The following is a 55,454-nucleotide window of genomic DNA, read 5'->3' on the forward strand; positions in this document are numbered from 1 at the left end:
ACCCGGCTCCCCGATCTCGTACGCCTCGTCGGCCTTGGTGCGATGCACCGAGTTGCGGTCCTCGAACGGGAACACCGCCACCGTGTCCGCACCCAACTCCACCGCCGCACGGAACGCCCTGATCGCGATCTCCCCGCGATTGGCCACCAACACCTTCGAGAACATCAGGGCGTCTCGGCAGTCGACGACACAGTCCGGCCGGTGGAGTTCCTCGGCACCAGCCGAGTGAGCTGCGTGACGTGCTCGGGGGTGAGGTCGGCGAGCGAATTCACCTGCAGCAGTTGCATGGTGCGCACGATTTCGTCGCGCAGGATGTCGATCATGCGGTCGACGCCCTCGCGGCCTCCCGCCATCAGGCCGTAGAGGTAGGCCCGACCGACCAGTGTGAAGGAGGCTCCCATCGCGATCGACGCGACGATGTCGGCTCCGTGCATGATTCCGGTGTCGACGGCGACCTCGAAGTCCGGCCCGACCTCCCGCACCACCGACGGCAGCAGCTGGAAGGGAACGGGGGCGCGGTCGAGCTGGCGGCCACCGTGGTTGGACAGGATGATGCCGTCGACACCGCGCTCGGCGAGTTCGACCGAATCGGCGACGGACTGCACGCCCTTGACCACGATCTTGCCCGGCCAGATGCTGCGGATGACGTCGAGGTCCGCGAAGGAGATGGACGGGTCCATGGCGGAGTTCAGGAGTTCCCCGACCGTTCCGCCGGTCGTCGACAGGGATGCGAATTCCAGTTTGGCGGTGGTGAGGAAGTCCCACCACCACCACGGCCGGGGAAGAGCGTTGGCGATGGTCGACGCCGTCAACTGCGGGGGAATGGAGAAGCCGTTGCGCTTGTCACGCAGTCGGGCTCCTGCAACGGGGGTGTCGACGGTGAAGAGCAGCGTGTCGAAGCCGGCGCGGGCGGCGCGCTCGACGAGCCCGAAGGAGATGTCGCGGTCCCTCATCACGTACAGCTGGAACCAGTTGCGACCCGTGGGATTGGTGGCGCGGACGTCCTCGATGGAGGTGGTGCCGAGCGTGGACAGGCAGAAGGGAATACCGGCGGCCCCCGCCGCGCCGGCCCCTGCGTGCTCGCCCTCGGTCTGCATGAGGCGGGTGAATCCGGTCGGGGCGATGCCGAACGGGAGGGACGACGAGCCGCCGAAGACGGTGGTCGAGGTGTCGACGCGGGAGACGTCACGCAGGATCGACGGGTGGAACTCGACGTCGCGGAACGCCTGTCGAGCCCGCGACAGCGAGATTTCCGCGTCGGCCGCGCCGTCGGTGTAGTCGAAGGCGGCCCGCGGAGTGCGTCGTTTGGCGATCGTGCGGAGATCGTCGATGGTGAGGGCTGCGTTCAGCCGGCGGCGGCGCAGGTTGAAGTCCGGCTTTCTGAACGAGAGCAGTTCACGCAGTTCGGCGGGGTTGGGTAGCTGGCGGTCGACAGACATCGGTCGGTCACTTTCCTCGAGGCGGTACGGGTGTGGGGGTGGTGTCGGGCGGAGCGGTGGTCGTCGGTCGGATCAGGGCAACATCCAGGACAGGACCGAGCTCTGCAATCCGACCAGGAGGCACAGCGCGAGAAGAAGGGACAGGCTCCACCAGATCACCTTGCGGAAGATGTCGGACTCGCGGCCGACCAGGCCGACGGCGGTGGCGGCGATGGCCAGGTTCTGCGGGCTGATCATCTTGCCGACGACGCCACCGGAAGTGTTAGCGGCGACCAGCAGGGTGGGGTCGAGGCCGGCGCTGGTCGCCGCGGTCTGCTGCAGTGTCGCGAACAGGGCGTTGGCGCTGGTGTCGGAACCGGTGACTGCCGTGCCGAGCCAGCCGAGAATCGGTGAGAGGTAGGCGAAGAAGGCTCCGGTTCCGGCGATCCAGGTGCCGATCGTGATCGTCTGACCCGACTGATTCATCACGTAGGCGAGGGCGAGGACGGCGCCGACGGTGAGGGCGGAATAGCGGAGCTTGACCAGCGTCTCACCGAAGATGCGAGCGGCTCGGCCGGCCCCGACCCGGTAGACGACGGCCACCACGGCGCCGCAGATCAAGAGCAGTGTGCCGGGTGTGGAAAGCCAGGTGAACTTGTAGATCGTGGTCGTGGCGGGAGAGCCGGCCGCGGTGAGGATGTTGCCGTCCAGTCCCGGCCACGGAACGGAGATGTCCGTCGAGGCAAGGAAACCTCTCAGCGGGGCCCACAGCTTGGCAAGCGAGAACACCACGATGACGAGCAGGTACGGGAACAGGGCCATGAGCGTGCGGCGACCGGTCAGCGTCTCGGCGCTGGTCGTGGTGGCGGTGGCGGAGGTGGTGATGCGGGTGGTGCCCGACGCCGGCAGGCTCGGTGCGGTGCCCGTTCCGGTCGGGTCGACCTCGCCGTCCCGATCACGCAGCAGTCGCTCACGGGCGGCCTCCGTTTCGGCCGGCTTCCAGAACCGGAGCACCACGACGGCTGCGGCGATTCCGGCGAGGGACGCGACGATGTCGGTCAACTCGACCGAGATCCACGTGGCGCTGACCCACTGCGCGACGGCGAACACGACGCCCACGGCCACGGCGACGGGCCAGGTCTGCCGTACACCGCGGCGACCATCGGTGAGGAACGCGATGAACAGCGGAACGAAGAGGGCGACCAGCGGGGTCTGGTGACCGACGTAGGCACCGATCTCGTGATAGTCGATGCCGGTGAGGTTGCCCGCGGTGATGATCGGAATGCCGATGGCGCCGAACGCGACCGGTGCGGTGTTCGCCAGGAGCACCACGACCGCAGCCCGCATCGGGGCGAATCCGACGGCGAGCAGCATGACGCCGGTGATGGCCACCGGTGCGCCGAACCCGGCCAGCGCCTCGAGCAGTCCGCCGAACCCGAACGCGATGATGATCGCCTGGATCCGGGGGTCGTCGGAAATCGCGTCGATCACCTGCCGCAGATGCTCGAATCGCCCGCTGGCCACGGTGAGTTCGTAGAGCCAGATCGCGCAGATCACGATCCAGACGATCGGGAAGAGACCGAAGACGAACCCTTGTGTCGCCGACAGGCCGGCCAGGGTCACGGGCATGTCGTAGGCCAAGACCGCCACCAGCAGCGCGACGGCGAGACCGGCGAGACCGGCGAAGTGGGCCTTCCACCGCAGAACTCCGAGGGTCACGAACACCGTCAGGAGCGGCAGGCAAGCGACGGCCGCGGACCACCCGATGCCGGATGCGAGTGGATCGAGAGTGGGTGTGTACATGGGCCGTGCTCCGTTCTGTGGACCGGGGTCTTTGTGGTCTGACCTCAGGCCACATCGAAAATGTAATGGATCACACTCTCGCGGGTCAAGAGACTCAGCGCATAGACGTCGGTGTGATTGGGTGGAGCCCATGTCGAACGGTGCGCAGCCAGGTCGAGGCGAGTCGATCCGGTGGGAGCCGGTGCGACGCGCGCGCGCTCACGAGCTGGTGATCGACGCCATCGAGGAACGCATCATGGCCGGCGACCTCCGGGTCGGAGATCCGCTGCCGCCCGAGCGCGAATTCGCTGCTCAACTCGACGTCAGTCGCGCCGGCGTGCGCGAAGCGGTTCGCGTTCTCGAAAGCAGCGGGATCCTGCGTTCGTCTCCCGGATCCGGGCCGGGCGCCGGAACTTTCGTCGCCTCGCTACCCCGCCCGGCGTTGACCCGTCTGCTCCGACTGCACGTCGCGCTCACCAACTTCCGCATCGACGATCTCCTCGAGACCCGCGTGGCACTCGAACGCGCCAGCGTTCATCTGGCCGCGACCTCGCCGGACGACGACAAACTGGCCCGCGCCCGCGAGGCGATCGACATCATGGACCGCCCGGGGGTGTCCCGCGAGGACTTCAACGACGCGGACACCGACTTCCACATCGCTCTAGCCGAAGCGTCGGGCAACGATTTCGTCGCGTCCCTGACCGCCGCCATTCGGGAGTCCATGCGCGCCCCCATCCTGACGGCGCTGATCGCCAAAGCCGACTGGGAGACACTCGCGGCCACCCTGAACGCCGACCACCGCAAGATCTTGCAGGCCGTGGAGGACGGCGATCCCGAGCTGGCGGCCCGCCGCGTCGAGGAGCACATTCATTCGTCGGCAGCCGCCCTCCCTACAGTGATTGCGTGACCCGAAAACGACTCGCGTCGAATTGCCGGCAGCTCGACGTGGTCGCAAGGGATCGATGCGGCACGGCCGAGATCGTGTCAGCCGTCAGGCTTGCATCGTGCCGGAATACCCAATCTGCTGGGCTAATGCCACCGCGTTCGCACCTGCCCGCACCGCCGACCGCCCCCACCGACAGGTAATTGCGCACCGGATGACCCGGCTCGAGCGGCAGCGCCGCGGCGACGGCACCGATGCGGCCGCACCCTGCGGCGGCGGCCAGGGCGACGCCCTCATCCTGCAAGTTCCTGCCAACTGGGCAAGCAACTCGGTAAGACTGAACATGATCAGCGATCGGCACCGGTAGAGGAGGGGTGCGACCGAGGCCCGAGCTCGCGGTGTGCCGCTGCGAGTGCGCAGATCGCCACCCTCATGTTGTGGGGGGGTCTGCGCCGCGTTAGCTCCGGCTCGGTCGGTCCGGTGACCAGTGGTTGGGCGGCGCCCGCTATGAGGATCAGGACCGCGGAGACGGTGCTGCGCGGGAGGTGCAGGTGGTAGGCGATGCGGTGCGGACCCCATCGGTTGGTGAAGCGCAGCGCCACGATTCGGCGTTCGGTGCGTCTCGGTGTGCGCGCGGGGCTGCGGCGGGGCCGGCTGGACGGTCGGCCATCGCCGCCGGCCCGGTACCGGTCGGCCCACTTCTTGGCGGTGGTCGGTGAGATCTGAAACCGTTCGGCGGCCCGCCGGATGGACCAATGGTCGTCGACGATCGAACTGGCGAGCTTCAATCGTCCCTTCGGGGTGAGGGAGGCGTTAGCGTGGACCACGAGGACCTCTCGGTTGTCGGTGAAGTTGTGGTAACCACACCGATACCGGAGGTCCTCACCTATCCGTGGTCGCCACGCCGGGATCGGCCTGTGGGCCCAGCGTCGGCGTGACCTCACGTGAGGACGGTCGGCTGCATCGCTGCTACGTCGTCAGCAACCGTTCACGGAAGAAGTCCAGGACCTGGTCGAGCGCCTCTCGGGTCGGCTCCCCGGGGCGGTCGATCAGGCCCTCGGTGAGGACGGAGTGCGGCGGCCCGGGAGCGTCGGGGTTCGCCGACGCATCCGGCAGTTCGACGGCCGTGAACGCGTCCCCGAGCCGTTCCTTCAGCCAGGCGAAGCGTCCCGACGGGCTCATCCGGTCACCCTGGAAACGAAGACCGAGGACACTGAGGTCCCCGCGCGCGCAGCGATTTTCGACGACCCGCATGTCGTCGGTGTCGACGTCGATCGTCCGAACGCGGCTCGGCGTCGCCGCGAACGGCAACGACGGCTGCGACAGGACGGGTGCGATCAGTCGGTCGTCGGCGGCCATGGCCAGCGCGAACCCGCCGGTGAAGCACATGCCGATCGCGCCGACACCCGGTCCGCCGCAGCGCTCGTGCTCCTCGGCGGCCAGCGCCCGCAGCCAGGTCACGATCGGTGACGACTTGCCCGTCGCGAGGACGGTGAATTCACTACTGATGCAGGCGGGGACGATGGCCCGCACGGTGGATGCCACGAAGCCCACGGCCGGTACCCGGCCGGCTCGGGGGTCGTGACCGTCGCGCCCGAACAGGTGCGGCACCACGGCCGTGCACCCGATCCCGGCGACCGTGCGGGCGAAGTCGGCCACCCTCGGGGTGATGCCGGGCATCTCGGACAGCACCACCACCGCCGGACCGGTCCCGAGCCGGTACACCGGTGCCGATCGGCCGTGCGCCGTGAAGTCGATCCGGTCGAAATCGGTCAGTGCGTCGTTCCCCGGTTGCCCCATGACGTCATCATGCCCCTGTCGTGCGGTCGATGAACCTCGCACGACGAGACCGGTCGTGTCATGGTGATCTGCACCAACACTCGGGAGGTGACGCGGTGGGACCGTTCGTGGTGGTGGGACTGTGTGTCGGACTGGCCTGTCTCCTCGTCTCGCGCACTCTCGACGCGCGTCGGATCTCGGCGCCGCTCATCGTGGTCGTCGCCGGCATGATCGTCGCCCCACTGACGGGCGTGGACCTGACCGAGCTGATCGACGCTCCGGCCACGGAGAAGGTGGTCGAGCTGGTCCTGGCCCTGCTGCTGTTCGTCGACGCCACCGAGGTCCGCGGCGGCCTGTTCGGCGGCGAGCGGTCGGCTCCGGTGCGGCTTCTCGCGCTGGCGCTGCCCGGTTCCATGGCGCTCGCGCTCGGGCTGGGCGCCGTGTTGTTCACGGACCTGCCGCTCGCGGTGTTGGCGGTGATCGCCTGCGTGGTGGTTCCGACGGACCTCTCCCCTGCGTCGATTCTGCTGCGGGACAGCCGCATTCCACTCCGCGTCCGGCGACTGCTGAACGTCGAGAGCGGGTACAACGACGGCATCGTCGCGCCGATCTTCGTGATCGCGTTGGCGCTGATCGACGACGAGGGCCCGCACGAGAGCACCGCCGAGGCCGTGCTGCACGGAATCCAGGCGTCGGTGGTGGCGGGCGGTGTGGGCGCCGTCGTCGGGTACGGCGGCGCGCGCGCCATCCGATTCGTGGTCGACCGCGGCCTCGCCGACCCGCGCGGCGTCCGTCTCGCCGTCGTACTGCTGGTGTTCCTGTCCTATACGGGCGCCACGGTGTTGTCCGGCAACGGGTTCGTGGCGGCATTCGTCGCCGGGATCGTGTTCCACGCGTCCCGCACGGTGGGCCGAACCGTCGACACCTCGGAACTGGCGATGGTCGAGGATCTGGCGGTGCTCAGCAGCACGGCCATGTGGTTCGTTTTCGGGGCCACGGTGTCGTACCTGATCGGGGTCGGCCTGCCCGGCTGGGAGATCGTGGTGTTCGTCGCGGCGGCGCTCACGGTGGTGCGCATCCTGCCGACGCGGCTGGCCCTGCTGCGCAGCGACTTCTCCCGGCGGGACCGGCGTGCCGTCGCCGTGCTCGGTCCCCGCGGCTCGGCGTCGATCGTGTTCGGACTGCTCGCCTGGAACGAGATGGCCGACCTGGACGATGCCTTCTTCGTTCTGTACGTCATGGCCCTGACGGTGTTGGCCAGCATACTGTTTCACGGTGTCGCCGTCGGTCGCGTCGGCGCCGGTTACGAGCGGGCCGGAGCGTCCGCGGAAGGCGGGTCATGACGAGCGAGGTGCGGATCCTGCCCGCGACCGCCGCGCGGTTCGACGACGTCGCGGTCATGGTCGGGCCGAGGAATCCGGCCGCGAACGTCTGCTGGTGCCTGAGTCACCGGCTGCCGTCGAAGGACCACCGCGCACTGCACGGGCCCGAACGACGGGACCGTATGCGGGATCTGTGCCGCCGGGACGTCGCGCCGGGTGTCCTCGCCTACCTCGGCGACGAGGTGGTCGGGTGGGCGGCGGTGGCGCCGCGCGCGGAACTTCCGGTGGCCCGCTCGCGCAAGATCCTTCCGGTGGACGACCTGCCGGTGTGGTCGATCATCTGCGTCAGGGTGCGCCCCGGCCATCGGGGGCAGGGTGTGTCTCACCCACTGGTCACGGGCGCCGCCGAGTACGCGCGAACGAACGGCGCTCCGGCCGTCGAGGCGTACCCCGTCGACAACCGCGGCGAGAAGGTGGATCTCACGATGGCGTTCGTCGGCATCCGCTCGGTGTTCGAGTCCGCGGGATTCGACACGGTCGCCGCCACCGATGCGGTCGCCGGCGGGTTCCCGCGCGTCGTCGTGCGTCGGACGTTCGCGTGACGACGGCGGGGCGCGCGCCGCAGACGCTCGGTCTCGCGGCGGTGCTGCTGACGGTCATGGTGGGCACCACCATGCCCACCGCGCTGTACACCCACTACGAACGCGAGTTCGGATTCTCGGTCCTCACCGTCACCGTCGTCTACGCCGTCTACGCGGTGGGCGTGATCGCTGCGCTCGTTGCGTTCGGCACCTGGTCCGACGTGCTCGGACGCCGCCCGGTGCTGGGCCTCGGTCTGGCGTTCGCCGCGGTGAGCGACGTGGTGTTCCTCCTTGCCGACGACACGGCCGTGCTGTTGATCGCCCGCGTGATCTCCGGCCTGTCGGCGGGGGTGTTCGTCGGCACCGCGTCGGTGGCGATCATCGAAATGGCGCAGGGTCGGTGGTCCGCGCGCGCACCGCTGCTGGCCAGTCTGGCGACCATCGGCGGTCTGGGTACCGGGCCCGTGCTCGCGGCGGTGCTGGTGACGCTGGCGCCGCATCCGCTGCGGACGACGTACGTGGTGCACCTGATCCTCGTCGTCGTCGCGGCCCTGATCGTCGCGGTGGTGCCGGAGACCCGGCCGCGACGTCCCGGCCCACTCCGCCCGCTCTCCCCCGCGGTTCCCGACGTCGTGCGCGACTTCTTCGTCCGCGCCGCCATTCTCGGATTTGCCGGATTCGCGGTGATGGGTCTGTTCACGGCCCTGGCCCCGACGATCGCCGCGCAGGTCGCCGGCGTCGAGTCCGTGCTCGGCCAGTCCGGTCTGGTGGTGACCGTGATGGGCGGGTCGCTGGTCGGTCAGCTCCTCGGCCGTCGACTGTCCGAACCCGCGGCCGACGCCGGTGCCGTGGGGGCGATGCTCGCGGGCATGGCGTTGCTGGTCGTGGCCCTGCTGACGGGATGGTGGCCCGCGCTCGCCGCGGCGGGCCTGACCGGCGGCGCGGGCCAGGGCGTGGCGTTCGCGCGCGGACTGGCCGGCATCGCCACGGGAGCGCCCGCGGACCGTAAGGCGTCGACCACGTCGGCGTACTTCGTGGTCACCTACGTCGCGATCAGCGTGCCCGTCGTCGCGGAGGGCTTCCTGTCGCGGGCGGTGGGTGTCACCGCCGCCGGGATCGTCTTCGCCGCGGTGGTGGCCGCGCTCGTCGCCGTCGCGGGCGCGCTCGCGCTCCGTGCCCACCGCCGGGTGGCCGCGTGAGCGCGCGCGACCGCGTCGTGCGGGCCACGTGGGAGGTCATCGAGCGGGGTGGGTTCGAGGCCGTGTCCATCGCCGCCGTGGCGCAGGCGGCCGGGGTCTCCCGCCAGACCGTCTACGCGCACTTCGGGTCGCGCGAGGAGATGGTGTCGCAGTCCCTCGAGGAACTCGCGCTCGAGGTGTTCGGGCGGTTGCGTGCGGGCGGGGCCACCGCCACCTCGCCGCGGGGTTTCGTGATCGATCTGCTGGTCACGGGCCGCCGCGCGGTGCGCGACCATCCGGTCCTCGCGACCCTGCTCCGACTCGATGCGGCGAATCCCATTCTGGGCGACGGGGTCGTGGACGAGGCTTTCCCGGTGTTGCTCCCGCTGCTCGCGCCGCTGCGCGAGATCGACCCGTCGATCGACGACGAGGCGCTCGCGGACATCGCACTCCTGGTGGTGCGGCTGGGGCTGTCGGTGGTGATCTTCGACGACGCCCGTACGCGCGACGACGACGCTCTGCGGGCTTTCCTGCGCCGCACGCTGCCTCGGTCCATGCGGGCCGATTCCGACGACGTTCCACCCTCGTGATGCTTGACACTTACGACTGAAAGTGTCTAACTGGTCACCGCCGACGGGGAGCCAGGGGGATACCGACGATGACGGTGAGCAGACGTGCGTTCGTGACGGGGGCGGTGGGTGCCCTCGGGGCGGCGGTGGCCGGGACGATGGTGGGTGCGACCGCGACCGCGGCGCCACGCGGAACGACCCCAGGGCGCGTCGCCCTCACGCGCGAGGACCACCGAGTCCTCGTGATCGGCTCGGGTTTCGGCGGTGGCGTCGCGTCGTTGCGGTTCGCCGAGGCGGGTGTTCCGGTGACGGTCCTCGAACGCGGCCGGCGCTGGCCCAGCGGTCCGAACTCGACGACGTTCCCGTCCGCGACGGCCCCGGACGAGCGACTGCTCTGGTACGGCTCGGGCACCAACCTGTTCGGCAGCCCCCTTCCGGCGGGCCGGTACGCCGGGCTCGTCGAGGCGGTCCCCGGGGAGAACATGACCGTGCTCTGCCCGGCCGGCGTCGGCGGCGGATCCCTCGTTTATCAGGGCATGACGCTCCAACCGGCGAAGGACGTCTTCCTCACCCAGTTCCCCGAGGAGTTGGACTGGGATCTGATGAACCGCGTCCACTATCCGCGGGTGGCGCGCATGCTCGGCCTCGAGGTGGCGCCGGACGCGTTGATCGAGTCGCCGACCTACGCCGCGCCGCGGGCGTTCGCCGCCAACGCCCGCCGGGCCGGGCAGCCCGTATCCAAGATCCCGATGCCGATCGACTGGCAGTTCGCCCTCGACGAGCTGTCCGGGAAGATGCGCCCGTCGTACACCAACGGCGACGGCGCGATGGGCGTCAACAACGGCGGCAAGCACTCCGTGGACGTCACCTACCTCGCGGCCGCGGAGGCCACCGGGCTGGTCGACGTCCGCAGCCTGCACCACGTGACCGACGTCGAGCGCGCCGCCGACGGCCGGTGGGCGGTGTACGTCGAGCGCATCGACGAGCGCGGCACCGTCCTCGAGAACCTGATTCTCACCGCGGGCACGCTGGTCATGGCGGCCGGCACCATGAACACCACCCGGCTGCTCATGCGCGCCGCGGCGTCCGGGCGCATCCCCGACCTGCCCGATGCGCTGGGACAGGGCTGGGGGTCGAACGCCGACCGCATCTACGCCTGGACCACCGCCGAGCACGACTTCGGACCGGTCCAGGGCGGGCCGGTGGTGTACGGCAGCCTCGACTGGTCGAACCCCCGCACGGCGTCGACGGTCATCCAGGCGTCCATGCCCCAGCTCGGAATCAACGACCACACCACCGTCCTCGTGGGTTACGGGGTCAGCGACGCCCGCGGCCACTTCGTCTACGACGCCGCGAAGGACGACGCGATCCTGCGGTGGCCGTACGAGGGCGACGCCGCGATCCAGACCTCCACCATCGGTCCGCGCGTGCAGGCGATCGCGGGACCGGGCAGCGTGCTGATCGACACCAACGCCGCGTTCCCCTCGACATGGCATCCGCTCGGCGGCGCGTCGATGAACGCCGTGTGCGACCTCGACGGGCGCGTGCTGGGACAGCGGGGCCTCTACGTCCTCGACGGCGCGCTGATCCCCGGCAACTGCGCTGCCTGCAACCCGTCCATGACCATCGCCGCCGTGGCCGAGCGAGCCATGGATTCCATCACCGCCCGCGACGTCGGCACCGTCGTCTGACACGAGAGGTCACCATGAAGCGTTCGATTCGAGGAACGGTCGGCGCGGTCGCCGTCGCCCTGATCGCGGCCACGCTGCCGGCGCTCACGGCACCCACCGCGGCCGCCGCACCGGACTTCTACACTCCCCCGGCGCAATTCGACACCACGCCCGGCGCGGTCGTGCGGACCGAGCCGATGCCGGTCTACCTCGCGGCCCCGGCGCCCGGCGATCCCTACCCGGTCACCGGTACCCGAGTCATGTACACCTCCCGCACCGAGGCAGGCGATCCCGTCGCCGTGACCGGCACCTACCTCGAGGCCGGCGGCCCCTGGACCGGTGCCGGGCCTCGCCCGACGATCGTGGTGGCCCCGGGCACCATCGGGCAGGGCGATCAGTGCGCCCCGTCACGCGCGTTCTCCACCGGGCTCAACGCCGCGCTGTCGCCGCCGTCGCTGTCGGCGAACCAGGAACTCGTCTCGTCGACCCTGTGGCGGGCGATGGGCGCGCGGGTCTTCGTCACGGACTACATCGGGCTCGGTACGCCGGGTCTGCACACGTACGTCAATCGGATCGAGCAGGCGCACGCGGTGCTCGACGCGGCGCGGGCCGCGAACTCGCTCGCCGGTGATCCGTCGGCGCCGGTCGGCTTCTGGGGTTACTCGCAGGGCGGCGGCGCCACGGCGGCCGCCGCGGAACTGGCCGGGCAGTACGCACCCGAGCTGAACGTCAAGGGAACGTGGGCCGGTGCTCCCACCGCCGATCTGCTGGAGGTGCTCGGAACGGTCGACGGCACGCTGATCGGCGGCGTGATCGGGTACGCGCTGAACGGCTTCGTCGAGCGTCATCCGGAGCTGCAGGCCCGGGTCGACGAGCGCACCACCGAGACCGGCAAGCGTCTGCTCGCCGAGGTGTCCACGGAATGCATCGCCGACACGATCCTGCGACATCCGTTCCTGCGCACCGACACCCTGACCCGTGACGGCCGACCACTGCTCGAGAACCTGGGCACCATTCCGGAGGCGGGACCGATCCTGGCGCAGCAGCGCATCGGCAACCTGCGTCCGTCGGCACCGGTCTTCGTCACCAGCGGACGCCACGACGACACCGTCCCCTACGGCCAGGCGCGTCGTCTCGCCGAGGACTGGTGCGGACGCGGCGGTGCGGTGACGTTCCTGACCGACGAGATCCCGCCGATCCTGACGGGCGCGGTCCTGCCGAATCACTTCGGACCGCAGCTGATCGACGGCTACGGGGGCGCCGCGGCGCGGTACATGATGGACCGATTCGCGGGCGTTCCCGTGAGCGGCTGCTCGGGACTCTGACGGTCACCCGGATCGGACGCATCGGTCATTGCCCGCCCCTGCGGGCGCGCCTAGTGTCGGCATGCATGACCATCGACGAGACGTCCATCCCCACCGATCGGGACCGTGTCGAGGAGGCGGTCCGGCAGGCCCGGCACGCCGCACGGTGGTGGGGCGGACTGAGTCACGACGACCGCAAGGACTGGTTGCTCGAATTCAAGTCCGTCGTCGCGCGGAACTCGGCGTCGCTGGTCGACGTCGTGCGCGAGGAGACGGGCAAGCCCGCCGACGACGCGCTGCTCGAGGTGATGCTGGCCGTCGAACACCTGTCCTGGGCGGCGAAGAACGCCCGCCGCGTGCTGCGTGAGCGGTCGGTGCGGTCCGGCGCGGTCAGCATCAACCAGGCGGCGACGGTGCGCTACGAGCCGATGGGCGTGGTGGGGGTCATCGGTCCCTGGAACTATCCCGTGTACACCCCGATGGGATCCATCGCCTACTCGATGGCGGCCGGTAACGCGGTGGTCTTCAAGCCCAGCGAGCTGACCCCGCGGACGGGAACCTGGCTCGCCGACACCTGGGACTCGCTGTCGGCGCCGCACTCGGTCCTGCAGGCCGTCGTCGGTGACGGCTCGGTCGGCGCGCACCTCGCCCGCGCCGGCGTCGACAAGGTCGCGTTCACCGGGTCGACGGCCACCGCCAAGAAGGTCATGGCCACCTGCGCCGAGTCGCTGACCCCGATTGTGGTCGAGGGCGGCGGCAAGGACGCGCTGATCGTCGACGAGGGTGCCGACCTCGACGCCGCCGCCGAGTTCGCCGCGTTCGGGGCCATGGGCAACGCCGGTCAGACCTGCGCCGGGGTCGAACGGGTCTACGTGGTGGACTCGCTCGCCGACCGGTTCGTCGACAATCTCGTGGCGCGTGTGAAGGACCTGCGGGTGGGCGACGCCGCCGACGCGCAGTACGGCCGGATGACCCTCCCCCGCCAGGTCGACGTCGTGCGGTCGCAGGTCGAGGACGCGCTCGCGCGCGGCGGCCGGGCCGTCGTCGGTGGTCCCGAGTCGGTCCGACCGCCCTACGTCGATCCGGTGGTGCTGCTCGACGTGCCGGAGGACAGCGAGGCGCAGGTCGAGGAAACGTTCGGCCCGACCGTCGTGGTCAACCGCGTCCGTGACCTCGACGAGGCGATCGACCGGGCGAACACGTCGAAGTACGGGCTCGGGGCCTCGGTGTTCACCGGGTCCGCGGACGCCGGGCGCCGCGCGGCGGATCGTCTCCGCGTGGGCGTGGTGAGCATCAACTCGGTGCTCGGTTTCGCCGCCATCGGCGCTCTCCCGTTCGGCGGGGTCGGCGACTCCGGCTTCGGACGCATCCACGGCGCGGACGGCCTGCGGGAGTTCTCGCGGGTCAAGTCCGTCACCACGCAGCGGTTCGCCGCGCCGCTCAATCTCGTCACCATGACGCGCAAGCGTCGCGACGTCGCGGTCGCCCGCTTCCTGCTCACCAAGATCCACGGCCGGCGCCGGCGATGACCACGACGCTGCCCCGGCGCGGCCGGGGGCGGTACGGCTGGCTCGAGGCGATCGAGCGGCTCGATCCCGTGGCGGACGCGCAGACGATCCACCGCATCACCGCCGGGTACGAGTTCCCGTGGGACTACCAGCGGTCGCTCGAGTTCGCGCTGTTCCGCACCTACTGTGTCCCGAGCATCTCGGCTCTGCTCGCGCGCACCGGCGAGTTCGAGAAGCGTCCGCAGAAGCGGTACGACGACACGTCGCTGCTCATGTCCGAACTGGTCGAGCACGGGTACGACTCCGAGCGTGGGCGGGCCTCGCTGCGGACGGTCAACCGCCTGCACGCGCAGTACGACATCGACCGCGACGACATGCTCTACGTCCTGTCGACCTTCGCCTTCGACCCCCTCGACTGGATCGACCGCTACGGCTGGCGCCGGCTGCATCCCCACGAACGACGCGCCGCGGTCGAGTTCTACCGCGCCGTCGGGGCGCGGATGGGAATCGCCGACGTCCCCGAGTCCGCGGCCGAGTTCCATGCGTTCCGGATGGAGTACGAGCACGACCGGTTCGGCTTCGCGCCGGACAACCGTCGCATCGGCACCTACACCCGCGAGTTGCTCGCCTCCTGGTACCCGGCGGTCTCGCGGCCGGCCGTCCGCGGCGTCGTGCACGCGATGATCGACGACGACATGCGTCGCGCCTTCGGGTTCCCCGCCGCCGCACCGGGTGCGCGTCGGGTCGCCGAGGCCGGCCTGCGCGCTCGAGCACGCGCGGTGCGACATCTTCCGCCCCGGCGGACGTCCCGCATCGCGCGGGACCCGCGCAACCGGACCTACCCTGGCTATCCCGTCGGGTACCACCCGTCGGACCTGGGCCCGGGCCGACAGTGACGACGGGTCATCGCAGCCGCTCGGCGTCGCGGGCCATTTCCACCATGCGGGCCGACAGCGCGGCGAGTTCGTCGGCGTCGGCGCCTTCGGCCAAGGCCGTGGCGACGTCCTCCGCCGCGCAGCGCACCCCGAACGCGCGGTCGGCCAGGGCCTCGGCTTCGGCGGCGGTCAGCAGGACGGCGTCGTCGGGCACCGTCGTGCCGCGCACGGAGGTGCGCTGCTCGTAGGCCCGCTGCCGGCAGGATTGCCGGCAGTAGCGTCGTCGACGTCCCGCGCCGCTGTCGGCGACAGGGCGTCCGCACCACACGCAGGTTCCGGGACGCCGTCTGCCGATCACGGACGTCGACGATACCGGGGTAGGATGGTGCGTTCGTGCGGGAACGTTTCCGGGTCCCGGTGCGTTGACCCCACAGCACGCAGGACGACAGAGAGGACTCTTATGGCAGACCGCGTACTTCGAGGTAGTCGGCTCGGAGCGGTGAGCTACGAGACCGATCGCGACCACGACCTCGCGCCGCGGCGCATGGCTCGGTACAAGACGGACAACGGTGAGATCTTCGACGTCCCCTTCGCGGACGACGCCGAGTTGCCCGGCACGTGGCTGTGCCGCAACGGCATGGAGGGCACCCTGGTCGAGGGCACCGCGCCGGAGGCCAAGAAGGTCAAGCCCCCGCGCACCCACTGGGACATGCTGCTCGAGCGCCGCTCCGTCGAGGAGTTGGACGAGCTGCTGAAGGAGCGGCTGGACCTGCTCAAGGCAAAACGACGCGGAGCCGGCGTCTAGATTCTATCGATTCCTCGGGCCCCGACACCACACCGGTGTCGGGGCCCGAGGTGCGTTCGGGGGCGGCTCAGCCGAGATGCTCGTCCAGGACCGGCACGACCACGTCGAGCGCCGGGTCCGTGGTGAGGTGCGCGTGCGAGCACGGAATCGGATGGTCGCGCACCGTCCCCCGGACGAACGGCTCCCAGGCGGCGGCGCGGCGGCGGGTGTCGCGCTCGTTGACCTCGTCGTCGGTGGCCGAGAAGAACAGCACGTCCGCCTCGACGGGCGCGGGCCGGTAGCGGTGCGCCAGCGTGCTGCCGTGCACGTATCCGCGATGGAGACGCTCGACGACGTCGGCGGTCAGCGCCTCGGCACCCTCGCCCGCCGCGCGGGCCAGATCGGCGGCGTCCGCGGGGGTCGGATCCATGCCGTCGGGCAGCGGGGATCCCGTGACCTCCTCGATCAGGTCGCGCAACGTGGGCACGCGGTCGAGGTACTCGGCCGTGAGCGTGTAGCTGTCCAGCATCGCCAGGGTCGCCACCCGCTCGCCGCGCCGCTCGAGTTCGGCGGTCATGGCGTGCGCGATCAGTCCGCCGAGGGACCATCCGAGCAGGTGGTACGGACCCGCGGGCTGCGCCGACTGCAGCCGGTCGACGTAGTCGCGGGCCAGGTCCTCGATCGACTCGAACTCGGGCCGCTCGCCGTCCAGCGTCGGCGACTGCAGACCCAGGACTGGCCGATCGCCCCCGAGGCGCCGCGCCAGACCGTGGTAGGTCCAGGCCAGGCCGAACGCGGGGTGCACGCACACCAGCGGCGCGGCGTCGCCGCGGCCCGCCCGCAGCGTCACCACGGGCGCCAGGAGATCGGTGTCCGCGGCCGAGGGTTCGCCGAGGGCGGCGGCGAGCTCGGCCGGGGTGGACGCCCCGAACAGCACGCTCACCGGCACTGCACGGCCGAGCCGCTCCCCCAACTCGTGTGCCGCGCGCACGCCCACCAGGGACGTGCCGCCGAGGGTGAAGAAGTCGTCGTCCCGGCCGACTTGGTCGACCGCCAGCAGGTCGGCGAACACCGCGCAGACCAGGTTCTCCAGTTCGGTCTCCGGCGCCCGATAGACGGTGTCGGCAAGGGGTGCGGGTGCCGGCAGGGCCCGGCGGTCCAGCTTTCCGGTGGGCGTCAGCGGAACGCTGTCCAGCAGCGTGACCGACGTCGGCACCATGTACGACGGCAGACGCCGCGTCAGATGGCGGCGCAGCGCCGTGCCGTCCACCGCCGACCCCGGACGGGCGAGGACGTACGACGCGAGCGTCGTCGGCCCCGCGCCGTCGCCGTCGGCCACGCCGAGCGTCACGGCGAACTCGACGTCGTCGTGCGCCTCGAGGGCGGCGTCGATCTCACCGAGCTCGACGCGGAATCCGCGCACCTTCACCTGGTGGTCGGATCGACCCACGTAGGTCAACACGGGGCCGTCGTCGGTGCGGCGCCACCGCACCAGGTCGCCGGTGCGGTACATCCGCTCCCCCGGCTTGCCGTGCGGCGCGGCGACGAAGCGCGCGGCCGTCAGGCCGCTCCGCCCGAGGTACCCGCGAGCGAGCGCGTCGCCGGTGAGGTGGAGTTCGCCCACCACGCCGTAGGGCACCGGCTCGAGCTGCCGATCCAGCACGACGGCGGCGACGCCGCGGACGGGTGACCCGATACCGATGGGGGCACCCGCGGTCAGGGCGTCCGACATCACGGTGACGATGGTCGTCTCGGTGGGACCGTAGGCGTTGTGCAGGCTCCGGCCAGGAGCCCAGCGCGCCACCAGGTCCGGGGAGCAGGCGTCGCCGCCCACGACGAGGTGCGTGAGCGCGGTGGCCGCGGTCGGATCGGCGGTGGTCAGTGCCGCCGGGGTGACGAAGGCGTGGGTCACCCGCTCCCGGCCGAGGAAGTCCGACAGCTCCCGGCCACCGACGACGGTCGTCGGAGCGATCACCATCGTGGCGCCGGCACCGAACGCGAACAGCAGATCGAGCACGGCCGCGTCGAAGCTGACCGAGGAGAAGTGCAGGACGCGGGACGAGCTCGTCACGGCCAGCCGGTCGGTGAGTTCGTCGGCGAAGGCCGACACCCCGGCGTGCGTGACCACGACACCCTTGGGCGTTCCGGTCGAGCCGGAGGTGTAGATGACGTAGGCGGGATGGGCGAGGTCGGCCCGTGGGAGTGCGCCCGAGGCGAGCGGCCCGGCGGCGAGCGTGTCGTCGTCGAGCAGCAGCCAGTCCGTCCCGGCCCCGTCCACGGCCAGCGCCGCACGGTGCTCGGCGGTGGTCAGGCCGAGCGCGGGTCCGGCGTCGGTGAGCATGTGCCGGATGCGGTCCGCCGGGTAGGCCGGGTCGACCGGCAGGAATCCCGCTCCCGCACGGGTGACGGCGAGCACGGCCACCACGGACTTCAGAGAGCGCGGAATGCCGACCGCGACCAGGGTGTCCGGGCCTACGCCCTGCGCGACGAGCCGCCGAGCCCACCGATCGGTGAGGGCGTCGAGCTCGCGGTAGGTGAGCGCGCGCTCGAGGTACTCGACGGCGATACCGTCGGGCGAGCGTCGCACGGCGTCGTCGACGAGCGTGGCCAGCGTCCGCGGCGCGTCCGCGCGGGGTGCGCCGCCGACGGGAACCAGGGCGGCGCGCTCGTCGGGCGTCAGCAGGTCGATCGCGCCGACCGCCGTGGCGGGCTGCGTGGCGAGGGTGCGGAGCACGGCGCCGAGCCGGTCGAGCAGCGTCCGCGCGGTGGTCCCGTCGAACAGATCGGTGGCGTAGTCGAGCCCCAGAGTGAGCCCGGCGGGGTCGCCGGCGTCGGTGCGGTGCTCGGTCACGGTGACCTGTAGGTCGAATTTGGCCACCGCGACGTCGATCTCGGCCACCCGGGCGTCGACGGCGGCGTCGCCCGCGCCCATACGGGCCCGGGTGGGGACGTCGTCTCGCAGCGTGAGCATCACCTGGAAGATCGGGTGTCGCGCGGCGGACCGGGCGGGCGCGATCGCGTCGACGAGCTGCTCGAAGGGCACGTCGGGGCGCGCGAACGCCTCGACGTCGGCCGCCCGCACCGCGCGCAGGGCGTCCTGCAGCGGTGAGCGCGGATCGATCCGCGTGCGGAGCGCGAGGGTGCCGACGAACATGCCCACGAGGCGGTCGATCGCCTCGTGCCCACGCCCGGCGACGGCGGTGCCGACGACGGTGTCGAACCGGCCGTCGAGACGCCCCAGGGTCACGGCGAGGGCCGTGTGCAGGGCCATGAAGAGGGTCGCCCCCTCCTCGGCGGCCACCTCGTGGAGACGGCGGTGCAGATCGTCGTCCAGTCGGGCGTCGACGGACCCGCCGCGGTACGACGGCGTGGCGGGGCGAGGCCGGTCCGTGGGGATGCCGAGGGTGTCCGGAGCGCCGGCGAGGGTCTCGGTCCACCACTCCAGCTGCGTGGCCAGGAGCGACGACGGGTCGCCCGGGGAGCCGAGTCGCGCCCGCGTCCACAGGGTGTGGTCGACGTACTGCACTTCGAGCGGGGGCAACTCCGGTGCGCGGCCCGCGGACCGGGCGTCGTAGGCACCGGCGAGATCGGCGGCCAGGGGCCCGAGGGACCACCCGTCGGCGGCGATGTGGTGGAGCACGAGCACCAGCACGTGGGCCGTGGCATCGAGGCGCAGAAGGGTGGCGCGCAGCGGCGGATCGACGGTGACGTCGAACCCCGTACCGGCGGCAGCGAGGGCGGCGGAGCGCACCTCGTCCTCGGCCACCTCGCGGACGGCGAGCGGGACGTCGACCGCGGGCAGGATCACCTGCTCGGGACCGTCCGCCGCCGCGGGGTAGACCGTCCGCAGCACCTCGTGCCGCGCCACCACGTCGTCCAGCGCGGTCTGCAGGGCGGTGACGTCCAGCGGCCCGTCGAGGCGCACCACGATCGGCACGTTGTAGAGAGGTGACGACGGGTCGACCCGGTTGAGGAACCATTGCCGGGTCTGCGCCGGGCTGAGCGGCAGCCGGTCGGGTCGGGCAATGGTGCCCAGCTCAGGGGTGTCGTCGGCGGTGAGGGTGTCCACGTGCGCGGCCAGGGTGCGCACGCTCGGGTGCTCGAACAGCGCACGGACCGGAACGGTGCGGCCCGTTCGTGTGCCGATGCGCGACGCGACCTGCGTGGCCAGCAGCGAGTTGCCGCCGAGGGCGAAGAAGTCGTCCTCGCGGCCGACCGGCCCGCACGTGTCGCCGAGCACGCCCGCCACCACGTCGGCGACGATCCGCTCCGTCGGCGTCTCCGGCGGCGCGACGATCCGGTCCCCGCGCGCAGGGGCGGTCGGGGCGGGCAGGGCGCGGACGTCGAGCTTGCCCACCGGGGTGAGCGGCACCGCCGCCAGCGTGGTGACGGTGGCGGGGACCAGATGAGCCGGGAGCCTGCCGGCGAGGTCGGCGAGGACCGCGTCCGGATCCACCGTGGCCGCGCCCGCGGGCACGACCCACGAGGCGAGGGCCGGAATGCCGGCCTCGTCGACGTGGACCGCCGTGTACGCGAAGGACACGTCGTCGCGCGCCGTGAGCGCCGCGTCGATCTCGCCCGGCTCGATGCGGAAGCCGCGCAGCTTGACCTGTGTGTCGGTGCGTCCTGCGTACTCGAGTCGTCCGTCGGGAGTCCACCTGACCAGGTCGCCCGTGCGGTACATCCGCTCCCCCGCGCCCCGCGGGTCGGCCACGAACCGGCCCGCCGTCAGCGCTGCTCGGCGCAGGTAGCCGCGCGCGAGCCCGGGCCCGGCCAGGTACAGCTCACCCGTCGTGCCGTCCGGAACCGGGTGCAGACGGGCGTCGAGGACCGCTGCCCGCGCCCCCGGGATGGATGTGCCCACGGTGACCGGGCCGTCCACCTCGAGGACGTCCGTCGTCGCGACGACCGTCGTCTCGGTCGGTCCGTAGCCGTTGACCATCAGGCGACCGGGCGCCCAGCGTCGGACCAGGTCCGGGCCGACGGCTTCGCCGCCGACGACGATCGTCCGCAGGTCGGGCAGACCGTCGCCGTCGGCCGGGTCGACCGTCGCCAATGCGGCCGGGGTGACGAACGCGTGGCTCACGCGCTCGCGACGCATCAGGTCGGCCAGCTCGCGCCCGCCGAAGACGTCGGGCGGCGCGATCACCAGCGTGGCGGCGGATCCGACGGCCATGAGCAGTTCCAACACCGACGCGTCGAAGCTCGGTGAGGCGACGTGCAGCACCCGGGCGTCGGCGTCGACGGCGAACCGTGCGCGCTCGGCATCGGCGAACGCCGACAGTCCGGAGTGGGTGACCGAGACACCCTTGGGTACGCCCGTCGACCCGGACGTGTAGATCACGTACGCCACGTGGTCGGGCCGCAGCGGGATGCGGCGCTCGGCGTCGGTGACGGGATGGTCGAGAGTGCCGGTCGGGTCGTGCTCCACGTCCAGCCACTGCACGTCGGCGAGGTCGTCGTCCGGTCGGTACTCGGCCGTGGTGAGCCCCAGCCGGGCACCACTGTCGGTGAGCATGTGGCGGACGCGGTCCGCGGGATAGCGCGGGTCCACCGGAACCCAGGCGGCACCCGTCTTCGCCACCGCGAGAACGGCGGTGATCGCCGCGAGCGAGCGCGGCAGCGCGACGGCGACGACGTCCTCGGGACCGGCGCCGCACGCGAGCAGACGCCGGGCCAGGCGGGAGGATCGGCGATCGAGCTCGTCGTGGGTCACCTGCTCGCCGGCGGTGCCGACGGCGGCGAGCCGATCGCCGGCGCGGCGTACCGCGGACGCCCAGAGATCCGGCAGAAGCACCGGTGGGTCGACCGGCTCGGGGACGCGCGCGTCGAGCCGGTCGCGTTCGTCGGAGGTGAGGAGGGGCGCATCGCCCAGCGCACGCTCGGGGTGGGCCGCGGCGGCCGCGGCGACCGCGAGGAATCGCTCGCCGAGGCGGTCGACGGTCGACTCGTCGTACAGATCCCGGCTGTAGGTGATGCGGACGGCCCATCCGTCGGGGCCGCCGGTGACGGCGACGTCGAGGTCGAACTTGCTGCGGTCGATCTCGATCGGGGCCGCCGACCAGGTGAGGTCCCCCGCCCGGACGGTGGTGGCGACGCTCTCGTCGACGGTGAGCACCACCTGGACCAGCGGATGCCGACCGGCGACGCGCGGCGGCGACACGGCGTCGACCACGCGCTCGAACGGCAGCTCGGTGTGGCCGAGGGCGTCGAGGTCGACCGTCCGGACGCGGTTCAGGACCTGCGCGAAGCTGTCGCCCGGCTCGATCGCGGTGCGCAGCACCACGGTGCCGACGAACATGCCGACCAGGTCGTGCAGCGCGGCGTCGTGGCGCCCGGCCACCGGGGTGCCGATCACGACGTCCGTGGTGTCGGCCAGCCGGCCCAGCACGGAGGCGAGGACGGCGTGCACGGCCATGAAGCGGGTGCCGCCGTGGCGCGCGGCGACCGCGGTGAGCGCGGACATCGTGGCCTCGGGGACGAGGAACCCGCGGGACCCGGCGCGGTGGCCGGGCAGAGCCGGGCGGGGCCGGTCGCCCGGCACGGTGCACTCGTCGGGCAGGCCCGCGAGCGTCGAGGTCCAGTAGGCCAGGTCCGCGGCCGCGCGGGACGTCGGATCGGCCTCGTCGCCCAACATCCGGCGCTGCCACAGCGTGAAGTCGGCGTACTGCACGGGCAGCGGCGGCAGGTCGGGTTCCCGCTCGGCCACGCGGGCCGTGTAGGCCGTGACGAGGTCGCGGGTGAGCGGCCGCATCGACCACCCGTCCGCCGCGATGTGGTGGATCGCGACCCCGAGGACGTGGCGCGTGTCGGACACGCGCAGCAGCACCGCGCGCACCGGGGCCGTCGTGGTGAGGTCGGTACCGCGATGAGCCAGCGCTCGCAGGGCCTCGCCCACGCCGTCCGCGTCGGTGGTCTCTCCGATGTCACGGACGTCCAGACGGTCGCGTACCCGGTCGACGGGCAGGACCACCTGGTGCGGGCCGTCGTCGGTCTCGGGGAACACGGTGCGCAGGGCCTCGTGCCGCTCGAGCACGTCGAGGACCGCGCGGCGCAGAGCATCGCGGTCCACCGGCCCGTCGATCGTGACCGACAGTGCGATCGTGTACGCGTCGGCCGTCGGATCCAGCCGGTTCAGGAACCACAGCCGCTGCTGCGGCAGGGACAGCGGAATCCGTGCCGGACGTTCCCCCGCGACCAGCGGCACCCGGGCGGGGCCGGCGTCGGTGTCGAGCCGCGCCGCCAGCGCGGCGACGGTCGGCTGCTCGAAGATCGTGCGGACGGCGACGTCCCGGCCCAGTGCATCGGACAGGGCCGCCGCGACCCGGGTCGCGGTGAGGGAGTTGCCCCCGGAGTCGAAGAAATGGTCGCGGCGTCCGACCCGCTCCAGGCCGACGGCCCCGGCGAAGGCCGTCGCGACGATCCGTTCGGTCTCGGTGGCCGGTTCCTCGTGCGGGACGTCGCTCTGCGGGGGCGCGGGCACGGGCAGGGCGCGGCGGTCGAGCTTGCCCGCCGGCGTGAGCGGCAGCGCATCCAGCCAGACGATCCCGGCGGGCACCATGTAGTCCGGCAGCGCGCCGCGGGCGGCCTCCAGGAGACGATCGGTCAGCGCGTCCCGGTCCTCGGCGTCGGTCACCCCGTACGTGATCAGGCGGGCGATGTCGCGGCGATCGGCGTCGACCAGCAGGGTGACCGACCACGTCACGGCCGGCTCGGTCTGCAGGACGGCGTCGATCTCCGCGAGTTCGACGCGGTGGCCGCGCACCTTGACCTGGTGGTCCGCACGGCCGAGGAAGTGGATGGCCCGGGTGTCCGGGGCGGCGGTGATGCCGACGTTCGTGCGGAGCGCGACGACGTCGCCGGTGCGGTACATCCGGGACCCGGGCGGACCGTCGGGGTCGGCGACGAAGCGTTCCGCGGTCAGGCCCGGGCGTCCCTGGTAGCCGCGGGCGAGGCTCGGTCCCGACAGGTACAGCTCGCCCCGGACGCCCGGCGCCACGGGACGGAGCCGACGGTCGAGCACGCGCGTGGCGACGCCCGCACGGGTGCGGCCGATGGTGACGGGCAATCCCGGGGTCATCGGCGCGGTGCGGGTGACGACGACGGTCGCCTCGGTGGGACCGTAGACGTTGAGCATGGTGCGGCCGGGGGCCCACCGCTCGACCAGCGCCGGAGTGCAGACGTCGCCGCCGACGGCGACGAACCGCAGGTCCGGCGCTCCGGCGGGATCGACGGTCTCGAGTGCGGCGGGCGTGACCACGGCGTGGGTGACCCGGCGGTCGCGCAGCAGCGTCGCGAGGTCACGGCCGCCGTAGACGTCGGTGGGAGCCGGGACCACCGCGCCGCCCACCGCGAACGCCATCAGCAGTTCCATCAACGAGACGTCGAAGGACGGGGACGCGAAGTGCAGGGCGCGGGTGGTCTCGTCCACCCCCGCCGCGGCGGCGGTGTCGGCGGCGAGGTCCGCGATGCCGCGGTGGGACACCACGACGGCCTTCGGACGGCCGGTCGAGCCCGACGTGAAGATCAGGTACGCGGCCTGATCGGGATGCGGGGCCGGCACGGCCACGGGGGCCGTCGCGAGCACGTGGTCGGTGCGCGGGTCGAGCCAGCGGACCGTGTCCGGGAGCATCGCGCGCTCGTCGCCGGCCAGCCCGACGACGGCGCCGGTATCGGCGACCATCGTGGCGAGCCGGTCCACCGGGTACTTCGGGTCGAGCGGGGTGTAGGCGCCCCCGGACTTGGCGACGGCCCACAGGGCGATCAGCGACGCCGCCGAGCGGCCGACGCAGACGGGCACCCGGACCTCGGGTCCGACCCCGAGGTCGACGAGCGCCGCGGCGAGCAGATCCGATCGACGATCGAGCTCGGCGTAGGTGAGGGTGTGATGGGCCTCGATCACCGCGTCCCGGTCGGGGAATCGTGCGGCCGTCGCGCGGAGCAGTTCCGGCAGCGTGGTCGGCGCGCCGCCGGGCGGGCCGACGAGGACGACGTCCGCTTCGGGCGCGACGTCGGTGGGCAGACGCAGGTCGACGTCGCCGACGCGGACGCTCGGATCGGCCGTGACCTGTCGGAGGACCGCGAGGAAACGCTGGGCGAGGTCCGCCGCCGTGGTGTCGTCGAACAGAGCCGTCGCGTAGCCGAGGTGAGCCTGGAACCCGCCGCCCGGGCGGTCCACCACCTCGACGGTCAGGTCGAACTTGGCAGTGCCGGTGTCGATCTCGCCGGCGGCGACGGTCAGGCCGGGCAGCTGCACCGTCGCGGGCGCGAGATTGTCGAAGGAGAGCATGACCTGGAACAGCGGGTGGTGCGCCGACGTCCGGTCGGCCGCGACGGCGTCGACCACCGCGTCGAAGGGCACGTCCGCGTGGGCGAAGGCCTCGAGGTCGTCGTCGCGCACCGCGTGCAGGAGGTCGACGAAGGATCGGTCGACGCGCGGTGAGGCGCGCAGGACGAGGGTGTTGACGAACATGCCGACGACACCGTCGAGCGCCCGGTCGCCGCGCCCGGCCACGGGGGTACCGACGGCGACGTCGTCGGTGTCCGCGAGCCGGCCGAGCAGTGCCGCGAGCGCGGCGTGGACCACCATGAAGGTGCTGGCCGAGTGGGCGGTGGCGAGGGCGGTGATCGCCGCGCGCAGGTCGGCGTCGAGCTCGAAGTCGTGGACCGCACCCGCCACGGCGGGGGCGGCCTGACGCGGACGGTCCGTGGGCAGGTCGAGCACCTCGGGCAGGCCGGCGAGCCGGTCGGTCCAGAACGCCGTCTGGGCGGCGAGGACGCTGCCCGGATCCGCGGGGTCACCGAGCACGGCGCGCTGCCACAGCACGGCATCGGCGTACTGGACCGGCAGCGGCGCGAAGGCGGGTGCCTGCCCCGCGGCACGCGCCGCGTAGGCGCGGGCGACGTCGGACGCCAGCGGGCCGAACGACCAGCCGTCCGCGGCGATGTGATGCAGGACCACCACGAGCACGTGGCGGTCGGGGCCGAGCCGGAACAGACGCACGCGGATCGGGTGCTCGCGGCGGACGTCGAAGCCGCGCCCGACGACCTCGGCGACGGCGCGGTCGCGCTCGGACTCGGCGACGTCGACGGGCTCGAGATCCGGTGTGCCCGGGTCCTCGACCAGCTGGTGTGGCCCGGTCGGACCGTCGGGGAAGACGGTGCGCAGACTCTCGTGGCGGCCGACCACGTCCGTCAGCGCCTGCCGCAACGCGGGCAGGTCGAGCGTTCCGGTGAGCTCGAGGGCGAGCGGCATGTTGTAGACGGCCGACTCGGGATCCAGGCGGTTGAGGAACCACAGCCGCTGCTGCGCCGGCGAGAGCGGCACGACGTCCGGTCGAGCCACGGGTACCAACGGCGGTCGGTGAGCCGGGGCGTCCACCGCGGACAGTCGTTCGGCGAGTCGGGCGACCGTCGGTGCGGTGAACAGGTCGTCGAGACCCACGTGGCGGCCGAGATCGTCCGCGAGTCGCGCGACCACGCGCGTGGCGGAGAGCGAGTTGCCGCCGAGATCGAAGAAACTGGTGTGAACGCCGGGAGCCGGAATGTCCAGGACGTCGGCCAGGACGGTCGCGATGCGGCGTTCGAGCTCGGTGCGCGGGGCGACGTCGTCGCCCGGTGACGGCGCCGTCGGCTCCGGCAGGGCGCGTCGGTCGACCTTGCCGCTGCTGTTCAGCGGCAGGGCGTCCAGCACGGTCACGACGTCGGGAACCATGTACGCCGGCACGCGCGCCGCAGCGGTGGCCCGGACGTCGTCGGGCGCGATCGACGCGGGGGTCGGCCCGGCGACGTACCCGACCAGTCGGGTGCCGCCGCGGTGATCCGGGCGCGCCACGGCGACGGCGTGGTCGACGCCCGGGTGGGCGAGCAACGCGGCCTCGACGTCGCCGAGTTCGATGCGCAGGCCGCGCACCTTGACCTGGAAGTCGGTGCGGCCGAGGTAGTCCAGATCGCCGTCGGCGCGCCACCGGGCGAGGTCGCCGGTGCGGTAGAGCCGACTCCCGTCACCGGCGATCGGGTCCGCGACGAACCGGTCGGCGGTGAGGTCGGGTCGCCCGAGGTAGCCGCGGGCCAGTTGCACGCCGGCGAGGTAGAGCTCCCCCGCCACGCCGACCGGCACCGGGCGCAACCGCGCGTCGAGCACGTGCACCCGCGTGTTCCACACGGGGCGCCCGATGGGCACGGACCCGGTGTCGCCCGGCCGGAAGCGGCGATAGGTCACGTCCACGGCCGCTTCGGTGGGGCCGTACAGGTTGTGCAGCGGCACCGCCGTGGCGTCGGTGAAGGCGGCGGCCGTGTCGGCGGGAAGAGCCTCGCCGCTGCTGAACACGCGCCGCAGACGGGTGGGAATCACGCGGGAGTCGCGCAGTTCGGCGACGAAGGCGGCCAGCATCGACGGGACGAAGTGCACGGTGGTCACCCCGGCGTCGATCATCGCGGCGAGCAACCGGCGCGGTTCGCGGTGCACACCGGGGTCGGCGACCACCAGCCGGGCGCCGACGCGCAGCGGCCAGAAGAACTCCCACACGGACACGTCGAACGTCGACGGGGTCTTCTGCAGAACCACGTCGTCGTCGGTCAGCGGGTACTCGTGCTGCATCCACTCGAGCCGGTTGGTGATCGCCCGGTGCGTGACGGCGACGCCCTTCGGTCGACCGGTGGAGCCGGAGGTGAACAGGACGTAGGCGAGGTCGTCGGGACGGACCGGCGCGGGTGCGGCCGAGGCGTCCGCGTCGGCCCCCGCCGCGGCGACGTCGGACACCGCCGCGGCGACGTCGGACACCGCCGCGGCGACGTCGTCGGCGGTCAGGACGCAGCGCGGACGCGCGGTGTCGAGGACGGCGGCGATGCGCTCGTCGGGCTGCTCGGGATCGAGCGGGAGATACGCGGCGCCCGCGTGCAGGATGCCGTACATCCCGAGCACCAGCTCGAGCGACCGCGGCATCGACAACGCGACGACGTCGCCCGGCGCGACGCCGCGTCGTCGCAGTGCGGTGCCCACTCGGCCGGCTCGGTCCGCGGTCTCGGCGTAGGTGAGGGTGGTCGCGCCGAAGGTCAGGGCGGGTGCGTCCGGCGTCGCCGCGACCCGACGGGCGAAAGCACTCCACAGGGTGTCGGGCTCGACGGGCGCGGCGGTGTCGTTGAAGGTCCGGACGACCGTGTCGAGTTCGTCCGGTAGGAAGACCGGAGCGTCGGTGACGGGGGCCGCCGCGGGCCGATCGAGCAGCGCGCCGAGAAACGCCAGGAACCGGCGGTGATGGGCACCGAGGTCGGCGTCGTCGTACAGGGTGGGGTTCGCTTCGAGGTCGATGTTCAACCCGGCCCCGGGGGTGCTGCTGTTGTAGATCGTGAACGCGAGGTCCTCGACCGGTCCACTGGACAGATTGTGGAGGCGGCCGGTCAGGTCGCCGAGCCGCACGCTCCAGTCGAACAGCATGATGTTGACCATCGGGCCGAAGAAGCCGCGCTGGTCGGTGCTGCTGCCGTGGTCGCGGCGGATGTCCTCGTGCCGGTACTTCTGATGTCGGAGCGCGCCGGTGATTTCGAGGGTCACCGCGGCGATCAGGTCGTCGAGGGTGGTGTGGTCCTCGATCCGCAGGCGCAACGGAACCACGTTGGAGAACATGCCGCCGGAGCGGCGCAGCGCGGCGGTGGTGCGGACCGACACCGGCAGACTCAGGACCACCTCGGTCGATCCCGTGACGCGGTGCAGGTAGGCGGCGATGGCGGCGACGAGCACGGCGGCCTCGGTGCCGTCCACGCGGGCGGCGACCGCGGCGATGGCGTCGGTGACCGAGGTCGGTGCGGTGCCGTCCACCCGGCGCCGGGTGGCGGCCGCCGGAGCCGAGCGGGGCACCAGCGAGAAGCGTTCCGGGAGCCCCGCCGTCTTGGCGGCCCAGTACTCGCGGTCGGTCGCGAAGCGGGGCGACCGGCGGTAGGTCTCCTCGGCCCGGTACAGCTCGGCGAGGTCGTGGGCGCGCTGCGGCGGCGCGTCGACGCCCGTCGTCCGCGCGGTGTAGAGCTGGGCGACGCGGCGCAGCGCGGTCACGGCGCCGAAGCCGTCACCGGCGAGGTGGTGCATCCGGGTGTACCAGAACCACCGTTCGTCCTCGACGCGCAGCAGCACGTTGACCGTCAGCGGGTCGCGTTCGACGTCCACGGGCGCGTGCATCTCGTCGCGCATCCAGCGGTGCGCGGCCGCCTCGGGGTCGGCCTCCGCCCGGAGATCGAGCCGTCGGGTGTGGACGGAGCGGGTGTCCACCACCTGGTGCGGCCGTCCGTCGACATCGAGGATGCGGACGCAGCCGGACTGCAGTTCCGCGCCGACCTGTCCGGCCACCTCGCCGAGCAGGTCGACGTCGAGCGGGCCCGCCACGTCGACGTACTGCGCGACGGTCAACGGGACCTCGGGGGCGAGCTTCTGGGCGAACCACAAGCCGGTCTGGGCCGGGCTCAGCGGGAAGGCGGCGGTGTCGGCCGGGCGGTGGTCCGGCGTGCCGCCGGTGGGCTCGACCGTCGTGGACGACGTCATCGGACATGCTCCGTTCGCTCGTCGTGGGCGACGAGCGACACACACATCTCACCGAGAATCGAACAATGCTGCGCTGACGGCGACCGCGCGGTGCGGCCGCAGAAGTACGTGTGACTCGGTGTCCCCGACCGTGGTCGCTCCGTACGTGGTGGTGCTGGCTGACTTATCGGATGTAGTTCTCCCCGTCGGCGGTAACAGGACTCTTGGTCGGTAATTCGCGCCAGCCGGGGTGATGGATTGGTGACTTCTCACTTGTTTCGTCGGATTCGACCGGTGAATTGTTACATGAACGGGGACCGAACGACGTCCGAGGAGTACTAGTCGTTTTTGTTCGGACCCGGTCCCGCTTCCCGCCGACGTCGCACCGTCCGCACGGCACCGACGACGGCCGCCGCAGCGCCGACGATCACCAGCAGCGCCTCGACTCGGGCACCCCACGTGGTCGCCGGGGTGAGGGTCGAGCGCACGCCGACGGTGGCGACGAGATGGTCGGCGTCGAACAGCGCGGTGCGGGACGTCACCGTCCCGTCCGGGGCGACGATCGCGCTCACCCCACTCGTCGCGGCCACCACGACGGTCCGGGAGTGCTCGACCGCCCGCACCCGCGACATCGCCAACTGCTGGTAGGTCATCTCGGTGTCGCCGAACGTGGCGTTGTTGGTGGGGACCGCGAGGATCTGCGCGCCGGCCGCCACCGCCTCGGCGGGGGCGCGGTCGAACGCCACCTCGTAGCAGGTGGCGACTCCGACGGCGAGCGCCACCGCATCGGCCTCACCGGACGCGCCGGCGTCGGGTAGATGCACGACGCCGTCGCCGCTGCCGGGGACGAAGTTGCCGGCCGAATCGGCGTAGGAGGAGAACAGCCGGAAGAAGCTCCGGTACGGCAGGTACTCGCCGAACGGTTGGACGATCTTCTTGTCGTGCCGCTCCCCCGGCCCGGCCGCACCGTCCCACACCAGAACGGAGTTGGTGCTGGTCCCGTCCGCGTTGGCGAGCACCGCACCCACCAGGATCGGCGCGCCGATCCGGACGGACGCGGCGGAGATCTCGTCCGCCGCGGTGCGGTCCCGCGTCGGATCGACGTCGGAGGCGTTTTCCGGCCACACGACCACGTCGGGACGTGGACTGCGCCCGGCGTCGACCTCGTCGGCCAGGCGCAGGGTCTCCCGGACGTGGTTGTCCAGCACTTGCCGTCGTTGCGCGTTGAAGTCGAGCCCGAGCCGGGGCACGCTGCCCTGGATGGCGGCGACGACGACCGTCCGGTCGCCGTCCGTCGGGCCGGCGAGCGTCGGCCGCAGGGCGAGGCCGACGGCCGGCACCGCGATCACGACGATCAGCCCGACGGCCACCGTCCGCCGACGTCCGGCGGACCGTCGGGATCGTCCCGGGGCCGCCGTCACCACCGCGGCGAGTGCGGTGCCCATCAGCGCCACCGCGAAGGACAGCAGCGGGGCTCCGCCCACCGCGGCGATCGGCAGCAGCACAGACTCGGACTGCCCGAACGCCAACCGACCCCAGGGGAACCCGCCGAACGGCACGGTGCTGCGCAGCCACTCGGTGGCGGACCAGGCGGCCGCGATCCACAGCGTCGCGAACGGCAACCGCGCCACGAGGACGACGAGCACGCCGAACAGGGCGAGGAACATCGACTCGGCGACCGACAGCGCGATCCACGGCACCGGGCCGACGTACTCCCCGATCCACGGCAGCAGGGGCAGGAAGAAGCCGAGTCCGAACACGGCGCCGAGCAGAGCGCCCGCTCGTAGTCCCGGCGTGCGCCCGTCGCGTCCGGGCAGGGTCAGAGTCAGCACGACGAGAGCGATCGCCACCGGAGCGAGGAACCACAGGGTGCGCGGCGGGAAGGAGAGGAACAGGAGAACGCCGGCTGCGGCGGACGCGAGGATGCGGACGAGCAGGGTCACGAGGCGAACACCGTGACGCCGCGGTGGACCGTGCGCAGGCAGCGCGGGGCGCGGGCGGCGTCGTCGAGTCGCGGCAACGCGGGCACGCGCGAGCGGGGATCGGTCGACCACCGCTGCACCGAGTCCTTCGGGGCACTGACCACCAGCTCGTCGACGTCCCACACCGCGTAGCTCGCGGGCGCACCGGCCACCAGCGTGCCGGCGACACCGTCGCGGACTCCACCGGCGCGCCAGGCCCCGCGGGTGGCGGCGGCGAAGGCCGCGCGCGGGGAGATCGCGCTCCCCGCGGTCCGGTGGTGGACGGCGGCCCGGATGCCGGCCCACGGATCGAGCGGGGTCACCGGCGAGTCGGAGCCCAGCGCCAGCGACACCCCGGCGGACGCGAGGAGCGCGAGCGGGTTCAGCGCACGAGCGCGGTCGGCACCGAGACGGGTCGCGTACATCCCGTTCTCGCCGCCCCAGTAGGCGTCGAAGACCGGCTGCACGCTCGCAACGATCCCGCGGGCGCCCAGCACGGCCGCGTGCTCGGGAGTGACCATCTCGAGGTGCTCGAGCCGGTGTCCTCGACCGGCGACGGCGGGCCCGCCGAGGTCGGCGGCGACGCGTTCGATCGCCTCGACGACGGCGCTCGTGGCGGCGTCGCCGATCACGTGGAACCCGGCCTGGACACCCGCACCCGTGCAGGCGGCGAGGTGGGCCGCGATCGCGTCCGTGTCGAGGTAGGACAGACCGTGTCCCGCGGCGTCGGAATACGGCTCGTGCAGCCACGCGGTGTGCGAGCCGATCGATCCGTCGACGAAGAGGTCTCCGCCCAGAGCGTGGGCGCCGGTGGCGGCCAGCAGATCCCGCGCCTCGTCGGCCGTGCGGACGGCCTCGCCCCAGTAGGCCCGGACTTCCACCCCGTGGTTCAGATCCAGCAGTTCCCGCAGGTCCTCGCGGCCGGACACGTCCGGCCCGGCGCACTCGTGCACGGCGACCACGCCGCGGGAGGCGGCGAGGTCGAGGGCGGCGACGCGGGCGCGGTGACGGTCGGCGGCGGTCAGCATCGCGCGTGCGGCGCGGCGCACGGCGTGATGGTCGTCCGCGACGACGGGCGCGTCGGAGGCGGCGTTCACCCCCGCGGCGCGTCGGAGCGCGGCCGAGCACACCGCCGAGTGGGCGTCGATGCGCGTGAGGTAGAGCGCGCGCCCCGGCGCCGCGTCCTCGAGTTCCGTGGTGGTCGGCGGCCGCTGCTCGGGCCACGCCGTCTCGTCCCAGTTCTGCCCCCAGAGCACGGCGTCCGCGTGCTCGGCGGCATACCGACGCACGCGGTCGAGGCACTCCGCCAGCGACGCGGCGGAGCCGAGGTCCAGTCCGATCAGGGCGAGACCGGTCGCCGTGGTGTGCACGTGCGTGTCGACGAAGGCGGGAGCGACGAACGCGCCGGCCAGGTCGACGATCTCGGCGTCCGGGTGCAGGGCGCGTGCCGGTCGGTCCTCGCCGATCCAGGAGACGGTGCCGTCGGTGACGGCCATGGCCGTCGCGTCCGGGTTGGTGGGGCTGTAGATCCGTCCGCCGACGAGGAGTTGCGTGCTCACGGGCCCAGTCTGCCCGTCCACGCGGAGGCGGCGGATCGTCGGGTCACCGCCCGTCGGACTCCGGGGTGGTGTCGATCACTGTGCCCTCGATCACCCGCGGGGTCGACTGCGGCCGGGGGTCGGTCGGCTCGGCCACGACGTCGCCGTCGATGACGACGTGACCGGACCGGAATCGGCTCCGCGTGGTCACCAGCCGACCCGACGCGACCAGGGTCTCGACGCGACGCGCGGCGATCCGCGCGACCACCGGCCGCAGGACCGCCCGGGTCAGCGGGATCATGAGCAGCAGGCCGAGAACGGACGACACCAGACCCGGGATCAGCAGGAGCACCGACCCGATCGCGACCAGTGCGCCGTCGGTGACGGCGCCCGCGGAGGCGGCGGCGTCCGCCGGGCTGCGCGCCCGGCGCCCGTTCGCGGCGCGCAGTTCCCCGAGCACCCGCCGACCCTGGGATCGCATGGCGATCAGGCCCAGGACGGAGAGTCCGAGGACCGTCACCACGGTCCAGAGAATTCCGACGGACGAGGCCAGCCACACCAGGGCGGCGACCTCCACCACGAGGTACAGGACGAACGTGAGGAGCGGCATGTCCGGTCAACGTCCGAGCGTCGTCTTTTTCTCCCGAGTCCCGTCCTCCCGGATCAGGCGCCCGGCCGCACCAGCCCGCGCTCGTAGGCCAGGACCACGGCCTGGACCCGGTCGCGCAGGCCCAGCTTGGCCAGCACGCGGCCCACGTGGGTCTTCACGGTGGCCTCGGACAGGACCAGTTCGGCGGCGATCTCGGCGTTGGACTTTCCCGCGGCGATCAGCAGGAGCACCTCGCGTTCGCGGTCGGTGAGCGAGTCGATCTCGGGACTCGGTCGAGGCTCGGCGGGGGGCTCGGCGATGAGGTTGCTCAGCAGCCGACGGGTCACACGCGGCGAGACGACGGCGTCCCCGGCCGCGACGCTGCGGATCGCGGAGACCAGATCCTCCGGCGGCGTGTCCTTGAGCAGGAATCCGCTGGCACCCGCCCGCAGCGCGCCCAGTGCGTGCTCGTCGAGATCGAACGTGGTCATCACGACCACCCGGACGTCGGGGTGATCCGCCGTGATGCGCTCGGTGGCGCGGACCCCGTCGAGGCCCGGCATGCGCACGTCCATCAGCACCACGTCGGGACGGAGCCGCTCTACCGCCGAGAGGGCCGAGGCCCCGTCGGCGGCCTCGCCGACGACCTCGAGGTCGGCCTGCGCCCCGAGGACCATCGACAAGCCCATACGCATCAGTTCCTGATCGTCGACCACCAGCACCGACACCGTCATGCCGGACACCCTGTCATGCCCCGAGACCCTTCTGCGCCGGGGTGTCCGCCGGATCGAGCGGCAGGACGGCGCGCACCCGCCAACCGCCGGCGGGGAGGGAGCCGGCCTGAAGGTCGCCCCCGAGCACGGCCACCCGTTCGCGCATGCCGATGACCCCGAATCCCGACCCGCTGCCGGCGAGTTCGACGCCCGGCACCGCGGTGTTAGGCGGCGGGGTCGCCCCCGGTCGGCGCGGGGTGTTGGTCACCGAGACCGTCACCGCGTCGTCCGCCCGCGTGACGACGACGGCCGCGCGCGGCCGATCCCCGCCGTGCCGGAGGGCGTTGGTGAGCGACTCCTGGACCACGCGGTGGACGCCGAGCGCGATCGACGGGGGCACGGCGTCGAGGTCGCCGGTCATCTCCATCGAGACGGTGAGTCCGGCCGCGCGCATCATCTCGACGACCCGGGCGAGGGCGGCCGTGCCGTACTCCGGGTGGGCGGTCCCGGCGTCGTCGGTGCGCAGGAGGGCGACGGTGCGACGCAGTTCGGCGAGGGCGGACCGGCCCGTGGCGGAGATGTTGCGCAGCGCGGCCTCGGCGCGGTCCGGGTCGGCGCGGAGGGCGTACCCGGCTCCGTCCGCCTGGACGATCATGACGCTGACCGCGTGGGCGACGACATCGTGGAGTTCGCGCGCGATGCGGGTGCGTTCGGCGGAGACGGCGTCGACGGCCCGCCGGTCCCGGTCGGCCTCCGCCACGGCGAGCCGGGCGCTGACCTCGGCGATGTACGCGCGGCGCGCGCCGAGGTAGGCGGCGGTGATCCAGGCGAGCAGGTAGAGCAGCAAGAAGAACGCGGTGAAGACGAAGTCCGTCCCGAGGACGAGCCGCGAGGCCAGTTCCGCCACGAGGAGCGCGGCCGCGTACAGGGCCGCGAGGCGCCGGTCTCGGTAGAGCACGAGCGTGTAGAGCATGACCACGGCGAAGAGCTGGCCCGGCGGCGGCGCGTCGGAGAACCGCACGATGCGGTCGGCGACGATGCCGAGCACGAGCAGTGCATAGATCGCCCAGGCGCTCACCAGCGGGGCGCGGCGACGCCAGGCGAGGGCCGTCGCCAGCGCCAGGGCGAGGGCGACGGTGACCACGGGTTCACCGACGCCCGCCAGGCCGGTGAGCTCCAGCGCGAAGAGCGCGGCGGCGAGCAGGCCGTCCGCCGCGAACGGGTGGGACCGGAACCAGGTGGTGAGCGGGCGCATCGGAGTCGAACTCTAGCTGTGATCGAATGACCCGCATGGGAGTCGGTGACTGGTCGGTGCTGCTCTCGGCCGCCCTCGCCGCCGGCTGGGTGGACGCCGTCGTGGGCGGCGGTGGGTTGATCCTGCTGCCCGCCCTGTTGCTGGTGACCCCCGCGGCGACCACGCAGCAGACGATCCTCGCCACCAACAAGCTGGCCGCGGTGGCCGGGACGTCCGCCGCGGTGGTGACGTTCGCCCGCAAGGTCCCACTTCGGTGGCGGCTGATGGCGCCGGCCGGAATGCTCGCCGCGGCCGGGTCGGCGTGCGGGGCCGCGGTGGTCGGTCTGATCGACAAGGACCTCTTCGTCCCCATCGTGCTGGTCGTGCTGGTCGGTGTCGCGATCCTGGTGACGGCGCGTCCGACGGTGGGGGTGGTGATCGGCGAGCCGCCCACCCGTCGTCGCATCACGGTCGTGGTGATCACGGCCGCGGTGGCCATCGGGTTCTACGACGGCATCCTCGGGCCGGGGACCGGAACGTTCCTCATCATCGCCTTCGCCACCCTGCTGGGGACCGAGTTCGTGCGCAGCGCGGCGATGGCAAAGGTGATCAACCTCGGGTCCAACCTCGGGGCACTGGCGTTCTTCTCGTTGACGGTCGACGTGTTGTGGGCGCTGGGCTTCGCCATGGCGGCGGCGAACGTCGCGGGGTCCGTAGTCGGATCGCGGATGGCGCTGGCGCGCGGCGCCGGCTTCGTGCGTGTCGTGCTGCTGGTGGTGGTCGTGGCTCTCGTCATCCGTCTCGGGTGGCAACAGTTCGGCTAGCGTGACGCCGGTGAGAGACGTCGACGCCGATTTCCTGGCTCTCCCCCTGCACGCCCTCGCGGACGCGGCCCTCACCGCGGCCCGGGCGGCGGGCGCCACCCACGCGGATCTGCGCGTGCACCGCGTGCTCACGCAGTCCCTGCATCTGCGCGACGGCGCGGTGCAGTCGGCGGTCGACGGCCGCGCGGTGGGCCTGGCCGTGCGCGTGGTCGTGGACGGCACGTGGGGGTTCGCGTCCGGTGCCGGGCTGCGCGTCGACGACGCGGTGGCGACGGCGAGCGCCGCGGTCCGGGTCGCGTTGGCGCTGCGGGATTTGAACCGGGACCCGGTGATCCTGGCGCCGGAGCCGGTGTACGAGAACGCCGTGCGGGTGAGCGACTATGCGATCGACCCGTTCGAGGTGCCGACGGCGGAGAAGACCGACCTGCTGGCGGACTGGTCCGCTCGCCTGTCCGCGGCGGACGGGGTCGATCACGTGACCGCGTCGGTGCAGCAGGTCAAGGAGCAGACGTTCTACGCCGATCTGGCGGGCTCCCGCATCACCCAGCAGCGCGTGCGACTGCACCCTCAGCTCGAGGCGGTGTCCGTGGGCGGGGACGCGGGGTTCGACTCGATGCGCACGCTCGCGCCGCCGACCGGTCGGGGCTGGGAGTACCTGGTGGGCGACGGCGCCGGCCCGGACGGTCTGTGGGACTGGGACGACGAGCTCGCGCGGATCCCGGACTGGTTGCGCGAGAAGATCGCCGCACCGGGGGTCGAGCCGGGACCGACGGATCTGGTGATCGACCCGACGAATCTGTGGCTGACCATCCACGAGTCGATCGGCCACGCCACGGAGTACGACCGCGCGATCGGTTACGAGGCGGCCTACGCGGGCACGTCCTTCGCGACGCCCGATCGCCTCGGCACGCTGCAGTACGGCAGTCCGGTCATGCACGTCACCGCCGACCGCACCGAGCCGCACGGCCTGGCCACGGTGGGCTGGGACGACGACGGCGTGGCCGCGCAGTCGTGGGACCTGGTGCGGGACGGCGTCCTGGTGGGCTACCAGCTGGATCGCGTGTTCGCCCATCGTCTCGGACTGGACCGGTCCAACGGGTGCTCCTACGCCGACTCGGCGCAGCACGTGCCGATCCAGCGGATGGCCAACGTGTCGTTGCAGCCCGACCCGGCGATCGATCGGACCGTCGACGATCTCATCGCCGACGTCGAGCGCGGCGTCTACGTCGTCGGGGACAAGTCGTGGTCGATCGACATGCAGCGCTACAACTTCCAGTTCACCGGCCAGCGCTTCTTCCGCATCGAGAACGGCCGGCTGGCGGGTCAGGTCCGCGACCTCGCGTACCAGGCGACGACGACGGAGTTCTGGGGCTCGATGGAGGCGGTCGGCGGACCGTCGACGTGGCGTCTCGGTGGCGCCTTCAACTGTGGCAAGGCCCAACCCGGTCAGGTGGCGGCGGTCTCCCACGGGTGCCCGGCCGCGCTGTTCCGCGGCGTGAACGTCCTCAACACCAGAACGGAGGGTGACCGATGAGTGCACCCGTGGTTCTCGCCGGACACGACCTGGTCGAGCGTGCCCTGCTCGCCGCGACCGTGAGCGACACCGTCGTGCTGGTCGCCGACGTCTCCGAGTCGTCGCTGCGCTGGGCCGGCAACTCCATGACCACCAACGGCATCGCCGACAGTCGGGCGTGGACGGTGGTGTCCATCGTGCGCGACGGCGAGACGACGAGGGTGGGCACGGTGTCGTCGACCAGTGCCGATCCCGACGACGTCGTCGCCGTGGTCCGCGCCGCCGAGGACGCGGCGCGCACCGCTCCCCCGGCCGCGGACGCGATGCCGCTGATCGCCGGTGAGCAGCCGGACGCCGGCTGGGGCGACGTGGCCGCCCGCAGCAGCATCGAGGTGTTCGAGTCGATCGTGCCCGGTCTCGCCCGGGGATTCGACGGCGCGGACGCGCTCTTCGGATTCGCCCGGCACACCGTGCGCACTCTGTGGCTCGGCACCTCCACCGGCGTGCGCCGACGCACCGTCGAACCCACGGGGTCGTTCGAGATCAACGGCAAGCGGGGCGGGCTGTTGGACGGCGCCAGCGCCTGGGTGGGTACGCACACGCGGGACTTCGTCGGCCTGGACGTCGACGGGATGTTGGCGGAGCTGTCCCGGCGCCTCGACTGGTCCGCGCGGCGGGTCGAGCTGTCGGCGGGTCGCTACGAGACGATCCTGCCGCCGTCGGCGGTCGCGGATCTCATGATCGACCTCATGTGGTCGATGGACGGGCGCGGTGCGCAGGAGGGCCGAACCGCACTGTCCGCGCCCGGCGGTGGCACTCGCGTCGGCGAGCGGCTGGGCACACTCGGCCTGACGCTGTACTCCGACCCGGCCGAACCGGGCCTCGAATACGCGCCCTTCGTGGTCGCCGAGTCCTCGTCGGACTCGGTGTCGGTGTTCGACAACGGTGTGGACGCCGAGCGTGTCGAGTGGATCGACGACGGCGTGATCTCCGCGCTGGCCTATCCGCGTAGCGCGGCCGCGGAGTTCGGTACCCGCCCGACCGCGCTGGGCGACAACCTCGTCATGACCGGCGGCGCCGGCGGGACGACGGACGACCTGGTCGCCCGCACCGAGCGTGGCCTGCTGCTGACGACGCTCTGGTACATCCGCGAGGTCGATCCGACGACCCTCCTGCTGACGGGCCTCACGCGCGACGGGGTCTACCTCGTCGAGGACGGCCGGATCACGGCGGAGGTCAACAACTTCCGCTTCAACGAGAGCCCGCTCGACCTGCTCCGGCGAGCCACCGAGGCGGGCGGCACCGTCCCCACGCTCCCGCGCGAGTGGTCGGACTGGTTCACCCGCGCGGCCATGCCGCCGTTGCGCGTCCCGGACTTCCACATGTCGTCGGTCAGCGCGGCGCGCTAGGGGGCATCAGCGCGGCGCGCCGACCGCTCACGCGCGGCGGACGGCCAGACCCACGGTGCTCGACTTGCCCTTGACCAGGGCGGAGAAGGTGACACCGATCTTCCCCACCAGGCCGTACTTGGCGGCGATGGCCTTCCGCGCCCGTTCGGTCCCGGCGTCGTCGAGAACCTCCGCGGTGGCCTCGAGCGCGGGCCCGGCGTTGTTGCCGCTGCGGTCGCAGGTGGCAACGGTGACGCGCGGGGTGTTTCGAATCCGCTTGACCTTCCACGACTCCCGCTGCGTCCACATGAGCAATTCCTCACCGTCGAGGGCGGCCCAGATGGGCGTCGGCTTCGGGGTGCCGTCCTTGGTGAACGTGGTCAACAGGACGTACTTCGCGGTACCGACCTCACCGAAGGGGTTCGTCATGCGCACCAGACTAGGCGTTCAGCTGCCCTCGAGCTCGCCCTCGGCCTCGAGGTAGGCCGCGCGCAGGTCGGCGAGCATCGCCGGGTCCGGCTCCGCCCACATGCCGCGTTCGACGGCCTCGAGCAGACGTTCCGAGATACCGTGCAGCGCCCACGGATTGGAAGTCTCCATGAATTTGCGGTTGGTTTCGTCGAGGACGTAGTTCTCGGTGAGTTTCTCGTACATCCAGTCCTGCACGACGCCCGTGGTGGCGTCGTACCCGAACAGGTAGTCGACCGTGGCGGCCATCTCGAACGCGCCCTTGTACCCGTGACGCCGCATGGCGTCCATCCACCGGGGGTTGACCACGCGGGCGCGGAAGACGCGCGAGGTCTCCTCGTGCAGGGTGCGCGTGCGCACGGACTCGGGCCGGGTGCTGTCGCCGATGTAGGCCTCGGGCGACGATCCGGTCAGCGCCCGCACCGTGGCCACCATGCCGCCGTGGTACTGGAAGTAGTCGTCGGAATCGGCGATGTCGTGCTCGCGGGTGTCGGTGTTCTTCGCCGCCACCGCGATGCGACGGTACGACGCGCGCATGTCGTCCGCCGCCGGAACACCGTCCAGGCCGCGCCCGTACGCGAAGCCGCCCCACGTGGTGTAGACCTGCGCGAGATCGTCGTCGCTGCGCCAGCTCTTGCTGTCGATCAGCTGCAGCAGCCCCGCGCCGTACGTGCCCGGCTTGGATCCGAAGATCCGAGTGGTGGCCCGACGCTCGTCGCCGTGCTCGGCGAGGTCCGCCTGCATGTGGGCGCGCACGTAGTTCTGCTCGGCCGGCTCGTCCAGCCCGGCGACCAGGCGGACCGCGTCGTCGAGTAGGGCGAGCACGTGCGGGAAGGCGTCGCGGAAGAACCCGCTGATGCGGACCGTGACGTCGATGCGCGGGCGGCCCAGCTCCGCGAGCGAGATCGCCTCGAGGCGGGTGACGCGGCGCGAGGCCTCGTCCCACACGGGCGCGACGCCGAGTAGGGCGAACACTTCCGCGACGTCGTCGCCCGAGGTCCGCATCGCGCTGGTCCCCCACACCGACAGCCCGACCGACGACGGGTACTCGCCGTGATCGGCCAGGTACCGGGCGACAAGGGACTCCGCCATCGCCTGGCCCGTCTCCCACGCCAGGCGCGACGGCACGGCCTTCGGGTCCACGGAGTAGAAGTTGCGCCCGGTCGGTAGCACGTTGATCAGCCCGCGCAGGGGCGAGCCACTGGGTCCGGCGGGGACGAATCCGCCGTTCAGGGCATGCAGGACGCGCTCGACCTCCTGATCGGTCGCACGCAGGCGCGGCACCACCTCGACGGCGGCGAAGCGCAGGATGTCCGCGACGGTGGCCGGCAGGCCGGCCGCGATGTCGTCGACCGCGCTCTCGGCCCAGTCCGCGCGGGCGAGGGCCGCCACCAGACCGCGCGCCTGCTCCTCGATCGCGTCGACGGACGTGCGGGCCTCGTCGCCGTCCTCGCTGAGTCCGAGCGCTTCCCGCAGTCCGGGCACTGTCCGCTCGCCGCCCCACATCTGCCGGGCGCGCAGCATCGCGAGCACCAGATCCACCTCGGCCTCGCCGTGCGGGGCCTCGCCGAGCACGTGCAACCCGTCGCGGATCTGGACGTCCTTGATCTCGCAGAGCCAGCCGTCGACGTGCAGGAGCATGTCGTCGAAGACCTCTTCGTCGGGCCGCTCCTCGAGGCCGAGGTCCTTGTGCATCTGCGCCGCCGTCATCAGCGTCCAGATCTGCTGACGGATCGCCGGGAGCTTGGCGGGGTCGAGGGTAGAGATGTTCGAGTGTTCGTCCAGAAGCTGCTCGAGCCGGGTGATGTCGCCGTAGCTCTCGGCCCGCGCCATCGGCGGGATGAGGTGGTCCACCAGCGTCGCGTGGGCCCGGCGCTTGGCCTGGGTCCCCTCGCCGGGGTCGTTGACCAGGAACGGGTAGATCAGCGGCAGATCGCCGAGCGCGGCGTCGGTCCCGCAGGAGGCGGACATGCCCAGCGTCTTGCCCGGCAGCCACTCGAGGTTGCCGTGCTTGCCCAGGTGCACCACCGCGTCGGCGCCGAACCCACCGTCGTCGACGGGGGCCGCCAGCCACCGGTAGGCGGCGAGATAGTGGTGACTCGGGGGCAGGTCAGGATCGTGGTAGATCGCGACGGGGTTCTCGCCGAACCCGCGTGGCGGCTGCACCATGAGGACGACGTTGCCGAATCGCAGTGCGGCGATGACGATCTCACCGTCCGGGTCGGCGCTGCGGTCGACGTAGAGCGAGCCGGGCGCCTCGCCCCAGTGCTCGACGACGCCCTCGCGGAGGTCGTCGGGCAGCGTCGCGAACCACCGGCGGTACCGCGCCGCCGAGATGCGGATCGGGTTGCCCTCGAGTTGTTCGGCGGTCAGCCAGTCGGCGTCCTGCCCACCCGCGGCGATGAGGGCGTGGATGAGGGCGTCACCGTCGCGGGCGGCGAGCCCCGGTACGGCGTCGTCGCCCGTCTCGGGGCCGACGTCGTACCCGTGCTCGCGCATCAGGGTCAGCATGCGAATCGCGGACGCCGGGGTGTCGAGCCCGACGGCATTGCCGATGCGGGCGTGCTTGGTCGGATACGCCGACAGCATCAGCACGACGCGCTTGTCCGCGGCCGGGATGTGACGGAGCAGCGCGTGCCGGACGGCGATGCCCGCGACGCGCGCGCACCGCTCGTGATCCGGGACGTAGGTGCTCAGGCCGTCGTCGTCGAACTCCTTGAACGAGAACGGCACCGTGATGATGCGGCCGTCGAATTCCGGCACCGCCACCTGGGTGGCGACGTCGAGCGGCGAGAGACCGTCGTCGTTCCCCTCCCAGGTCGCACGCGGGCTGGTCAGGCAGAGTCCCTGAAGAATCGGAACGTCGAGGGCGGCCAGCTCGGCCACGTCCCACGCCTCGTCGTCGCCACCGGCGGACGCACCGGCGGGCTTGGTGCCACCGGCGGCGAGCACCGTCACCACCATCGAGTCGGCCTGCCGCAGCGTCGCCAGCAAGTCGGCGTCGGCGTTGCGTAAGGACGCGCAGTAGATCGGCAGGGGCCGGGCACCGTGCGCGGCGAGGGCGTCGCACAGCGCGTGGACGTAGCCGACGTTCCCCGCGAGATGCTGGGCGCGGTAGTACAGGACGGCGACGGTGGGCCCGTCGGACGAGCTGCCGGGTCGTGCCAGGTGGCCCCACGTCGGAAGGTGTGCGGGCTCGGCGAACCCGTGTCCGGTGAGCAGCACGGTGTCCGAGAGGAAGAAGGCGAGCTGGCGGAGGTTCTCGGCACCACCCTCGGCGAGGTACTGGTGCGCCTGCGCCGCGACACCGGCGGGCACGGTCGACAGCTCCATCAGTTCCGCGTCCGGGGCCTGTTCGCCGCCGAGCATCACCACGGGCAGGCCCGAGCCGAGGACGGCGTCGATGCCCGCCTCCCACATGCGGCGGCCGCCGAGGATGCGCACGACGACGAGGTCGACGCCGTCGAGGAGGGCGGGGAGCTCGTCGACCAGGACACGGGAGGGGTTGGCCCACCGGAAGTCGGCACCGCTCGCGCGGGCGCTGAGCAGGTCGGTGTCGGAGGTCGAGAGCAGCAGAATCATGCGGTGGTGCCTTCCTCGGGGTGTTCGCGCCCCATCGGCAGAGTGTCGTCGGCGAGCAGCCCGAGGTCCGACTTCCGGGCTGGCATCCCCGGTCACGGTGGCGCGACCGCGCCGGATTCCCACCGGCTTCCCCGCTGCTCCTGGCGTGATCGTACGGCGAGCACGGGCGCGTCCGTAATCTGGACCGGTGAGCTCGCCCGACCGCACCCGTCCCGACGCCTGCCCCGGCGCGTTGCAGATACACGTCGCGGCGGACGGGGCCCTCGCGCGAGTGCGTCTCCCCGGCGGCCGGGTCACCTCCGCCCAGCTGGCCGTGCTCGCGGGCGCGGCGACCGAGCTCGGCGACGGTGACCTGGTGCTCACCTCGCGCGGCAACGTGCAACTGCGGGCGGTATCGGATCCCGACGAGCTCGCCCGGCGTCTCGCCGAGGCCGGACTGCTGCCGTCGGAGACGCACGAGCGGGTGCGGAACATCCTCGCCTCCCCGCTGTCGGGTCGGGTGGACGGGACCGGGCCCGCCGGCACGGACGTGCGGGGCCTCGTCGCCGACCTCGACGCCGGACTGCGCGCGGACCCCTCTCTCGCCGATCTGCCCGGCCGGATTCTGTTCGCGCTCGACGACGGGCGTGGCGACGTCTCCGGGCTCGGCGCCGACATCGGGGTCCATGCGACGGGTGACGACGAGTTCGCGCTGGTCCTCGGCGGCGACGACACCGGGGTGCGACTCGGCCGAGCCGACGCGGTCGACGTGATGCTCGCGGCGGCGCGCGCCTTCCGTGACGCGCGGGACGGGCACTGGCGGGTCACGGAACTGCCGGGCGGCGCGGCCGACGTCCTGGACCGGCTGTCGGTGTCGGCGTCCGCTCCGCCCCTCCCCTTTTCGCCGTCCGAGACGGCGCCCATCGGGTGGTTCGTGCAGCACGACGCGACGGTGGCCCTGGGGGCGACGGTCGCGCACGGGGTGCTGCCGGCCCGGACGGTGGAATTCCTCGCCGCGGTGGACCGCGACGTGATCGTCACGCCGTGGCGCTCGCTCGTCCTGGTGGACCTCGACGAGTGGGCGGCCGAACAGGTGGTGCGGGTCCTCGCCCCCATGGGGCTGATCTTCGACGCGGAGTCGCCCTGGGCTCGGGTGAGCTCGTGCGTCGGCTCCCCCGGCTGCGCCAAGTCCCGCGCCGACGTCCGCGCGGACCTCGACGCGGCGGTGGCCGCGGGCGAGATCGGCGCGGGTCGCGAACACTGGGTGGGCTGCGAGCGTCGGTGCGGCCGACCCGCCGGCGACGTCACCGATGTCGTGGCGACGGACGACGGGTACCGCCGTACCTAGGGGTTCACCTGCGCGACGTTGTCGAAGGGGTAGGCCTCGCCGTTGCCCGCGTAGGCGATCACGAAGACGGGAATGGACCTGCTGATACCGCACCCGATGTAGCCGAACCGCGCAGAGCCACCGGGCGCAATGTCGCCGATGCCGGTGTTGTCGAACACGAGACCGGCCCACTGCACTCGAACCCCACTTGCGACGACGTCGCCGCGGTTGACCACCGTGCCCGAGCAAGGCTCGTTCGAGCGCACCACCTGCAGGTCCGGCCCCCGCACCGGCGCGGCCGCGGCGACGCCGGGGACGAGGACCGCTCCGGCGGCGGCGCCGGCGGTGAGCAGGGCGAGGGTGGCGCGGCGGACGGTGTGGGTCACGGTTGCTCCCGGGGATCGTCGGCGTGATGGTGGTGACAGTCACATCGTCGGGGGCGTCGGCACCGTTAGCGACCCGTCTCCCTATCGTGGAGTCCCATGTACGACTACGTGCGCGACGGCGACGAGATCTACCGGCGCTCGTTCGCGACCATCCGCGCGGAGGCGGATCTGTCGGCGTTTCCGGCCGACGTGGCCCAGGTCGTGGTGCGGATGATCCACGCCTGCGGCGAGGTGGATCTCGCGCAGTCCATCGCCTCGACGCCCGACGTCGTCGCGAAGGGCCGTGCCGCGTTGCGCGCCGGCGCACCGGTGCTGTGCGACGCCACGATGGTGGCGGCGGGGGTCACGCGGCGACGATTGCCGGCGGACAACGAGGTGCTCTGCACGCTGAACGATCCTCGGGTTCCGGAGATGGCGCGGGCTCTGGACACGACGAGAACGGCTGCCGCGGTGGATCTCTGGGTCGACCGGCTGGACGGCGCGGTCGTGGCGATCGGGAACGCGCCCACCGCTCTGTTCCGTTTGCTCGAGCTGCTCGAGGCGGGCGCGCCGCGTCCGGCCGCGGTGGTGGGCGGCCCGGTCGGCTTCATCGGCGCGGCCGAGTCGAAGGACGATCTGGTGGCGTCGCCGCTCGGACTCGATCACCTGGTGGTGCTCGGGCGTCGGGGCGGCAGCGCGATCACGGCGGCCGCCGTCAACGCGCTGGCGACGGAGCAGGAGTGACCGGCAAGCTGTGGGGCGTCGGGATCGGCCCGGGTGACCCCGAGCTGGTGACGGTGAAGGGCGCCCGCGTGATCGCGGACGCCGACGTGGTCGCGTTCCACAGCGCCCGCGGCAGCAGCATCGCTCGGCGCACGGCGGAGCCGTACCTGCGCGGCGATCAGATCGAGGAGCACTTGGTCTACCCGGTCACCACCGGGACGACCGATCATCCGCTGGGGTATGACGGCGCCATCGCCGACTTCTACACCGAGGCTGCGGAGCGTCTGGCCGTGCACCTCGCGGCGGGTCGGTCCGTGGCGCTCTTGGCCGCCGGCGACCCGCTTTTCTACAGCTCGTACCAGCACATGCACGTGCGCCTGGCGGAGCGTTTCGAGACCGAGATCGTGCCCGGGGTCACCAGCGTCAGCGCCGCGTCCGCCGCGCTCGGCGAACCCCTGGTCGAAGGCGAGGAGGTGCTGACCGTGCTGCCCGGGACCCTGCCGGGGCCGGAGCTCACCCGTCGCCTCCGCGAGACGGACTCGGCGGCAATCCTCAAGTTGGGGCGCACGTTTCCCGCTGTGCGACAGGCGCTCTCGGACGCCGGCCGACTGGCCGAGGCGCGGTACGTCGAGCGCGCCAGCACCGGTGGCGAGCGGGTCGGTGCCCTTGCCGACGTCGACGAATCGGCCGTGCCGTACTTCTCCATCGCCGTGATCCCCAGCCCGTCGTACGCCGCGGCCGCCGCCCCTGTCGCGGGCGAGGTGGTCGTCGTCGGCCTGGGCCCGGGCGACGACCGCTGGACGACGCCGGAGGTCCGCGAGGAACTGGCGCGCGCGACCGACCTGGTCGGCTACACCACCTACATCGACCGGGTGCCGGTCAGGCCGGGACAGCGTCGGCACGCCAGCGACAACCGCGTCGAGTCGGAGCGAGCCGAGATGGCCCTCGACCTCGCCGACCGCGGGTCGCGGGTGGTGGTCGTGTCGTCGGGTGATCCCGGCGTCTTCGCGATGGCCGCCGCCGTGCTCGAGGTGGCTGCGGAGCCGCGGTGGCAGCACGTTCCGGTCCGGGTGTGTCCCGGGGTGACGGCGGCCAACGCCGTCGCCAGCCGGGTGGGTGCGCCGCTCGGGCACGACTACGCCGTGATCTCGTTGTCGGACCGACTCAAGCCGTGGGACGTCGTCGAGCGTCGTCTGCGGGCGGTGGCGGCAGCGGACATGGCCGTCTCGATCTACAACCCCGCCTCCCGCACCCGTCGGCACCAGGTCGCCGCGCTCAAGAACATCGCGCTCGAGTACCGGGATCCGGCGACGCCGGTGATCGTCGGCCGCGACGTCTCCGGTCCCGAGGAGACGGTGACGGTGGTCGATCTGATCGACCTCGATCCCGAGACGATCGACATGCGATGCCTGCTCATCATCGGCGCGTCGACGACGGCGGTGGACCGCTCGGGTCCGTCGCCGCGGGTGTTCACGTCTCGTCGGTACTCGAACGATCCCGCTCGGGCCTGACGGGTCTGGTGGTCAGCACCCAGCGCTCGCAGTCCGCCACCGTCGACACGAACGGGGTGTTCTCGGGCAACGGCGGACGTTCCACCACGACGACGGGCAGACCACGCTCACGGGCGACGCGCAGTTTGGCGGAGGTCAGCTTGCCGCCGCTGTTCTTGGTCACCAGAACGTCGGTGTCCGTGCGCGCGAACAACTCTCGTTCGGAGTCGAGGTCGAACGGTCCGCGCTCGGCCAGCACCGTCGTCCGCGGTGGCATCGGGTCCTCCGGCGGGTCGATGCACCGCACCGTGAACTCGCGATCGTCGAGGTGCGCGAAGTGATGGACACCTTGCCGTCCGATGGTGAGCAGAACGCGGCGCCACTCGGGGTGATCCGCGATCACGGCGGCCGCGTCCGCCGTCGACGCCGCCGACACCCACCGATCGTCGGGTAGCGGCGACCACGGCGCCCGGTGCAGCACCATCAGCGGCACGGATTCGTCGGCGGCGGCCTGCACCGCGTGGCGTGTCATGGTCTCCGCGTACGGGTGCGTGGCGTCCACCAGGTGCGTCACGTCGTGCTCGCGCAGCCACGCGCGCAGCCCGTCGACTCCACCGAAGCCGCCGCTGCGGACCTCGCCGACGGGCAGTGCCGGATCGGCGACCCGGCCCGCCAGCGACGACGTCACCGTGACGCCTCGGCGTCCGTGCAGTGCGGCCGCCAGCTGGCGGGCCTCCGACGTCCCGCCGAGAAGAAGAACGTGCATGGATCGAGCCTAACCAGGACCCGACGAGAGCAGCCGGTGGCTAGTGATCGAGCGCGCGTCGGGCGCTCGAGTACAGGAAGCTGTCCGGGAATCCCTCCGCCGCGAGGACACGGCCGACCACGATGACGGCGGTGCGGACGATGCCGGCGGCCACGGTCGCCGCCGCGATGTCGGCGAGGGTCCCGCGCACGATCGTCTCGTCGTCCCGGCTCGCGAACGCGACGACGGCCACCGGGCAGTCCGCGCCGTAGTGCCGCGCCAGTTCGACGGCGATGGGGTCGATCTGCCGCGCGCCGAGGTGGATCACCATCGTGGCGCGACTGCGCGCGAGGGTCGCGAGGTCCTCGCCGTCCGGCATCGCCGTCGACAGCGTCGAGATGCGCGTCAGGACGACGGTCTGCGACACCTCCGGAACGGTCAGTTCCCGCTTCAGGGCGGCCGACGCGGCGGCGAACGACGGGACGCCCGGCACGATTTCGTAGTCGACACCGGCCGCGTCGAGGCGGCGGGCCTGCTCGGCGACGGCGCTGTAGAGCGACGGGTCGCCCGAGTGGACGCGGGCCACGTCCTCGCCGCGGGCGGTGGCGTCGACCATCTCGGCGACGATGGCGTCGAGGGTCATCCGGGAGGAGTCGATCACTCGCGCCTCGGCCGGGCAGGTCGCCAACAGCTCCCGTGGCACCAGCGATCCCGCGTACAGGCACACCGGGCTCGACGCGATGATCCTCGCGCCCCGGACGGTGATCAGGTCCGCGGCGCCGGGGCCCGCGCCCACGAAGTACACGGTCATGCGCGCACCACACACCACTGCGTCACCGGCATCTGCGGGCGCCACCCGGTGAAGCCGCCCACCGGCTCCCCCCGCTGGATCTGGATGCGGCGCAGCGTGCCGCCGTGCTCGGTGAACCAGTGGAAGACCAGCGCCTCGGTCTCGGCGGTGACGGCGTTGACCACCATGCGCCCACCGGGTCGCAGTGCGGCCCAGCAGGCGTCGAGCATGCCCGGTGCCGTCGCCCCGCCCCCGACGAAGATCGCATCAGGTGTCGGCGCGTCGGTGAAAGCGGCCGGGGCGGCGCCGTGAATCTCGAGACCGGGGACGCCCAACGCGCGGGCATTGTCGGCGATGGTGCGAGCCCGCTCCGGGACCCGCTCGAAGGTGTCGGCGCGGCACCGCGGATGGGTCCGCATCCACTCGATCGCGATGCTGCCCGATCCGCCACCCACGTCCCAGAGCCGTTCTCCCGGTGCGGGATCGAGCGAAGCGAGCGTGAGGGCACGAACCTCGCGCTTGGTCAGCTGACCGTCGCCGGAGTAGGCGTCGTCGGGCAGACCGGGGTTGCGGGTCCGGCGTGGTCCGGTGACCGGTACCTCCACGGCGATCACGTTCAGCGGATCGACGTCGTCGGTCCGCCAGTCGCCCGCCGTCGTGCTCCGGACGCGTTCGGTCGGGCCACCCAGCGATTCGAGCACGGTCATCCGGGCATCGCCGAATCCGTTCTCCCGCAGCAGGGTCGCGACGGCAGTCGGGGTGGTGTCGTTCTCGGCGAGCACGATCAGCCGCGCCGACGGGTGCAGCGCGGGCAGCACGGTGGCGGGGTCGCGGGCGACGAGGGACACCACCTCGACGTCGGGGAGCGACCACCCGAGTCGCGCACACGCCAACGAGACCGAACTGGGATGCGGGAACACCCGGAGGGTGTCGGCGCCGACGAGACGCGCCAGCGTCGTTCCGATCCCGTGGAACATGGGATCGCCGCTCGCCAGGACGCACCGTCGCCGATCGGCGTGCTCGTCGAGTGTCGCCCGCAACGTCGGAAGCAAGGGCGTGGGCCACGGGATGCGTTGTGCACCAGAGGCGTCGAGGGGCACGGAATCGAGCTGGCGTGACGAACCGAACAGCACCTCTGCCGCGGCCACCGCGTGGCGCGACGCCGACGCGAGGCCGTCCCACCCGTCGGCGCCGATCCCGACGACATCGATCGGCGTCATCGCGGCATCCGCCGCCACACCGCCCGCGGCAGCAGACGCATCACCGCGAAGACCGGACGCAATCTCCCCGGAATCCAGACGGTGTCGCGTCCGGTCCGCAGAGCCGTCGCGACGGCGTCGGCCACCTGCTCGGGCGTACTGGACATCGGCGCGGGCGACATGCCCTCCGTCATCGACCCGATCACGAAGCCCGGCCGCGCCAGCACCAGCCGAACTCCGCTGCCGTGCAACGCATCCTGCAGACCGGAGGCGAACCCGTCGAGACCTGCTTTCGCGGAGCCGTAGACGTAGTTGGCGCGGCGAACTCGCACCCCGGCCACCGAGGAGAAGACGACGATCTCACCGGACCCTCGCCGCCGCAGGAGATCCGCGACCAGCGTCAGCAGGTGGACGTGTGCGGTGTAGTCGGTGTGCACGATCGCGGCCGCGTGCGCGGCGTCGGTCTCGGCGCGTGCCTGATCGCCCAGGATGCCGAACGCGACCACCACGGTGCCGATCGGCCCGTGCTCGGACTCCGCTCGGGCGAGGACGTCGGCGTGGGACCCGAGGTCGTCGGCGTCGAACTCCACCGTCGCGACCGCCGTGGCGCCGGCGGAGTCCAGACGGGCGATCGAGTCCGCCAGGTCGTGACTGCGCCGAGCGGCCAGCACGACCCGTCGTCCGGGCGCGAGCCGGGCGGCCAATTCGACGCCGATGTCACTACGTCCGCCGAACAGCAGCACGGTTCCGGGATCGGTCACCGCACCAGTGTCCTCCACGTCCTCCACCGACCGACGGTCGCGGTCCCCCGGTACCGTGACGGCATGCCCAGCGACGCTTCGTCCCTGAACGCCGACGCCGTCGCGTTCCTCACCGAGCGCCATCTCGCGACGCTCGCGACCCTGCGTCCGGACGGGACACCGCACGTCGTCGCCGTCGGGTTCACGTGGGACCCCGAGGCCGGAGTCGCGCGGGTCATCACCCGTGAGGGGTCGCAGAAGGTGCGCACCGCCGAGCGCGGCGGGTACGCCGCGGTGACCCAGGTGGACGGGGCCCGGTGGCTGACCCTCGAAGGCCCGTCGCGCGTGGTTCGCGACGCCGAGAGCGTGCGCGACGCCGAGAACCGCTACGCCGCCCGCTACAAGCCGCCGCGGGAGAACCCGCAGCGTGTCGTCGTCGAGATCACGGTGCAGCGCGTCCTGGGGTCGGCGTCCCTGCGCGACTGACGTCGGGATCGCGATCCTCAGAAGCGAGACGCCTCGAGCAGGACTCGGGCGACGGCGAGATCGCCGACCGTGTCGAGCGCTTCCACCGGTCGGCGACGCCACAACGTGAGATGCAGCGCGGCCGTGTCCCCTCGCAGCGCGACCGAGGACTTCTCGTGCCCCCGGTGCGCCGTGACTCCGTCCTCGCCGAGGGTGATCACCCATTCGACGTCGGCGCGGTCGGTGGCGTGGAGGTGGACCGTCGATCCCACGGCCGCAGGGTCGAGGCGGTCCGCGGCGAGCCGGAATCGGTACTGCAGCTCGGTGAGCTCGGCGATACCGTCCGCCGAGGACTCCGCGTCGAGCGGTTCGGGCACCGGACCCCCGGCGGCATGCACGGCGTCGGCGGCGTCGATCCGGTGCACGCTCACCTCGTGCGCGGTGCGGCGGCGCCAGAACGCGGCGGTCCGCAGTCCGACGAACGTCTCGGTGGGCCGCTCCGGATCGGTCTCCGTCAGCACCTCGATGACGTCGTGCAGTGACTCGCGGTAGGCCTCCAGCGCCTCCGGGCCCTTCGGCAACGACGCGACGTCTTCCCGAGCGATGCGCGCGACGTCGGCACCCGGGCCGGCCCGCAGGACGCTCGCGACCCACCGGTGCACCTTGCCGGTGTGGCGCACGACGTGTTCGAGGGTCCACCCCGGCACGGTCGGGACGGGCGCGGACAGCGCGTCGGCCGGCATGGCGGCCAGGCGGTCTCCCTCGCGCGCGATGGTCGCGAGGTGGTCGAGTGTCATCGGCCCGCGAGGACGGTCAGCCCGTGCGGGCGGGTGTTGACCGATTCGCACCCGTCGGCCGTCACCACCACGATGTCCTCGATGCGGGCACCCCAGTCCCCGCGGAAGTAGATGCCCGGCTCGATGCTGAAGGCCATGCCCTCGGTGAGCGGAATGTCGTTGCCGCCCACGATGTACGGCTCCTCGTGGACCGACAGGCCGATGCCGTGGCCGGTGCGGTGCAGGAACACCTCGGCGAGTCCCTCGGCGGCCAGCACGTCGCGTGCGGCGGCGTCCACGGCCTCCGCCGTCACGCCCGGGCGCACCGCGTCGACGGCCGCCTGCTGGGCGCGCTCGAGAACGGCGACCCGAGCCGCGATCTCGGGAGTCGGCTCCCCCATCACGTACGTCCGCGTCGAATCGGAGTAGTAGCCGGGTTCGACCGGCCCGCCGATGTCGATCACGACGACGTCGCCCGTCTCGACGACGCGGTCGGACACCTCGTGGTGCGGATCGGCTCCGTGGGGGCCGGAGCCGACGATGACGAACGCCGCCTCGGTGTGCCCCTCTTCGACGATGGCGGCCGAGATCGCCTGCGCCACCTGGGCTTCGGTGCGCCCGACCACCAAGAGCTCGGCCATGCGGGCGTGGACGCGGTCGATCGCCGACCCGGCCTGCCGCAGGGCGTCGATCTCCGCCGCGTCCTTGACCATGCGCAGCTCGCGGAGCACCGGTGTCGCGAGAGCGGGCACGGATCCCAGCTCGTCGGCGATCGGGACCAGGTGCAGCGCGGGCATCGCGTCGGCCACGGCGACGCGTGCCCGAGGCGGCACCGCGTCGGTCACCATGCGGTGGGGGTTCTGCCCGTCCACCCAGTCGCGGAGCTCGAGGCCGAGGTCCTCGGCAGCCGAGTCCTGCAGGGCCGCCAGTTCTATTCGCGGGACCACGACGAACGGCGCCGCGTCCGCCAGGACCACCAGGCAGGTGAGACGTTCGAAGGACTCGGCGCGGGATCCGAGCAAGTATGCGAGGTCCGGACCCGGCGTCACCAGCAGCGCGCCGACGCCGGCGGAGCGCATCAGCTCCGCCGCCCGGCTCAGTCGATCTCGGTACACCTCGGCAGGAAAACGCGTCATGCCGCCAGGTTATCGAGGTGGGGCCGTCCGTCGATGCCCGGACGGCCCGATGCGGCAGGATGAGCCACCATGACCGACGATTCCGTCCCCGGCACCGTCCTGCTGCTCGACGCCGCCAGTCTGTGGTTCCGCGCGTTCCACGCGCTCCCCGAATCCATCACTGCGCCCGACGGACGGCCGGTGAACGCGGTCCGTGGCTTCGTCGACATGGTCGCCTCCCTGATCACCCGCACGCAGCCCACGCGGCTCGCCGTGTGCCTCGATCTGGACTGGCGGCCGACGTTCCGGGTCGACCTCGTTCCGTCCTACAAGGCGCACCGGGTGCTCGAGGAGTCGGCGGCCGGGCCGGATGCGGAGGAAGCGCCCGACGCGCTCGGCCCGCAGGTGAATCTCATTCTCGAGTTCCTGACGGCGGCGGGGATCGCCACTGCCGGCGCGGAAGGACTCGAGGCCGACGACGTTCTGGGCACCCTCGCCGCCACGGAACGTCGTGACCGCGTGGTGGTCGTCAGCGGTGACCGCGACCTGCTGCAGGTGGTGGCGGACGAGCCGGTTCCGGTCCGGGTCCTCTACGCCGGCCGCGGGTTGGCGAAGGCGGAGCTCTTCGGGCCTGCCGAGGTCGCCGAGAAGTACGGCGTGCCGACCGATCGGCCCGGACCCGCCTACGCGGAACTCGCTCTACTGCGCGGAGATTCGTCGGACGGGTTGCCCGGGGTCAAGGGCGTCGGCGAGAAGACGGCGTCGTCGCTCATCACGCGGTGGGGGTCGCTCGAGGCCCTGCTGGCCGCCGCCGACTCGGGCGACACGGACCTCGCCGCAGGGATGCGCGCCAAGCTCGCGGCGGCGCGGGAGTACATCGACGCGGCCCTCCCCGTGGTGCGGGTGGTGACCGATGCAGAAATTCTGTGGTCGAAGTCCGACGACCTCCCCACCGAGCCCGTCGATCCCGGGCGGTTGGACGCCCTTGCGGCCGAGTTGGGGCTCGAGAATTCCGCCGAGCGCCTTCGGAAGGCGATGGTCCGCGGTCGGTAGGGCCGACGGGCCGCGGGGTTCGTGCGTGCGTGTCATGGACCGTGTCGGTGGGTGCCGGTACACTCGAACATACGAGCGACTGGGGGGTCGACGGTATGGCGGGTGTGCAGGTGGGGGCAGGTGCGACGAGCACCGTGCCGTGGGCTGCGCTCGACCACGCCGCCCTCGGTCTGCCTGCTACCTGTGACCTTCCTGCGCCGCAGGCGTTGGATGCGCTGGTCCACGCGACGGCGGGGGTGGCCTACCTGAAGTGGTTCGAGTACCAGCTCGCCGCCGCCATGCACGCCGAACTGGTGGAGCCGTTCGAAGACGAAGACCGGCGTGAGCTCGACGCGCACACCCGCTGCGCCGCCACCATCGCCACCACGTTGTCGATCACCCAGGGGGCGGCCCGCACCCTGCTCACCGACGCCGTCGCCCTCCGCGACCGGCTCCCTCTCGTGGCGGAATGTTTGCGGGACGGGGTCGTCACCCCGCATCACATCCGCACCATCGTCTCCCGCACCGAACTCATCGAAGGGCAGTGCTACGCGGCGTTGGTGGACGCCGACATCGCCCGCGCTCTCCGCAGAGCGGGGTCGTGGTCGCCGGCGCGGATGGAGGCCATGGTGGACACGATGGTCGACCGCCGTGATCCCGATGCCGTCCGCGCCCGGCGGGAGAAGGCGAAGCGAAATCGGGAGTTCACCGTCGAGATCGGCCGCGACGGCCTGGCGTCGGCGACGGACACCCGGCCGGCGGAGGACATCGTCGCGCTCCACGCGGCCGTGCGACGGTTGGCGGAGCAGGTGTGCCCGAAGGACACCCGCTCCAAGGCCGCGCAGGCCTCCGATGCGCATTACGCGTTGATCACCCAAACCAAGTTCGGGTGCGACTGCGACCGCCCCATCACCGACTGCCGCTACAAGAACATCGACCTCACCACATTCGCGGCGAACGCGCCCCGCATCGTGATCCACCTCGTCACCGACACCACCACCCTCACCGGCCCCGTCCCCGCGCCCGAGAACGAGAGGGTCTGCCGGTCACCGCAGCACCTCCCGCGGCCGTACCTGAACGCCGCCGCGCCGCCTCGGCCCGACGCCCAGACCGACACCGACGAGGTCGAGGCCGACAGTGCAGCGAATCCGGTCTCGGCCGAGACGATGGCACCGGAATCGCCTGCGCCGGAACCGGTGGCCGCGGGCTCGGCCTCGGTCGAGTCGGTCGCGGCGGAACCCGTTGCGACGGAAACGGTTGCGACGGAGGCGGTGCCATCGGACCGGCCGACCGTCACCGCCGGAACCGGTGACAGCGGGGACTCGACCGAGCTCGGTGGCGCGGCTACCGCCGGCGACGCGGCCGACCACTCCCGGGGATGCGAGGAGCCTGTCGGCCTGGACTTCGTCGACGGCGTCGGGTTCCTCCCCGGCATCGGGATCATCTCCGGAGCCCACGTCCGCGACCTCGCCGCCGACCCCCGCACGATCATCCGGCCGTTGGGTGACGGCACCGACACCCCACTCCCGGCGACTCAACCATCGAACCCCTACCGCCCCTCCGCAGCACTCGACGCCTACGTGCGTGCCCGAGATCTGTTCTGCACCTGGCCCGGCTGCAACCGACCCGCCTGGGACGGCGACCTCGACCACATCACCGAATACGACCACACCCACCCCGAGAAGGGCGGACAGACGTCGGCCCACGGGTTGGGGGCGAAATGCCGGTTCCACCA

40 protein-coding genes and 1 pseudogene are annotated in these 55,454 nt (G+C 72.2%); 20 read left to right on the forward strand and 21 right to left on the reverse strand.

Features of this window, described 5'->3' with window-relative positions; all coding sequences use genetic code 11:
- From BMZ18_RS20355 to BMZ18_RS18230, 3 genes are all read right to left on the reverse strand, one after another.
- A partial coding sequence (locus tag BMZ18_RS20355; RefSeq protein WP_139204044.1) for a biotin carboxylase N-terminal domain-containing protein occupies positions 1–165 on the reverse strand: 165 nt, incomplete at its 3' end.
- A complete protein-coding gene (locus BMZ18_RS18225) occupies positions 165–1,439 on the reverse strand; it encodes an alpha-hydroxy acid oxidase (protein WP_068363426.1) in 1,275 nt (424 codons plus the stop codon). The genes BMZ18_RS18225 and BMZ18_RS20355, both read right to left, overlap by 1 nt.
- Positions 1,440–1,511: 72 nt before the next feature.
- A complete protein-coding gene (locus BMZ18_RS18230) occupies positions 1,512–3,221 on the reverse strand; it encodes an L-lactate permease (protein ID WP_068363429.1) in 1,710 nt (569 codons plus the stop codon).
- Positions 3,222–3,351: 130 nt separating this feature from the next.
- Here BMZ18_RS18230 and BMZ18_RS18235 point away from each other — a divergent pair, with 130 nt between their 5' ends.
- Both BMZ18_RS18235 and BMZ18_RS19845 read left to right on the forward strand, forming a co-directional pair.
- Positions 3,352–4,107 (forward strand): FadR/GntR family transcriptional regulator, encoded by a 756-nt coding sequence (locus BMZ18_RS18235; RefSeq protein WP_068363432.1) that lies wholly within the window; start codon positions 3,352–3,354, stop codon positions 4,105–4,107.
- A 190-nt stretch (positions 4,108–4,297) separates the two neighbouring features.
- Entirely contained in the window at positions 4,298–4,450 is a 153-nt protein-coding gene (locus BMZ18_RS19845) for a hypothetical protein (protein ID WP_156511623.1), read from the forward strand.
- Positions 4,451–4,598: 148 nt separating this feature from the next.
- Here BMZ18_RS19845 and BMZ18_RS18240 read toward each other — a convergent pair.
- Together BMZ18_RS18240 and BMZ18_RS18245 are read right to left on the reverse strand one after the other, a co-directional pair.
- Positions 4,599–4,910, reverse strand: a pseudogene (locus tag BMZ18_RS18240) (helix-turn-helix domain-containing protein); the annotation flags it as partial.
- A gap of 142 nt (positions 4,911–5,052) precedes the next feature.
- Positions 5,053–5,883: a dienelactone hydrolase family protein gene (locus BMZ18_RS18245; RefSeq protein WP_074922368.1), complete on the reverse strand. Its 831-nt coding sequence runs from the start codon at positions 5,881–5,883 to the stop codon at positions 5,053–5,055.
- A gap of 95 nt (positions 5,884–5,978) precedes the next feature.
- Between BMZ18_RS18245 and BMZ18_RS18250 the strand changes: the two genes are divergently transcribed.
- The 8 genes from BMZ18_RS18250 (at position 5,979) to BMZ18_RS18285 (ending at position 14,890) form a co-directional block, all read left to right on the forward strand.
- Positions 5,979–7,205 carry a cation:proton antiporter domain-containing protein gene (locus BMZ18_RS18250; protein ID WP_068363439.1) on the forward strand — a complete coding sequence of 409 codons (1,227 nt, stop codon included), beginning with the start codon at positions 5,979–5,981 and terminating at the stop codon, positions 7,203–7,205.
- Positions 7,202–7,786, forward strand: coding sequence for a GNAT family N-acetyltransferase (locus BMZ18_RS18255; protein WP_068363442.1), 585 nt, complete (start codon positions 7,202–7,204; stop codon positions 7,784–7,786). The genes BMZ18_RS18250 and BMZ18_RS18255 overlap by 4 nt, the downstream gene beginning before the upstream one ends.
- Positions 7,783–8,964: an MFS transporter gene (locus BMZ18_RS18260; protein ID WP_244516600.1), complete on the forward strand. Its 1,182-nt coding sequence runs from the start codon at positions 7,783–7,785 to the stop codon at positions 8,962–8,964. Before BMZ18_RS18255 ends, BMZ18_RS18260 begins: the two co-directional genes overlap by 4 nt.
- The gene (locus tag BMZ18_RS18265; RefSeq protein WP_068363447.1) at positions 8,961–9,533 is read left to right on the forward strand and encodes a TetR/AcrR family transcriptional regulator; all 573 of its coding nucleotides are present in this window, start codon (positions 8,961–8,963) and stop codon (positions 9,531–9,533) included. Before BMZ18_RS18260 ends, BMZ18_RS18265 begins: the two co-directional genes overlap by 4 nt.
- Before the next feature lie 68 nt (positions 9,534–9,601).
- A complete protein-coding gene (locus BMZ18_RS18270; protein ID WP_082895042.1) occupies positions 9,602–11,203 on the forward strand; it encodes a GMC oxidoreductase in 1,602 nt (533 codons plus the stop codon).
- Between the two features lie 14 nt (positions 11,204–11,217).
- Complete coding sequence (locus BMZ18_RS18275) at positions 11,218–12,507, forward strand: lipase family protein (protein ID WP_068363452.1); 1,290 nt, start codon at positions 11,218–11,220, stop codon at positions 12,505–12,507.
- A gap of 65 nt (positions 12,508–12,572) precedes the next feature.
- Positions 12,573–14,015: an aldehyde dehydrogenase family protein gene (locus BMZ18_RS18280; protein ID WP_068363454.1), complete on the forward strand. Its 1,443-nt coding sequence runs from the start codon at positions 12,573–12,575 to the stop codon at positions 14,013–14,015.
- Complete coding sequence (locus BMZ18_RS18285; RefSeq protein WP_068363457.1) at positions 14,012–14,890, forward strand: oxygenase MpaB family protein; 879 nt, start codon at positions 14,012–14,014, stop codon at positions 14,888–14,890. The genes BMZ18_RS18280 and BMZ18_RS18285 overlap by 4 nt, the downstream gene beginning before the upstream one ends.
- Positions 14,891–14,897: 7 nt before the next feature.
- Here the strand turns inward: BMZ18_RS18285 and BMZ18_RS18290 are convergent, their stop codons facing one another.
- Complete coding sequence (locus BMZ18_RS18290) at positions 14,898–15,227, reverse strand: hypothetical protein (RefSeq protein WP_074922370.1); 330 nt, start codon at positions 15,225–15,227, stop codon at positions 14,898–14,900.
- A 102-nt stretch (positions 15,228–15,329) separates the two neighbouring features.
- Here BMZ18_RS18290 and BMZ18_RS18295 point away from each other — a divergent pair, with 102 nt between their 5' ends.
- Complete coding sequence (locus tag BMZ18_RS18295; RefSeq protein ID WP_068101384.1) at positions 15,330–15,674, forward strand: RNA polymerase-binding protein RbpA; 345 nt, start codon at positions 15,330–15,332, stop codon at positions 15,672–15,674.
- A gap of 67 nt (positions 15,675–15,741) precedes the next feature.
- Here the strand turns inward: BMZ18_RS18295 and BMZ18_RS18300 are convergent, their stop codons facing one another.
- From BMZ18_RS18300 to BMZ18_RS18325, 6 genes are all read right to left on the reverse strand, one after another.
- Positions 15,742–29,184 carry a non-ribosomal peptide synthetase gene (locus BMZ18_RS18300; protein ID WP_083400216.1) on the reverse strand — a complete coding sequence of 4,481 codons (13,443 nt, stop codon included), beginning with the start codon at positions 29,182–29,184 and terminating at the stop codon, positions 15,742–15,744.
- Between the two features lie 317 nt (positions 29,185–29,501).
- Entirely contained in the window at positions 29,502–31,100 is a 1,599-nt protein-coding gene (gene lnt / locus BMZ18_RS18305; protein ID WP_082895260.1) for an apolipoprotein N-acyltransferase, read from the reverse strand.
- Between the two features lie 2 nt (positions 31,101–31,102).
- Positions 31,103–32,683, reverse strand: coding sequence for an amidohydrolase (locus tag BMZ18_RS18310; RefSeq protein WP_068366068.1), 1,581 nt, complete (start codon positions 32,681–32,683; stop codon positions 31,103–31,105).
- A gap of 43 nt (positions 32,684–32,726) precedes the next feature.
- Entirely contained in the window at positions 32,727–33,272 is a 546-nt protein-coding gene (locus BMZ18_RS18315) for an FxsA family protein (protein ID WP_068366070.1), read from the reverse strand.
- Between the two features lie 53 nt (positions 33,273–33,325).
- Entirely contained in the window at positions 33,326–33,985 is a 660-nt protein-coding gene (locus BMZ18_RS18320) for a response regulator (protein ID WP_068101378.1), read from the reverse strand.
- Between the two features lie 13 nt (positions 33,986–33,998).
- Positions 33,999–35,219 (reverse strand): sensor histidine kinase, encoded by a 1,221-nt coding sequence (locus tag BMZ18_RS18325; protein WP_068366072.1) that lies wholly within the window; start codon positions 35,217–35,219, stop codon positions 33,999–34,001.
- A 35-nt stretch (positions 35,220–35,254) separates the two neighbouring features.
- On the opposite strand from BMZ18_RS18325, the gene BMZ18_RS18330 reads away from it, so the two are divergent.
- Genes BMZ18_RS18330 through BMZ18_RS18340 form a run of 3 tightly spaced genes read left to right on the forward strand, consistent with a single transcriptional unit; the run spans position 35,255 to position 38,944 of the window.
- Positions 35,255–36,022 carry a TSUP family transporter gene (locus BMZ18_RS18330; RefSeq protein ID WP_068366102.1) on the forward strand — a complete coding sequence of 256 codons (768 nt, stop codon included), beginning with the start codon at positions 35,255–35,257 and terminating at the stop codon, positions 36,020–36,022.
- A gap of 1 nt (position 36,023) precedes the next feature.
- Positions 36,024–37,556, forward strand: coding sequence for a TldD/PmbA family protein (locus tag BMZ18_RS18335; RefSeq protein ID WP_068366075.1), 1,533 nt, complete (start codon positions 36,024–36,026; stop codon positions 37,554–37,556).
- Entirely contained in the window at positions 37,553–38,944 is a 1,392-nt protein-coding gene (locus tag BMZ18_RS18340) for a metallopeptidase TldD-related protein (RefSeq protein WP_068366076.1), read from the forward strand. The genes BMZ18_RS18335 and BMZ18_RS18340 overlap by 4 nt, the downstream gene beginning before the upstream one ends.
- Before the next feature lie 27 nt (positions 38,945–38,971).
- Here the strand turns inward: BMZ18_RS18340 and BMZ18_RS18345 are convergent, their stop codons facing one another.
- A complete protein-coding gene (locus BMZ18_RS18345; RefSeq protein ID WP_068366077.1) occupies positions 38,972–39,352 on the reverse strand; it encodes a PPOX class F420-dependent oxidoreductase in 381 nt (126 codons plus the stop codon).
- Between the two features lie 18 nt (positions 39,353–39,370).
- The gene (cobN, locus tag BMZ18_RS18350) at positions 39,371–42,973 is read right to left on the reverse strand and encodes a cobaltochelatase subunit CobN (protein ID WP_068366079.1); all 3,603 of its coding nucleotides are present in this window, start codon (positions 42,971–42,973) and stop codon (positions 39,371–39,373) included.
- A gap of 187 nt (positions 42,974–43,160) precedes the next feature.
- Between cobN and cobG the strand changes: the two genes are divergently transcribed.
- Positions 43,161–44,300, forward strand: a complete 1,140-nt coding sequence (gene cobG / locus BMZ18_RS18355; protein WP_068366081.1) for a precorrin-3B synthase — start codon at positions 43,161–43,163, stop codon at positions 44,298–44,300.
- Here cobG and BMZ18_RS18360 read toward each other — a convergent pair.
- A complete protein-coding gene (locus BMZ18_RS18360) occupies positions 44,297–44,665 on the reverse strand; it encodes a hypothetical protein (RefSeq protein ID WP_068366083.1) in 369 nt (122 codons plus the stop codon). The genes cobG and BMZ18_RS18360 overlap by 4 nt on opposite strands.
- 96 nt (positions 44,666–44,761) lie before the next feature.
- Between BMZ18_RS18360 and BMZ18_RS19915 the strand changes: the two genes are divergently transcribed.
- Together BMZ18_RS19915 and cobJ are read left to right on the forward strand one after the other, a co-directional pair.
- Positions 44,762–45,388, forward strand: coding sequence for a precorrin-8X methylmutase (locus BMZ18_RS19915; protein ID WP_068366085.1), 627 nt, complete (start codon positions 44,762–44,764; stop codon positions 45,386–45,388).
- Complete coding sequence (gene cobJ, locus BMZ18_RS18370; RefSeq protein WP_068366086.1) at positions 45,385–46,878, forward strand: precorrin-3B C(17)-methyltransferase; 1,494 nt, start codon at positions 45,385–45,387, stop codon at positions 46,876–46,878. The genes BMZ18_RS19915 and cobJ overlap by 4 nt, the downstream gene beginning before the upstream one ends.
- Here cobJ and BMZ18_RS18375 read toward each other — a convergent pair.
- From BMZ18_RS18375 to dprE2, 4 genes are read right to left on the reverse strand one after another with little or no spacing between them, the layout of a single operon-like run.
- Positions 46,838–47,623, reverse strand: coding sequence for a cobalt-precorrin-6A reductase (locus BMZ18_RS18375; protein ID WP_068366088.1), 786 nt, complete (start codon positions 47,621–47,623; stop codon positions 46,838–46,840). The two genes, cobJ and BMZ18_RS18375, sit on opposite strands and share 41 nt — an antisense overlap.
- Before the next feature lie 40 nt (positions 47,624–47,663).
- On the reverse strand, positions 47,664–48,413 hold the full coding sequence (cobM, locus tag BMZ18_RS18380; protein WP_068101345.1) for a precorrin-4 C(11)-methyltransferase: 750 nt from the start codon (positions 48,411–48,413) through the stop codon (positions 47,664–47,666).
- Positions 48,410–49,612 carry a bifunctional cobalt-precorrin-7 (C(5))-methyltransferase/cobalt-precorrin-6B (C(15))-methyltransferase gene (locus tag BMZ18_RS18385; protein ID WP_068366106.1) on the reverse strand — a complete coding sequence of 401 codons (1,203 nt, stop codon included), beginning with the start codon at positions 49,610–49,612 and terminating at the stop codon, positions 48,410–48,412. The genes cobM and BMZ18_RS18385 overlap by 4 nt, the downstream gene beginning before the upstream one ends.
- Positions 49,609–50,370 (reverse strand): decaprenylphospho-beta-D-erythro-pentofuranosid-2-ulose 2-reductase, encoded by a 762-nt coding sequence (gene dprE2 / locus BMZ18_RS18390; protein WP_068366104.1) that lies wholly within the window; start codon positions 50,368–50,370, stop codon positions 49,609–49,611. The genes BMZ18_RS18385 and dprE2 overlap by 4 nt, the downstream gene beginning before the upstream one ends.
- A gap of 45 nt (positions 50,371–50,415) precedes the next feature.
- Here dprE2 and BMZ18_RS18395 point away from each other — a divergent pair, with 45 nt between their 5' ends.
- The gene (locus tag BMZ18_RS18395) at positions 50,416–50,817 is read left to right on the forward strand and encodes a PPOX class F420-dependent oxidoreductase (protein ID WP_068366092.1); all 402 of its coding nucleotides are present in this window, start codon (positions 50,416–50,418) and stop codon (positions 50,815–50,817) included.
- Between the two features lie 17 nt (positions 50,818–50,834).
- Here the strand turns inward: BMZ18_RS18395 and BMZ18_RS18400 are convergent, their stop codons facing one another.
- Positions 50,835–51,593 (reverse strand): maleylpyruvate isomerase N-terminal domain-containing protein, encoded by a 759-nt coding sequence (locus tag BMZ18_RS18400; protein WP_068366094.1) that lies wholly within the window; start codon positions 51,591–51,593, stop codon positions 50,835–50,837.
- Positions 51,590–52,708 carry a M24 family metallopeptidase gene (locus tag BMZ18_RS18405; protein ID WP_068366096.1) on the reverse strand — a complete coding sequence of 373 codons (1,119 nt, stop codon included), beginning with the start codon at positions 52,706–52,708 and terminating at the stop codon, positions 51,590–51,592. The genes BMZ18_RS18400 and BMZ18_RS18405 overlap by 4 nt, the downstream gene beginning before the upstream one ends.
- A 69-nt stretch (positions 52,709–52,777) precedes the next feature.
- On the opposite strand from BMZ18_RS18405, the gene BMZ18_RS18410 reads away from it, so the two are divergent.
- The gene (locus tag BMZ18_RS18410) at positions 52,778–53,740 is read left to right on the forward strand and encodes a 5'-3' exonuclease (RefSeq protein WP_068366098.1); all 963 of its coding nucleotides are present in this window, start codon (positions 52,778–52,780) and stop codon (positions 53,738–53,740) included.
- A gap of 95 nt (positions 53,741–53,835) precedes the next feature.
- Positions 53,836–55,454 (forward strand): DUF222 domain-containing protein (locus BMZ18_RS18415; RefSeq protein ID WP_074922372.1); only part of this gene is annotated, 1,619 nt, incomplete at its 3' end.

The organism is Rhodococcoides kroppenstedtii, from assembly GCF_900111805.1.
Lineage (GTDB): Bacteria > Actinomycetota > Actinomycetes > Mycobacteriales > Mycobacteriaceae > Rhodococcoides > Rhodococcoides kroppenstedtii.

Excerpts from the sequence above, each read along its gene's own strand:
- BMZ18_RS18340 (WP_068366076.1), top strand. The coding sequence starts at position 37,553 with ATGAGTGCACCCGTGGTTCTCGCCGGACACGACCTGGTCGAGCGTGCC.
- BMZ18_RS18235 (WP_068363432.1), top strand. The coding sequence starts at position 3,352 with ATGTCGAACGGTGCGCAGCCAGGTCGAGGCGAGTCGATCCGGTGGGAG.
- BMZ18_RS18410 (WP_068366098.1), top strand. The coding sequence starts at position 52,778 with ATGACCGACGATTCCGTCCCCGGCACCGTCCTGCTGCTCGACGCCGCC.
- BMZ18_RS18320 (WP_068101378.1), bottom strand. The coding sequence starts at position 33,985 with ATGACGGTGTCGGTGCTGGTGGTCGACGATCAGGAACTGATGCGTATG.
- BMZ18_RS18395 (WP_068366092.1), top strand. The coding sequence starts at position 50,416 with ATGCCCAGCGACGCTTCGTCCCTGAACGCCGACGCCGTCGCGTTCCTC.
- BMZ18_RS18375 (WP_068366088.1), bottom strand. The coding sequence starts at position 47,623 with ATGCACGTTCTTCTTCTCGGCGGGACGTCGGAGGCCCGCCAGCTGGCG.
- BMZ18_RS18285 (WP_068363457.1), top strand. The coding sequence starts at position 14,012 with ATGACCACGACGCTGCCCCGGCGCGGCCGGGGGCGGTACGGCTGGCTC.
- BMZ18_RS18400 (WP_068366094.1), bottom strand. The coding sequence starts at position 51,593 with ATGACACTCGACCACCTCGCGACCATCGCGCGCGAGGGAGACCGCCTG.
- BMZ18_RS18345 (WP_068366077.1), bottom strand. The coding sequence starts at position 39,352 with ATGACGAACCCCTTCGGTGAGGTCGGTACCGCGAAGTACGTCCTGTTG.
- BMZ18_RS19915 (WP_068366085.1), top strand. The coding sequence starts at position 44,762 with ATGTACGACTACGTGCGCGACGGCGACGAGATCTACCGGCGCTCGTTC.
- BMZ18_RS18405 (WP_068366096.1), bottom strand. The coding sequence starts at position 52,708 with ATGACGCGTTTTCCTGCCGAGGTGTACCGAGATCGACTGAGCCGGGCG.
- BMZ18_RS18385 (WP_068366106.1), bottom strand. The coding sequence starts at position 49,612 with ATGACGCCGATCGATGTCGTCGGGATCGGCGCCGACGGGTGGGACGGC.
- BMZ18_RS18230 (WP_068363429.1), bottom strand. The coding sequence starts at position 3,221 with ATGTACACACCCACTCTCGATCCACTCGCATCCGGCATCGGGTGGTCC.
- BMZ18_RS18300 (WP_083400216.1), bottom strand. The coding sequence starts at position 29,184 with ATGACGTCGTCCACGACGGTCGAGCCCACCGGCGGCACGCCGGACCAC.
- BMZ18_RS18315 (WP_068366070.1), bottom strand. The coding sequence starts at position 33,272 with ATGCCGCTCCTCACGTTCGTCCTGTACCTCGTGGTGGAGGTCGCCGCC.
- BMZ18_RS18255 (WP_068363442.1), top strand. The coding sequence starts at position 7,202 with ATGACGAGCGAGGTGCGGATCCTGCCCGCGACCGCCGCGCGGTTCGAC.
- BMZ18_RS18325 (WP_068366072.1), bottom strand. The coding sequence starts at position 35,219 with ATGCGCCCGCTCACCACCTGGTTCCGGTCCCACCCGTTCGCGGCGGAC.
- BMZ18_RS19845 (WP_156511623.1), top strand. The coding sequence starts at position 4,298 with ATGACCCGGCTCGAGCGGCAGCGCCGCGGCGACGGCACCGATGCGGCC.
- BMZ18_RS18280 (WP_068363454.1), top strand. The coding sequence starts at position 12,573 with ATGACCATCGACGAGACGTCCATCCCCACCGATCGGGACCGTGTCGAG.
- BMZ18_RS18270 (WP_082895042.1), top strand. The coding sequence starts at position 9,602 with ATGACGGTGAGCAGACGTGCGTTCGTGACGGGGGCGGTGGGTGCCCTC.
- BMZ18_RS18225 (WP_068363426.1), bottom strand. The coding sequence starts at position 1,439 with ATGTCTGTCGACCGCCAGCTACCCAACCCCGCCGAACTGCGTGAACTG.
- cobM (WP_068101345.1), bottom strand. The coding sequence starts at position 48,413 with ATGACCGTGTACTTCGTGGGCGCGGGCCCCGGCGCCGCGGACCTGATC.
- cobN (WP_068366079.1), bottom strand. The coding sequence starts at position 42,973 with ATGATTCTGCTGCTCTCGACCTCCGACACCGACCTGCTCAGCGCCCGC.
- BMZ18_RS18245 (WP_074922368.1), bottom strand. The coding sequence starts at position 5,883 with ATGGGGCAACCGGGGAACGACGCACTGACCGATTTCGACCGGATCGAC.
- BMZ18_RS18275 (WP_068363452.1), top strand. The coding sequence starts at position 11,218 with ATGAAGCGTTCGATTCGAGGAACGGTCGGCGCGGTCGCCGTCGCCCTG.
- BMZ18_RS18330 (WP_068366102.1), top strand. The coding sequence starts at position 35,255 with ATGGGAGTCGGTGACTGGTCGGTGCTGCTCTCGGCCGCCCTCGCCGCC.
- BMZ18_RS18295 (WP_068101384.1), top strand. The coding sequence starts at position 15,330 with ATGGCAGACCGCGTACTTCGAGGTAGTCGGCTCGGAGCGGTGAGCTAC.